Source organism: Nocardioides sp. OK12 (assembly GCF_024341885.1).
In the GTDB taxonomy this organism is placed as follows: domain Bacteria; phylum Actinomycetota; class Actinomycetes; order Propionibacteriales; family Nocardioidaceae; genus Nocardioides; species Nocardioides marinisabuli.
Genome location: NZ_BNET01000005.1, coordinates 225,406 through 281,642, shown reverse-complemented (window position 1 = coordinate 281,642; position 56,237 = coordinate 225,406). Strand labels below are relative to the sequence as shown.

At 72.0% G+C, this 56,237-nt stretch carries 53 protein-coding genes and 2 pseudogenes (2 of these 55 only partly in view); 30 read left to right on the top strand and 25 right to left on the bottom strand.

Annotated elements, in window-relative coordinates:
• On the top strand, positions 1–601 hold the 3' portion of the coding sequence (locus OCU29_RS14595) for a hypothetical protein (protein ID WP_261820490.1). 731 nt of this gene lie to the left of the window's left edge; 601 of the gene's 1,332 nt are visible here — the last part of the coding sequence; its start codon lies off the left edge, out of view; its stop codon occupies positions 599–601.
• Positions 602–638: 37 nt separating this feature from the next.
• Here the strand turns inward: OCU29_RS14595 and OCU29_RS14590 are convergent, their stop codons facing one another.
• Together OCU29_RS14590 and OCU29_RS14585 are read right to left on the bottom strand one after the other, a co-directional pair.
• Entirely contained in the window at positions 639–2,708 is a 2,070-nt protein-coding gene (locus OCU29_RS14590) for a 3-hydroxyacyl-CoA dehydrogenase NAD-binding domain-containing protein (RefSeq protein ID WP_261820489.1), read from the bottom strand.
• Positions 2,708–3,907, bottom strand: a complete 1,200-nt coding sequence (locus OCU29_RS14585; protein WP_179616743.1) for a thiolase family protein — start codon at positions 3,905–3,907, stop codon at positions 2,708–2,710. The genes OCU29_RS14590 and OCU29_RS14585 overlap by 1 nt, the downstream gene beginning before the upstream one ends.
• 176 nt (positions 3,908–4,083) lie before the next feature.
• Here OCU29_RS14585 and OCU29_RS14580 point away from each other — a divergent pair, with 176 nt between their 5' ends.
• From OCU29_RS14580 to OCU29_RS14565, 4 genes are all read left to right on the top strand, one after another.
• Positions 4,084–5,031: a proteasome assembly chaperone family protein gene (locus tag OCU29_RS14580; protein WP_261820488.1), complete on the top strand. Its 948-nt coding sequence runs from the start codon at positions 4,084–4,086 to the stop codon at positions 5,029–5,031.
• Between the two features lies 1 nt (position 5,032).
• Positions 5,033–5,890, top strand: a complete 858-nt coding sequence (locus tag OCU29_RS14575; RefSeq protein WP_261820487.1) for an acyl-CoA thioesterase II — start codon at positions 5,033–5,035, stop codon at positions 5,888–5,890.
• On the top strand, positions 5,890–6,747 hold the full coding sequence (locus OCU29_RS14570; protein ID WP_261820486.1) for an acyl-CoA thioesterase II: 858 nt from the start codon (positions 5,890–5,892) through the stop codon (positions 6,745–6,747). The genes OCU29_RS14575 and OCU29_RS14570 overlap by 1 nt, the downstream gene beginning before the upstream one ends.
• A 125-nt stretch (positions 6,748–6,872) precedes the next feature.
• Positions 6,873–8,078: a peptidoglycan DD-metalloendopeptidase family protein gene (locus OCU29_RS14565; protein WP_261820485.1), complete on the top strand. Its 1,206-nt coding sequence runs from the start codon at positions 6,873–6,875 to the stop codon at positions 8,076–8,078.
• A gap of 3 nt (positions 8,079–8,081) precedes the next feature.
• Here the strand turns inward: OCU29_RS14565 and OCU29_RS14560 are convergent, their stop codons facing one another.
• Together OCU29_RS14560 and OCU29_RS14555 are read right to left on the bottom strand one after the other, a co-directional pair.
• Positions 8,082–8,978, bottom strand: coding sequence for a MaoC/PaaZ C-terminal domain-containing protein (locus tag OCU29_RS14560; protein WP_261820484.1), 897 nt, complete (start codon positions 8,976–8,978; stop codon positions 8,082–8,084).
• Entirely contained in the window at positions 8,978–10,312 is a 1,335-nt protein-coding gene (locus OCU29_RS14555; protein ID WP_261820483.1) for a 3-oxoacyl-ACP reductase, read from the bottom strand. Before OCU29_RS14555 ends, OCU29_RS14560 begins: the two co-directional genes overlap by 1 nt.
• A 133-nt stretch (positions 10,313–10,445) precedes the next feature.
• Here OCU29_RS14555 and OCU29_RS14550 point away from each other — a divergent pair, with 133 nt between their 5' ends.
• Positions 10,446–11,729 carry an acetyl-CoA C-acetyltransferase gene (locus tag OCU29_RS14550; RefSeq protein WP_261820482.1) on the top strand — a complete coding sequence of 428 codons (1,284 nt, stop codon included), beginning with the start codon at positions 10,446–10,448 and terminating at the stop codon, positions 11,727–11,729.
• A gap of 18 nt (positions 11,730–11,747) precedes the next feature.
• Here the strand turns inward: OCU29_RS14550 and OCU29_RS14545 are convergent, their stop codons facing one another.
• Positions 11,748–12,434 carry a TetR/AcrR family transcriptional regulator gene (locus OCU29_RS14545; RefSeq protein WP_261820481.1) on the bottom strand — a complete coding sequence of 229 codons (687 nt, stop codon included), beginning with the start codon at positions 12,432–12,434 and terminating at the stop codon, positions 11,748–11,750.
• Between the two features lie 84 nt (positions 12,435–12,518).
• Here OCU29_RS14545 and OCU29_RS14540 point away from each other — a divergent pair, with 84 nt between their 5' ends.
• On the top strand, positions 12,519–12,950 hold the full coding sequence (locus OCU29_RS14540) for a hypothetical protein (RefSeq protein ID WP_261820480.1): 432 nt from the start codon (positions 12,519–12,521) through the stop codon (positions 12,948–12,950).
• A 15-nt stretch (positions 12,951–12,965) separates the two neighbouring features.
• On the opposite strand, the gene OCU29_RS14535 is transcribed toward OCU29_RS14540, so the two are convergent.
• The gene (locus tag OCU29_RS14535; protein ID WP_261820479.1) at positions 12,966–14,270 is read right to left on the bottom strand and encodes an HNH endonuclease signature motif containing protein; all 1,305 of its coding nucleotides are present in this window, start codon (positions 14,268–14,270) and stop codon (positions 12,966–12,968) included.
• A gap of 211 nt (positions 14,271–14,481) precedes the next feature.
• On the opposite strand from OCU29_RS14535, the pseudogene OCU29_RS19855 reads away from it, so the two are divergent.
• The 3 genes and pseudogenes from OCU29_RS19855 to OCU29_RS14525 all read left to right on the top strand — a co-directional run.
• Positions 14,482–14,820, top strand: a pseudogene (locus OCU29_RS19855) (hypothetical protein); the annotation flags it as partial.
• Between the two features lie 205 nt (positions 14,821–15,025).
• Positions 15,026–15,496 (top strand): GNAT family N-acetyltransferase, encoded by a 471-nt coding sequence (locus OCU29_RS14530; protein ID WP_261820478.1) that lies wholly within the window; start codon positions 15,026–15,028, stop codon positions 15,494–15,496.
• Between the two features lie 464 nt (positions 15,497–15,960).
• Positions 15,961–16,278, top strand: a complete 318-nt coding sequence (locus OCU29_RS14525) for a hypothetical protein (protein WP_261820477.1) — start codon at positions 15,961–15,963, stop codon at positions 16,276–16,278.
• Between the two features lie 66 nt (positions 16,279–16,344).
• On the opposite strand, the gene argS is transcribed toward OCU29_RS14525, so the two are convergent.
• The 5 genes and pseudogenes from argS to OCU29_RS19850 form a co-directional block, all read right to left on the bottom strand.
• The gene (argS, locus tag OCU29_RS14520; protein ID WP_261820476.1) at positions 16,345–18,072 is read right to left on the bottom strand and encodes an arginine--tRNA ligase; all 1,728 of its coding nucleotides are present in this window, start codon (positions 18,070–18,072) and stop codon (positions 16,345–16,347) included.
• A gap of 201 nt (positions 18,073–18,273) precedes the next feature.
• Positions 18,274–18,855, bottom strand: coding sequence for a hypothetical protein (locus tag OCU29_RS14515; protein ID WP_261820475.1), 582 nt, complete (start codon positions 18,853–18,855; stop codon positions 18,274–18,276).
• Positions 18,856–19,127: 272 nt separating this feature from the next.
• Complete coding sequence (locus tag OCU29_RS14510) at positions 19,128–19,556, bottom strand: GNAT family N-acetyltransferase (RefSeq protein ID WP_261820474.1); 429 nt, start codon at positions 19,554–19,556, stop codon at positions 19,128–19,130.
• 86 nt (positions 19,557–19,642) lie between these two features.
• A complete protein-coding gene (locus OCU29_RS14505) occupies positions 19,643–19,852 on the bottom strand; it encodes a hypothetical protein (RefSeq protein WP_261820473.1) in 210 nt (69 codons plus the stop codon).
• A 99-nt stretch (positions 19,853–19,951) separates the two neighbouring features.
• Positions 19,952–20,164: pseudogene (locus tag OCU29_RS19850) on the bottom strand (CPCC family cysteine-rich protein); the annotation flags it as partial.
• Positions 20,165–20,834: 670 nt separating this feature from the next.
• On the opposite strand from OCU29_RS19850, the gene OCU29_RS14500 reads away from it, so the two are divergent.
• From OCU29_RS14500 to OCU29_RS14490, 3 genes are all read left to right on the top strand, one after another.
• Positions 20,835–22,118 (top strand): NRAMP family divalent metal transporter, encoded by a 1,284-nt coding sequence (locus OCU29_RS14500; RefSeq protein WP_261820472.1) that lies wholly within the window; start codon positions 20,835–20,837, stop codon positions 22,116–22,118.
• Between the two features lie 128 nt (positions 22,119–22,246).
• Positions 22,247–23,002 carry a hypothetical protein gene (locus tag OCU29_RS14495; protein ID WP_261820471.1) on the top strand — a complete coding sequence of 252 codons (756 nt, stop codon included), beginning with the start codon at positions 22,247–22,249 and terminating at the stop codon, positions 23,000–23,002.
• 79 nt (positions 23,003–23,081) lie between these two features.
• Positions 23,082–23,660 carry a hypothetical protein gene (locus OCU29_RS14490; RefSeq protein ID WP_261820470.1) on the top strand — a complete coding sequence of 193 codons (579 nt, stop codon included), beginning with the start codon at positions 23,082–23,084 and terminating at the stop codon, positions 23,658–23,660.
• Between the two features lie 132 nt (positions 23,661–23,792).
• Here OCU29_RS14490 and OCU29_RS14485 read toward each other — a convergent pair whose 3' ends face one another.
• Complete coding sequence (locus OCU29_RS14485; protein WP_261820469.1) at positions 23,793–25,316, bottom strand: ATP-dependent DNA ligase; 1,524 nt, start codon at positions 25,314–25,316, stop codon at positions 23,793–23,795.
• A 5-nt stretch (positions 25,317–25,321) separates the two neighbouring features.
• Positions 25,322–26,086 carry an enoyl-CoA hydratase/isomerase family protein gene (locus tag OCU29_RS14480; RefSeq protein WP_261820468.1) on the bottom strand — a complete coding sequence of 255 codons (765 nt, stop codon included), beginning with the start codon at positions 26,084–26,086 and terminating at the stop codon, positions 25,322–25,324.
• 52 nt (positions 26,087–26,138) lie between these two features.
• Here OCU29_RS14480 and OCU29_RS14475 point away from each other — a divergent pair, with 52 nt between their 5' ends.
• Positions 26,139–27,077: a DNA-3-methyladenine glycosylase gene (locus OCU29_RS14475; protein WP_261820467.1), complete on the top strand. Its 939-nt coding sequence runs from the start codon at positions 26,139–26,141 to the stop codon at positions 27,075–27,077.
• A gap of 116 nt (positions 27,078–27,193) precedes the next feature.
• Positions 27,194–28,036, top strand: coding sequence for an SCP2 sterol-binding domain-containing protein (locus tag OCU29_RS14470; protein ID WP_261820466.1), 843 nt, complete (start codon positions 27,194–27,196; stop codon positions 28,034–28,036).
• 58 nt (positions 28,037–28,094) lie between these two features.
• Here the strand turns inward: OCU29_RS14470 and OCU29_RS14465 are convergent, their stop codons facing one another.
• The 8 genes from OCU29_RS14465 to OCU29_RS14430 form a co-directional block, all read right to left on the bottom strand.
• Complete coding sequence (locus tag OCU29_RS14465) at positions 28,095–29,357, bottom strand: phosphatidylserine/phosphatidylglycerophosphate/cardiolipin synthase family protein (RefSeq protein ID WP_261820465.1); 1,263 nt, start codon at positions 29,355–29,357, stop codon at positions 28,095–28,097.
• A gap of 44 nt (positions 29,358–29,401) precedes the next feature.
• On the bottom strand, positions 29,402–30,049 hold the full coding sequence (locus OCU29_RS14460; RefSeq protein ID WP_261820464.1) for a hypothetical protein: 648 nt from the start codon (positions 30,047–30,049) through the stop codon (positions 29,402–29,404).
• A complete protein-coding gene (locus OCU29_RS14455) occupies positions 30,046–31,818 on the bottom strand; it encodes a right-handed parallel beta-helix repeat-containing protein (RefSeq protein ID WP_261820463.1) in 1,773 nt (590 codons plus the stop codon). The genes OCU29_RS14460 and OCU29_RS14455 overlap by 4 nt, the downstream gene beginning before the upstream one ends.
• A gap of 150 nt (positions 31,819–31,968) precedes the next feature.
• The gene (locus tag OCU29_RS14450) at positions 31,969–33,369 is read right to left on the bottom strand and encodes a hypothetical protein (protein WP_261820462.1); all 1,401 of its coding nucleotides are present in this window, start codon (positions 33,367–33,369) and stop codon (positions 31,969–31,971) included.
• Positions 33,357–33,806 carry an ATP-binding protein gene (locus tag OCU29_RS14445; protein ID WP_261820461.1) on the bottom strand — a complete coding sequence of 150 codons (450 nt, stop codon included), beginning with the start codon at positions 33,804–33,806 and terminating at the stop codon, positions 33,357–33,359. The genes OCU29_RS14450 and OCU29_RS14445 overlap by 13 nt, the downstream gene beginning before the upstream one ends.
• Positions 33,799–34,134 (bottom strand): STAS domain-containing protein, encoded by a 336-nt coding sequence (locus OCU29_RS14440; protein WP_261820460.1) that lies wholly within the window; start codon positions 34,132–34,134, stop codon positions 33,799–33,801. Before OCU29_RS14440 ends, OCU29_RS14445 begins: the two co-directional genes overlap by 8 nt.
• Positions 34,131–36,128 (bottom strand): glycosyltransferase family 2 protein, encoded by a 1,998-nt coding sequence (locus tag OCU29_RS14435; RefSeq protein ID WP_261820459.1) that lies wholly within the window; start codon positions 36,126–36,128, stop codon positions 34,131–34,133. The genes OCU29_RS14440 and OCU29_RS14435 overlap by 4 nt, the downstream gene beginning before the upstream one ends.
• The gene (locus tag OCU29_RS14430) at positions 36,125–37,321 is read right to left on the bottom strand and encodes a PP2C family protein-serine/threonine phosphatase (RefSeq protein ID WP_261820458.1); all 1,197 of its coding nucleotides are present in this window, start codon (positions 37,319–37,321) and stop codon (positions 36,125–36,127) included. Before OCU29_RS14430 ends, OCU29_RS14435 begins: the two co-directional genes overlap by 4 nt.
• Positions 37,322–37,542: 221 nt before the next feature.
• On the opposite strand from OCU29_RS14430, the gene uvrB reads away from it, so the two are divergent.
• Positions 37,543–39,681: an excinuclease ABC subunit UvrB gene (gene uvrB, locus OCU29_RS14425; protein WP_179616718.1), complete on the top strand. Its 2,139-nt coding sequence runs from the start codon at positions 37,543–37,545 to the stop codon at positions 39,679–39,681.
• Between the two features lie 3 nt (positions 39,682–39,684).
• Here uvrB and OCU29_RS14420 read toward each other — a convergent pair whose 3' ends face one another.
• Positions 39,685–40,386, bottom strand: coding sequence for a two pore domain potassium channel family protein (locus tag OCU29_RS14420; protein ID WP_179616717.1), 702 nt, complete (start codon positions 40,384–40,386; stop codon positions 39,685–39,687).
• Positions 40,387–40,442: 56 nt separating this feature from the next.
• Between OCU29_RS14420 and OCU29_RS14415 the strand changes: the two genes are divergently transcribed.
• From OCU29_RS14415 to OCU29_RS14375, 9 genes are read left to right on the top strand one after another with little or no spacing between them, the layout of a single operon-like run.
• Positions 40,443–41,726 carry a nitrate/nitrite transporter gene (locus OCU29_RS14415; RefSeq protein ID WP_261820457.1) on the top strand — a complete coding sequence of 428 codons (1,284 nt, stop codon included), beginning with the start codon at positions 40,443–40,445 and terminating at the stop codon, positions 41,724–41,726.
• A 4-nt stretch (positions 41,727–41,730) separates the two neighbouring features.
• A complete protein-coding gene (locus OCU29_RS14410) occupies positions 41,731–42,054 on the top strand; it encodes a hypothetical protein (protein WP_261820456.1) in 324 nt (107 codons plus the stop codon).
• Positions 42,055–42,112: 58 nt separating this feature from the next.
• A complete protein-coding gene (locus OCU29_RS14405) occupies positions 42,113–42,817 on the top strand; it encodes a response regulator transcription factor (protein ID WP_261820455.1) in 705 nt (234 codons plus the stop codon).
• Positions 42,814–43,851: a PIG-L deacetylase family protein gene (locus OCU29_RS14400; RefSeq protein ID WP_261820454.1), complete on the top strand. Its 1,038-nt coding sequence runs from the start codon at positions 42,814–42,816 to the stop codon at positions 43,849–43,851. The genes OCU29_RS14405 and OCU29_RS14400 overlap by 4 nt, the downstream gene beginning before the upstream one ends.
• Positions 43,852–43,892: 41 nt before the next feature.
• Positions 43,893–44,903: an NAD(P)/FAD-dependent oxidoreductase gene (locus OCU29_RS14395; protein ID WP_261820453.1), complete on the top strand. Its 1,011-nt coding sequence runs from the start codon at positions 43,893–43,895 to the stop codon at positions 44,901–44,903.
• 3 nt (positions 44,904–44,906) lie between these two features.
• On the top strand, positions 44,907–45,101 hold the full coding sequence (locus tag OCU29_RS14390; protein WP_179616713.1) for a ferredoxin: 195 nt from the start codon (positions 44,907–44,909) through the stop codon (positions 45,099–45,101).
• Entirely contained in the window at positions 45,102–45,998 is an 897-nt protein-coding gene (locus OCU29_RS14385; protein WP_261820452.1) for a 3-oxoacyl-ACP reductase, read from the top strand.
• The gene (locus OCU29_RS14380) at positions 45,995–46,777 is read left to right on the top strand and encodes an SDR family NAD(P)-dependent oxidoreductase (RefSeq protein WP_258016996.1); all 783 of its coding nucleotides are present in this window, start codon (positions 45,995–45,997) and stop codon (positions 46,775–46,777) included. Before OCU29_RS14385 ends, OCU29_RS14380 begins: the two co-directional genes overlap by 4 nt.
• Positions 46,778–46,784: 7 nt before the next feature.
• The gene (locus OCU29_RS14375) at positions 46,785–47,282 is read left to right on the top strand and encodes a pyridoxamine 5'-phosphate oxidase family protein (RefSeq protein WP_261820451.1); all 498 of its coding nucleotides are present in this window, start codon (positions 46,785–46,787) and stop codon (positions 47,280–47,282) included.
• On the opposite strand, the gene OCU29_RS14370 is transcribed toward OCU29_RS14375, so the two are convergent.
• On the bottom strand, positions 47,283–47,897 hold the full coding sequence (locus tag OCU29_RS14370; protein WP_258016995.1) for a TetR family transcriptional regulator: 615 nt from the start codon (positions 47,895–47,897) through the stop codon (positions 47,283–47,285).
• Positions 47,898–48,098: 201 nt separating this feature from the next.
• Here OCU29_RS14370 and OCU29_RS14365 point away from each other — a divergent pair, with 201 nt between their 5' ends.
• Genes OCU29_RS14365 through OCU29_RS14355 form a run of 3 tightly spaced genes read left to right on the top strand, consistent with a single transcriptional unit; the run spans position 48,099 to position 51,256 of the window.
• Positions 48,099–49,397 carry a glycosyltransferase family 4 protein gene (locus tag OCU29_RS14365; RefSeq protein WP_261820450.1) on the top strand — a complete coding sequence of 433 codons (1,299 nt, stop codon included), beginning with the start codon at positions 48,099–48,101 and terminating at the stop codon, positions 49,395–49,397.
• Positions 49,384–50,115, top strand: a complete 732-nt coding sequence (locus OCU29_RS14360) for a class I SAM-dependent methyltransferase (protein ID WP_261820449.1) — start codon at positions 49,384–49,386, stop codon at positions 50,113–50,115. Before OCU29_RS14365 ends, OCU29_RS14360 begins: the two co-directional genes overlap by 14 nt.
• Complete coding sequence (locus tag OCU29_RS14355; protein WP_258016994.1) at positions 50,105–51,256, top strand: prenyltransferase; 1,152 nt, start codon at positions 50,105–50,107, stop codon at positions 51,254–51,256. The genes OCU29_RS14360 and OCU29_RS14355 overlap by 11 nt, the downstream gene beginning before the upstream one ends.
• On the opposite strand, the gene OCU29_RS14350 is transcribed toward OCU29_RS14355, so the two are convergent.
• Complete coding sequence (locus OCU29_RS14350) at positions 51,227–51,880, bottom strand: class I SAM-dependent methyltransferase (protein WP_258016993.1); 654 nt, start codon at positions 51,878–51,880, stop codon at positions 51,227–51,229. The genes OCU29_RS14355 and OCU29_RS14350 overlap by 30 nt on opposite strands.
• Positions 51,881–51,930: 50 nt before the next feature.
• Between OCU29_RS14350 and OCU29_RS14345 the strand changes: the two genes are divergently transcribed.
• Complete coding sequence (locus tag OCU29_RS14345) at positions 51,931–54,021, top strand: acyl-CoA dehydrogenase (RefSeq protein WP_261820448.1); 2,091 nt, start codon at positions 51,931–51,933, stop codon at positions 54,019–54,021.
• Between the two features lie 51 nt (positions 54,022–54,072).
• Positions 54,073–54,444 (top strand): response regulator transcription factor, encoded by a 372-nt coding sequence (locus tag OCU29_RS14340; RefSeq protein WP_218876374.1) that lies wholly within the window; start codon positions 54,073–54,075, stop codon positions 54,442–54,444.
• A gap of 12 nt (positions 54,445–54,456) precedes the next feature.
• Here OCU29_RS14340 and OCU29_RS14335 read toward each other — a convergent pair whose 3' ends face one another.
• On the bottom strand, positions 54,457–56,237 hold the 3' portion of the coding sequence (locus OCU29_RS14335; protein WP_261820447.1) for a sensor histidine kinase. It continues 274 nt past the right edge of the window; 1,781 of the gene's 2,055 nt are visible here — the last part of the coding sequence; its start codon lies beyond the right edge, outside the window; it ends in the stop codon at positions 54,457–54,459.

The window sequence follows — 56,237 nt, the reverse complement described above, 5'->3', positions numbered from 1 at the left end:
GACCACGGCCGCCCTGGCCTCGGTGGCCGACCTGCCCGGTGGCGACGCCGCCGCGCTCGACGCCGTCGCGGTGCCGGTGGCCGCCGACCCCCGCGACCCCGACTCGGGGCTGGCCTCGACCCGGATCGTGCTGAACCCGCGGGTCCTGGCCTCCGCCGGCGCCGAGCGCACCTCCACGCAGGGGCGCACCCGCGACCGCCTGCTGCGCCACGAGGTGACCCACGTGGCCGTCGGGGCGCGCGACGACGACGCCCCGGTCTGGTTGGCCGAGGGCGTCGCCGAGTGGGTCTCGGTGCGCCCGCTGGCGCCCGAGGACCGGGCGCTGCCCGAGGTCGCGCTGGTCGCGGTCCGCGACGACCTCGCGGCCCGCCGGGTGCGGATGCCCGAGGACGCGACCTTCAACGCCGACGGCTCGACCGCCCACTACGGGCTGTCGTGGTGGGCGGCCGAGCACCTGGCCGCCAGCTTCGGGGAGCAGGTGCTGTGGGTGCTGCTCGACGGCGCCGGCGACGAGGCGGCGCTGCGGCGGCTGGTGGGCCTGGGGGAGGACCAGCTCGCGCAACGGGCCGCCCGGCTCATGGTCGCGACGTACGACGACTGAGCCGGGCGGCCCGGGTGGTGCCGGTGCTGCGGGTGGATCAGTGGAACGAGCCGAGGCCCTCGCGCTCGAGGAGCATCGTCAGCCCGCCGTTCCAGAACGAGAACCCGGCGCCGGTGATCATCGCCAGGTCGAGGTCCTCGGGACCGGCCACGACACCCTCGTCGAGCATCAGGCGCGCCTCCTCGGCGAGTCCGCTGAGCACCTGGGTGCGCACCTGCTCGGGCGAGAGCACGACCGGGTCGGCGGGGGTCTCGAGCAGAGCCTCGACCTCGGGATCGAGGCTGCCGTCGGGGGCGAAGTAGGCACCCTTGCGCGCCGCGACGACCCGCTCGAGCGCCGGCGAGACGTAGAAGCGGTCGGGGAAGGCCGCCGCCAGGGTCTCGGTGTTGTGCAGCGCGATGGCCGGGCCGACCAGGGCGATCAGGGTGAACGGCGGCATCGGGGCGACACCGGCGAACGAGCCGTCCACGGTCTGGATCGGGGTGCCCTCGTCGACGACCCGGCTGACCTCGCTCATGAAGCGGCCCAGCAGGCGGTTGACGATGAAGGAGGGGCTGTCCTGGACCAGGATCGTGGTCTTCTTCAGCGCCTTGCCGGTGGCGAACGCGGTCGCCAGCGTGGCGTCGTCGGTGGCCGAGCCCTGCACGATCTCGAGCAGCGGCATCACCGCGACCGGGTTGAAGAAGTGGAAGCCGACGACCCGCTCGGGGTGCTCGAGGTCGGCGGCCATCTCGGAGATCGACAGCGAGGAGGTGTTGGTGGCCAGCACGCAGGTCGGCGAGACGACCTTCTCGACGTCGGCGAAGACCGACTTCTTGACCGACATCTCCTCGAAGACGGCCTCGATGACGAAGTCGGCGTCGCCGAAGACCTCCGCCTTCTCGACCGCGCCGGTGACCAGGGCCTTGTGGCGGTTCGCCTTGTCCTGGCCGATGCGGCCCTTGGCGAGCAGCTTGTCGATCTCGGCGTGCACGTAGGCGACGCCCTTGTCGACGCGGTCCTGGTCGAGGTCGGTCAGCACGACCGGCACCTCGAGGCGGCGGACGAAGAGCATCGCCATCTGGCTGGCCATCAGGCCGGCACCGACGATGCCGACCTTGGTGACCGGGCGGGCCAGCGAGCGGTCCGGGGCGCCGACGGGACGCTTGGCGCGCTTCTGCACCAGGTCGAAGGCGTAGAGGCTGGCGAGCAGCTCGGGGGTCTGGGAGAGGTCCTCGAGCGCCTGGTCCTCGGCGGCGAAGCCCTCGTCGCGGCTCGCGCTGCGCGCGGCCGAGATCAGCTCGACGGCGCGCTGGGCGGCCGGGCTGGCCCCGCCGGTGCGGGCCCGCACCACGGTGGCGGCGCGCGAGACGGCGGCGTCCCACGCCTCGCCGCGGTCGACCTCGGGGCGCTCGACGAGCACGTCGCCGTTGAGCACGTCGGCCGCCCAGAGCAGCGACTGCTCGAGGAAGTCGGCGCCCGAGAAGACCGCGTCGGCCAGGCCGAGGTCGAAGCCCTGCTGGCCTGTGAGGGTCTTGCCGTTGTTGAGGGGGTTCTCGAGCACCAGCGTCACCGCGGCGTCGGCGCCGACGAGGTTCGGCACCAGGTAGGCGCCGCCCCAGCCGGGGACCAGGCCGAGCATGACCTCGGGCAGGCCCAGGGCCGGCGCCGAGTCCATCACGGTGCGGTAGTCGCAGTGCAGCGCGACCTCCAGGCCGCCGCCCAGCGCGAGGCCGTTGACCAGGCCGAAGGAGGTCTTGCCGCCGTCCTGGAGCTTGCGGAAGACCGCGTGGCCCAGCTCGGCCACGACCCGTACGCCGGCGGCGCCGCTCGAGGCGATGCTGGTCAGGTCGGCGCCGGCGGCCAGGATGAACGGCTTGCCCGTCACGCCGATCGAGGTGACCTCGTCGTCGGCCAGGGCGGCGTCGATCGCGGTGTTGAGCGCGATCAGCCCCCGGGGGCCGAAGGTGTTGGGCTTGGTGTGGTCCTCGCCGTTGTCGAGGGTGATCAGGCCCATCACGCCGGCCCCGCGGGGCAGGGTGACCTTGCGCAGGTGGGCCTGGGTGACGCGCTCGGCGTCGGAGCTGATCTCCTCGGCCCGGGCCAGCAGGGTGGTCAGGTCGCTCATCAGGCTGCCTCTCCGGTGTAGTGCGGGTTCTCCCAGATCACGGTGCCGCCCATGCCGATGCCGATGCACATGGTGGTCAGGCCGTAGCGGACCTCGGGGCGCTCCTCGAACTGGCGGGCCAGCTGGGTCATCAGGCGCACGCCCGACGAGGCCAGCGGGTGGCCCATCGCGATCGCGCCGCCGTAGGGGTTGACCCGGGTGTCGTCGTCGGCGATGCCGAAGTGCTCCAGGAAGGCCAGCACCTGCACGGCGAAGGCCTCGTTGACCTCGAAGGCCTGGATGTCGTCGATGGTGAGGCCGGCCTGCTTGAGCGCCTTCTCGGTCGCCGGGATCGGGCCGGCGCCCATCACCTCGGGCTCGACGCCCATGAAGGAGTAGGCCACCAGGCGCATCCGCACCGGCAGGCCCAGCTCGCGGGCGGTCTCCTCGTCGGCGAGCAGCGCGGCGGTCGCGCCGTCGTTGATGCCCGCGGCGTTGCCGGCGGTCACCTTGCCGTGGGCGCGGAAGGGCGTCTTCAGCGAGCCCAGCGACTCCATGGTGGTGGCGGGACGCATCGGCTCGTCGCTGAGCGCCAGGCCCCAGCCCTCGTCGGCCGAGCGGGTCGCGACCGGCACCAGGTCCTGCTGGATGGTGCCGGCGTCGTACGCCGCCGCGGTCTTCTGCTGCGAGCGCACGGCGTAGGCGTCGACGCGTTCCTTGGTGATCGTGGGGTAGCGGTCGTGCAGGTTCTCGGCGGTCTTGCCCATCACCAGCGCGTCGGGGTCGACCACGCGCTCGGACATGATGCGCGGGTTGGGGTCGACGCCCTCGCCCATCGGGTGGCGGCCCATGTGCTCCACGCCGCCGGCGATCGCGACGTCGTAGGAGCCGAAGGCGATGCCCGAGGCGGTGGTGGTGACCGCGGTCATGGCGCCGGCGCACATGCGGTCGATGGCGAAGCCGGGCACGCTCTGCGGCAGGCCCGAGAGCAGCGCGGCGGTGCGGCCGATGGTCAGGCCCTGGTCGCCGATCTGGGTGGTGGCCGCGACCGCGACCTCGTCGACGCGCTCGGGCGGCAGCGAGGGGTTGCGGCGCATCAGCTCGCGGATGCACTTGATGACGAGGTCGTCGGCCCGCGTCTCGGCGTACTGTCCCTTGGCCTTGCCGAAGGGGGTGCGCACGCCGTCGACGAAGACGACCTCTCGTAGCTGTCGGGGCACCGGTTCTCCTGGGTGGGGCTGGTGTGGTGGGTGTCGGTCGCGCCTAGGTTACCCCTCGGTAACCAACTGTGCCCGGACGGCCCGTCCGCCCGGGGTGGGCAGGGAATATCGTGGCGGCGTGGCCGGTTCGCCCCGGGCCCCACGACCGCACGACCACAGCTGACACGAGGAGACCCGTGAGCGAGACCCGCTTGGTGCACATCGTCGACGAGGTGGCCGAGATCGACGCCTCCGAGGAGTCCACGCTGACCATGGTGGTGGTGCTCGACGGGTTCCTCGACGCCGGCAACGCGGCCGCGCGCGCCGCCCAGCACCTGGCCGACGTCGCCGGCACCGACGACGGCGCGGGTCGGGTGGTGGCGACCTTCGACGTCGACCGGCTCCACGACTACCGCGCGCGACGCCCCGCGGTCTCCTTCGTCGTCGACCACTACGACTCCTACGACGCGCCCCGGCTGGTGGTGCGGCTGCTGCGCGACAGCGGCGGCACGCCGTACCTGCTGCTCAACGGCGCCGAGCCCGACAACCGCTGGGAGGGCTTCTGCCGCGCGGTGCGCGAGGTCGTCGAGCGCTTCGGCGTGACCCGGGTGATCAGCATGGGCTCGGTGCCGATGGCGGTGCCGCACACCCGCCCGATCGCGGTGACCCACCACGCGAACAACTCCGAGCTGCTGCTGGGCGCGAGCCCGTGGCGCGGCGAGCTGCGGGTGCCGGCCAGTGCGCAGGCGCTGCTCGAGGTGCGCCTGGGGGAGTGGGGCCACGACGCCCAGGGCTTCGTCGCCCACATCCCGCACTACCTGGCCCAGCTCGACTACCCGAAGGCCGCCGCGGTGCTGCTCGAGCAGGTCGAGCTCGCCGGCCGGCTCACCGTCGACCTCTCCGGGCTGCGCGCCGAGGCCGAGGACCGCGAGGCCGAGATCTCCAGCTACCTCGAGGCCAACGAGGAGGTCGGTGACGTGGTCGCCGCGCTCGAGCGCCAGTACGACGCCTTCGAGCGGGCCGAGGAGTCCGGGGACAACCTGCTGGCCCGGGACCAGCCGCTGCCCACCGGTGACCAGCTCGGCCACGAGTTCGAGCAGTTCCTCGCCGGCCTCGAGAACCCCGACGCCGAGGACCAGGACTGAGATGCCCCGCACCACCGCCGAGCTGCTCGAGCTGCTCGACCTGGAGACGATCGACGACAACCTCTTCCGCGGCAGCCAGCAGGCCTCGATCCTGCCCCGCGTCTTCGGCGGCCAGGTCGCCGCGCAGTCGTTGGTCGCGGCCGACCGCACCGTCGAGGGCGACTACGCCGTGCACTCGCTGCACTCCTACTTCCTCCAGCCCGGTGACACGGGCGCGCCGATCGTCTACGACGTCGAGCGGCTGCGCGACGGCCGCTCCTTCGCCACCCGGAGGGTGCTGGCCCGCCAGCACGGCCGGCCCATCTACGTGATGACCGTCGACCTCCAGCGCCCCGAGGACGGCTACGAGCACCAGGACCGGATGCCGCAGGTGCCGGCGCCCGAGGATGCGCTGGCGGTCAACGACAAGATCCGCGGCGCCGACGGCTCCTTCACCGAGTGGGACGTGCTCGACTTCCGCTACGTCGGCTCCTCCCACGACCTGCTGCCCACCGACGAGGACCACCCGGGGCGCCAGCAGATGTGGATGCGGGTCAACGACGCGCTGCCCGACGACCCGCTGCTCCACGCGGCCGCCTTCACCTACGCCTCCGACGCCACGATCATGGGCGCCGCGCTCTCGCCCCAGGGCATCTCGATCGGGACCCGCGAGGTGATGGTCGCCTCGCTCGACCACTCGGTGTGGTTCCACCGGCCCTTCCGCGCCGACGACTGGTGGCTCTTCGACCAGCACTCCCCGGTCGCCACCGGCGGGCGCGGCCTGGTCAACGCCCGGATCTTCGACCGCGACGGGGTGCTGGTCGCCTCGGTGGCCCAGGAGGCGCTGATCCGCAGGATGCGCCCGGCGGGGGGTCGATGATGAGCGAGGAGACCTCCCTCGAGGAGCTGGTCGCGCTCTTCGACCTCGAGACCATCGACACCGACCTCTACCGCGGCCGTCAGGCCCGCACCACCCGGCCGCGGGTCTTCGGTGGCCAGGTGGCGGCACAGGCCCTGTGCGCCGGCATCCACACCGTCGACCCGGCGTACGTCGTGCACTCGATGCACTCCTACTTCCTGCTGCCCGGCGACCCGCAGGTGCCGATCGTCTACGACGTCGAACGGATCCGCGACGGCCGCTCGTTCCTGACCCGCCGGGTGGCCGCGCGCCAGCACGGCCGGCCGATCTACTACCTCACTGCCAACTTCCAGGTGCCCGAGGACGGCTTGGAGCACCAGGACCTGATGCCCGACGTCGTCGACCCCGAGGACGCGGTCGACATGGTCGAGATGATGCGCCGCGCCGGGACGCCTGAGGCGGAGGCGCTGGCCAAGGAGTGGGCCGCGCTGGGCGCGCGCTGGGTCGGCAGCTCGGGCCGGGGTCTGCCCGAGGACCCGGAGCACCCGTCGCGGTCGCGGCTGTGGCTGCGGGTCGACGGCGACCTGGGCGACGACCCGACCGCCCACCTGGCGGCCTTCACCTACGCCAGCGACATCAGCCTGCTGGGCGCCACGCTGTCCGCCCACCCGGTCACGCCCGACCAGGTGCAGATGGCCTCGCTGGACCACACGATCTGGTTCCACCAGCCCTTCCGGGCCGACGAGTGGTGGCTCTACGACCAGGTCTCGCCGGCCGCCCGTGGAGGGCGCGGACTGGCCCTCGGCCGGGTCTTCACCCGCGACGGCACGTTGGTGGCGACGGTGGCCCAGGAGGGCCTCATCCGCCCTCGCCACTAGCATTACAGCGATGTAGTTCGTGACAGACACGCCGACACATGGATACTTTTGTGACCAATGTGGCGGTTGAGCGCTCCTGAGGAGCGTGTGACCGGACCGCCCCCCGCCCCCGAGGGACCCCGATCATGCGTCTGCCCCTGCTCACGGTCCTGCCCGCGGCCCTGCTCGCGCCGGCGCTGGTGGTGCTCGCGACCCCCGCGCACGCCGCGCCCGGCGCCGACTACGAGATGCCCTTCCCCTGCGGGCAGGAGTGGACCGGCACCACCCGCAGCAACCACAGCCCGAGCACGAGGTCGATCGACTGGAACCGGGCCGACGACGTCGACGACCCCGTGGTGGCCTCGGCCCCCGGGACGGTGACCACCGCCAACGCGACCAGCACCAAGGGCTACGGCCACTACGTCGTCGTCGACCACGGCGGGGGCGAGTCGACGCTCTACGCCCACCTCAACGCCGTCACGGTCGCGGTCGGCCAGCGCCTCGACCAGGCCGCCCAGCTGGGCACGGTCGGGTCGACCGGCAACTCCACCGGGGCGCACCTGCACTACGAGCAACGGGCCTCTGGCTCGGTGCAGACCGCGTGGTTCGGCGGCGCGGAGTTCGTCTACGGCTCGACGCAGCGCTCGACCAACTGCGTCGACGTCCCGCTGGCGGCCAACATGATCGGCGGGGCGCCGGCCGAGCTGGTGGTCTACCGGCGCGAGGCCCGCTCGCAGTTCCAGGTGCTGCGCCCCGGCAAGGCGCCCAAGGTGCGCCGCTTCGGCACCGCCACCGACGAGCCGGTCCTCGGCGACTGGGACGGCAACGGGGTGGCCAACATCGGCGTCTTCACCCCCGCCACCGCGACCTTCGCCCTCAAGCTGGCGAGCGGTCGCACCCGCATCGCCTTCGGGGCCGCCGGTGACCAGCCGGTGGCCGGCGACTGGGACGGCGACGGCCGCTACGAGGTCGGCGTACGCCGCCCGGGCGAGGCGGCCTTCCACCTGCGCGCCGCCGACGGGTCGACGACGAGCGTGCCGCTCGGCGCGTCCTTCGACCTGGCCGTCACCGGCGACTGGGACGGCGACGGACGCACCGACCTGGGGACCTTCGACCAGTCGACGGCGACCTTCACGCTGCGCCGCGTCGACGCCGAGGGCGTCGTGTGGACCGCGCAGGTGCAGTTCGGCGAGCCCGGCGACCTGCCGGTGACCGGCGACTGGGACGGCAACCGGGTCACCGACGTCGGGGTCTGGGACCCGGCCACCGCGACCTTCTCGGAGCGGCGGGCCGCGCAGCCGACCGCGGCGCGCGCCACCACCGCACGCACCGTCTTCGGCCGGCCGCGCTGACCCTCAGGCGGGTCGGCTGACGCCGGCGAGGTGCGGGGCACCGCTGCGCGGGTCGCTCAGCGAGAACGCGTAGCCGTCGTCGGTGGGCCGCGAGCCGAAGGCGACCTTGCCGGGCAGCAGGATCGGCTTCTTGAAGGCCACCTCGACCGTGACCGCCTCGGGCAGCCGGTTCTCGAGCGCCGCCACGCACCGCGCCAGGCTCCACATGCCGTGCGCTATCTGGCGCGGGAAGCCCAGCGCCTTCGCGGTCAGCGGGTAGAGGTGGATCGGGTTGTGGTCGCCCGAGACGCCCGCGTAGCGGCGGCCCAGGTCGCCGGGCAGCGACCAGGTCGCGCCGGTGGCCGGGGCGTCGGGGAAGACCGTGCCCTCCGGGGCGGCGGCGTCGCCGCGACCGCGGCGCAGGTAGGCCGAGGAGCTCTCCCAGACCAGCTCACCGGTGCCGTCGCGGACCTCGGTGACGAAGTCGAAGACGGTGCCCTTGGTGTGCGGGCGCGAGGGGCCGACGCGGGCGGCGACGGCGACCTGCTCGCCCACCACCACGTGGCGGTGGCGGGTGATGGTGTTGGCGATGTGCACGGTGCCGATGGCCGGGGCCGGGAAGGCGGTGTCGGTCATCATCGCCATGTGCAGCCCGAAGGCGAGCATGTGCGGGTAGGTCAGCGGCGCGACGTCCTTGCGCGGGAAGCCGCACAGGTCGCCGTACGCCTCGACGTGGGGGCGCTCGACGACGACCGGGGGCCGCGTCACGGCGAGGCCCTCGAAGCCGTCGGGGCTCGCCTTGCGCACGCCGGGCAGCGACCCGACGACGGGGATGCTGGGCAGGGCGGCGCGCAGCAGGGTCCCGACGCCGGCGCTGCCGTCGTGGGTGCGGGCCGCGCGCTCGACCTGGGGGCCGGCCATCAGGCGCCCAGCATCATCTGGCCGCAGACCCGCACGACGTTGCCGTTGACGGCCGTCGAGCCGGGGGAGGCGTACCAGGCGATCGTCTCGGCGACGTCGACCGGCAGGCCGCCCTGGGCCATCGCGTTGAGGCGCTGGCCGACCTCGCGGGTCGCGAACGGCACCGCGGCGGTCATCTGGGTGACGATGAAGCCGGGGGCGACGGCGTTGACGGTGATGCCGTCGCGCAGCTCGTCCTTGAGCGAGTCGACCAGCCCGATGACGCCGGCCTTGGAGGTGGCGTAGTTGGTCTGGCCCACGTTGCCGGCGATCCCGGCGATCGAGGCCACGCCGATGATCGAGCCGCCGGCGTTGACGACGCCCTGGTCGAGCAGCTCGCGGCTGATCCGCTCGGGGGCGGTGAGGTTGACCGCGATGACGGAGTCCCAGCGGTCCTCGCCCATGTTGGCGAGCTTCTTGTCGCGGGTGATGCCGGCGTTGTGCACCACCACGTCGACGCCGCCGTGCTTCTCGGCGAGGTGGTGGGCGATGCGCTGCGGGGCGTCCTTGCCGGTGATGTCGAGGGTCAGCCAGTCGCCGTCGAGCTCCTTCATCAGCGACTGCAGCTCGCTGGCGGCCTGCGGCACGTCGACACCCACGACGGTGGCACCGTCGCGGTGCAGCACGCGGGCGATCTGCTCGCCGATGCCGCGGCTGGCGCCGGTCACCAGGGCGACCTTGCCCTCGAGCGGGCGCAGCAGGTCGTCGACGGTGCCGGCCTCGGTGGTGCCGGTGGCGCCGATGCGCACGACCTGGCCCGAGACGTAGGCGGACTTGGGGGAGAGCAGGAAGCCCAGGGTGCTGGTGGTCGCGGCCTCGGCGCCCTCGGCGACGTACACGAGCTGGACGGTGCCGCCGCGCCCGATCTCCTTGCCGAGACTGCGGGTGAAGCCCTCGAGGGCGCGCTGGGCGACGCGCTCGGAGCCGCTGACCTGCTCGGGCGGGGTGCCGAGCACGACCACGCGCGGGCAGGTGGCCAGGCGGCGCATGAGGGGGGTGAAGAAGTCGCGCAGGGCCGAGAGCTGCTCGGCGGAGGTCAGGCCGGTGGCGTCGAAGACCAGGCCCTTGTACGTCGAGGTCTCGTCGGGCACGTCGGTGCTCGCGACGCCCAGGGTGTCGAGCAGACCCGGCAGCGACTCGGCGAGGCGGCCGGTGCCGCCGGTGACGACGGTCCCCTCGACCAGCGGGGCGCCGGCGGTGTAGCGCTCGAGCGCCATCGGGGCGGGCAGGCCGAGGTTCTTGACCAGCAGCTTGCCGATCGGCGACTGGCTAAAGCTCTGGTACTTGTCGCTCATGCGGGTCTGTTCCTCCAGTGAGTACGGGTGCGGCTGATGATCATGTAACTAGACGTGTAACTCGGAGTCCACTTTTCGTGACGTGCCCCTCACACCCTTCTCCCCGCGGGGCTGCGCGCGCAAGGATGGGGCCATGGCTACCTCTACGCGTCGCGTTGCCGTCATCGGCGGCAACCGCACCCCCTTCGCCCGGTCGAACTCCGCCTACGCGGACGTCTCCAACCAGGACCTGCTCACCGCCGCGATCGACGGCCTCGTGGCCCGCTACGGCCTCGAGGGCGAGCGCCTGGGCGAGGTCGTGGCCGGTGCGGTGCTCAAGCACTCCCGCGACTTCAACCTGGCCCGCGAGGCGGTGCTGGGCTCGGCGCTCGCGCCCGAGACCCCGGCCACCGACATCCAGGAGGCCTGCGGCACCGGCCTGCAGGCCGCGATCCAGGTCGCCAACAAGATCGCCCTGGGCCAGATCGAGGCCGGCATCGCCGGCGGCACCGACACCACCTCCGACGCGCCGGTCGCGATCAGCGACAAGCTGCGCAAGAAGCTCATGAAGGTCAACGCCGCGCGCGACACCAAGTCGCGCCTGGCCGCGCTCGGCTCGATCCGCCCCGGCGACATCGGCCTCGACCTGCCCAAGAACGGCGAGCCCCGCACCGGGTTGTCGATGGGCGACCACGCCGCGCTGACCGCGCTGGAGTGGCAGATCACCCGCGAGGCGCAGGACGAGCTCGCGGCCGCGTCGCACCAGCACCTGGCGGCGGCGTACGACAGCGGCTTCCAGGACGACCTGGTCACGCCGTTCCGTGGGCTGGAGCGCGACAACAACCTGCGCGCCGACTCCTCGAGCGAGAAGCTCGCCAAGCTCAAGCCGGTCTTCGGCAAGGGCGAGGCCGCCACGATGACCGCCGGCAACTCGACCCCGCTGACCGACGGCGCCTCGGTGGTGCTGCTGGCCACGGAGGAGTGGGCCAAGGAGCACGGGCTCGAGGTGCGCGCGTTCTTCGTCGACTCCGAGACCGCCGCGGTCGACTACGTGCACGGTGGCGAGGGCCTGCTGATGGCGCCGGCGTACGCCGTGCCGCGGATGCTGGAGCGCAACGACCTGTCGCTGCAGGACTTCGACTTCTACGAGATCCACGAGGCGTTCGCCTCGCAGGTGCTCTCGACGCTCAAGGCGTGGGAGGACCCGGTCTTCTGCAAGGAGCGCCTGGGCCTCGACGCCCCGCTGGGCTCGATCGACCGCGACAAGCTCAACGTCAACGGCTCGTCGCTGGCCGCCGGTCACCCCTTCGCGGCCACCGGTGGGCGGATCATCGCCAACCTGGCCAAGCTGCTGCACCAGAAGGGCTCGGGCCGCGGCCTGATCAGCATCTGCGCGGCCGGCGGCCAGGGCGTCACCGCGATCCTCGAGGCTCCCTGAGCCACGTCGCGGCCACCCTCACCTGAGGGTGGCCAGCGCGAGGGCCGAGGCGACGAGGTACTCGCGCACCTGCGCCGCGGAGATCTCACCGACCGTGGGCACGCCCGGGGCGGCCTCCTTGACCAGGATGCCGACCCGGGCGAGCTGCAGCGCCCCGAGGCCGCTGGCGTAGAGCGTGTTGGCCAGGAGGGTGGGGTCGGTGACGGTGAAGTCGCCGCTCTCGACGCCGTCCTCGAGCGCGCCGGAGAGGATGCCCAGCGCGCCCGAGATGGCGCGGCCGAGGCGGAAGAGCGCGCTCTCGGAGATCTCGTCGAGCAGCTCGGGCCCCGAGCGGCGCATCAGCGCCTGGGCGGTGTCGACGAACGCCGGGTGCTCGAGCGAGTAGTCCACGAAGGCGCCGACGATGTCGCCCAGCCGCTGGGCCGGGGCCTTGCCGCCGGCGGCGGCCTGCTCGAGGTCGACCCGCAGCTCGTCGAGGTAGCCGACGAGGGTGAGCGCGAAGAGCTCCTCCTTGCCGGTGAAGTGCCGGTAGACGATCGCGCGGTTGATGCCCACCGCCCGGGCGATGTCCTCGATCTGTGCGTCGCGCACCCCGCGCTCGTCGAAGAGCGCCCTCGTGGCGGCCAGGATCTCGGCCTCGCGGGCGCGGCGGCGAGCCGCTGCGGCCGACCTGCGACCGTCGGTCTCGGGGGTGCGGGTGCTCATGGGGCCGAGTGTACGACTCGTGCAACTGGGAGTTGCACGAGTGTGACGCGTGTGGCTTGACCGGGGTTGGGCATGATCGGGCACGTGCACACGCCTCTCCTGCTCCCTGCCGCCGTCCTGGTCGTCGCCGTGCTGGCGGGGTGCGGTTCCGACGAGCCGGCCCCGACCCAGGCGGCCGACCCGGAGAGCGACGGGGCGACCTCGGCCGAGGCCGCCACGAGCGACGACGCCGCCGCGCTGACGGCGCTCCTGGAGGACGAGTACGCCGACTCGCAGCGCTACCCGCGCAACCATGCGGCGCTCATGCGCTTGGTCGAGGGCTCCGACTTCTCCTTCTCCGGCGACAACGTCGTGCAGAACTACGGGACCTACCCCGACGTACGGGGCGTCCCGGCGCTCTCGTTCTGCGTCGCGGACCCGGCGACGCGCGCGTGGACCTACTACGACAGCATCGAGGACGTGTACACGACCAGCGTCGACGGCTTGGCCTGTCAGCCGAAGGCCGCGTCGCAGTAGCGGCGCATGCTTCGGCTAGGCCGGTGAGTAGGTGCCGACGCCTGGCACGACGACCAGCCGTTGGTCCTGGGGTCCGGTCCAGGTGTAGTGGCCGTGGGCCGTCCGTCGGTAGCGCCACTGCCGGGTGGGGTCGGTGGTGGTCTTCGCGCGGTGATGTCGCCTGCACAAGGGGGCGAGGTTCTCGGGCCGTGTCTGGCCGGGCGGACCGAGCGGGTCGTAGGGGTCGATGTGGTCGAGGTCGCAGCGTCGGGCTGGGCGGCGACAGTCGGGGAAGACGCAGTGCTGGTCACGGAGGATGACCTGCTCGCGCATCCACTCCGGTGGGTCGTGGGCGTCGACGGGGTCGCCGCGGTCGGGATCGAGGACCGGCGTCACGGTGACCCGGGAGCCAGAGAGCCAGTCGCGGATCAGGGCACTGGTGGCGGGCCCGAGGTCCTCCACCCGTCCCAGGGGTGCGATGTCGCCCTCGGAGGTCGCGGTGAGGTGCACGTAGGCCTTGTAGGGCCGTCCGGGGGCGGGAGCGTCACCGTGGGCGCGGGCCCGGTCGACGACGACCTGCAGCGCCAGCACCCTGCGCCGGGGCAGGGACAGGTCGGGGTGGGTGGCGAGCAGGTCGTGGGCGACACGACCGACCAGGTCCTGCAGGTCGGCCAGGGTGGCGCTGTCGCCGGTGATCTGCATCCACGAGGTCCCCAACCACCGCTGGTCGCGGCCGTCGCCGTGGGTCAGGGTCACGTCCCAGGACTCCCGCGCGGCCTCCTCGGCCTCCTCGTGGGCGTCGGTGTCGTAGCGGGCCCGAGCGGTCTCGACGAGCCGGGCCAGCACCACGGGCCCGACCCGGTGCGCGCGGGCGGCGATCTCCGCGTCGACGTAGGCGGCTGCGTCGGGTGAGAGGCCGCTGGTGGCCTGGGCGATGCTGCGCGCGCGCCACACCGGCACCTCCAGGGCCTCCACCCTGGCCATCACCCGCGGCAACCGGTGTGCCAGCTCGAGCGCGTCGGCCATCAGCGTCAGGGCGGAGGTGGTGGAGATCGCCATCGCCACGGCCAGCGGTTCGGCGGAGAATGCCGCGACCAACGGACGTCCGTCTCCACCGATCCTCTCCGGGCAGTCCAGGTCCGCACCGACCTCCCCGAACCCCGCCGCCCACCTCGGGTCCTCGACGGCGTTGGTCTCGCACCATCGGATCGCCGCGTGCAGCACCGCCAGGGCCGCCGCGGCCTCGCGTGCCTTGGCCTGCTCGGCGAGCCACAGCACCGAGCTCCGGTCCAGGTCATCGACCCGGACCGGCCCGCCCGCGAGGTCCGTCTCGGTCAGCATGCTGATACTCAAGCACCAGGCACCGACAACCAGGTCGCACCCGGGCCGACCTGCGGCGATGCGATCCGAGCGGCGCACGCCCGCAAGCGACGCAGTGGTAGGTGCATCGCCCGGCTCTGCCGCGACCAGTCACTCAACCGTGTTCTAGCCAGCGAGCCGCCCTGGCCCTGGTCGCCCCCGCTGTACTCGGCGTGTCCCTGCCGCACGGCTTATGTGCGACGCGCCAGGCAAGCGGGGTCCAGGTACGGCGGTGACCTGCGAACCGGCCAGGCCTGGGACCCAGGACGGAAGGGCGGAAGGGACGTCTTCCATGGTCGTCATCGACACCCACCTCGCACTCGAGGCATCGAACGGCGGGTTCACCTTCCACGACCGCGGCGGCCCCTACGGACGCATCGAGGGCGCCAAGCGTGTCGTGGCCGTCGACGTCACCGGCCTCCCGGTGGCCGCGGTGGTGGTGCCCGCATCCACCCACGAGAACCGGGCCAGCGACCAGATGATCGAACACCTTGCCCAGCAGGGCGTCGCGGACCGGCTCGAGCTCGTCCTGGCGGACCGCGGAGTCACCGCGGCTAGCGCGAGACCTCGGCCGGGAGCACGGCGTCGAGGTCCGCCGCGGCGGATGGGACGACAAGCAACCTGTCTTCCGCCCCATCCCCGGTCGCGGTCGCACCTTGAACCCCTGCGGTCGCAAACCGCGTGGAATGCAGCGCGCCAGTGCGTTCCACTGGGAATCTGCCGATGTGGATCTTCACTTGCGCGAGGCGACCCCAGCGGATGCCGAAGGGGTCGCCCGGGTGTACGTCGAGTCGTGGAACGCCGGCTTCACAGACCTGATGCCGCCTCGCGTGCTCAACGCTGCGCAGATTGCTCGCTGGTCGCGAGACCTGGACGCCGAGCTCGTGCGTTGGTGGCTAGCCGAAAGCGGCGAGTCCGTCGTCGGCTTCGTGGGCACCGGACCGAGTCGCGATCCGGTCGACCCTGACCTCGGAGAGGTCGACACCATCGCCGTCGCGCCCTCCGCCTGGCGTCGTGGGGTGGGGCGTCGGCTCATGGATGCCGCCCTCGCTGACCTGCGTGGCGGAGGCTACGGCCAAGCCATCCTCTGGACGCTCGCCGACTACGAACGAGCGCGTACCTTCTACGAGGCCACGGGTTGGCACCCCTCTGGTGAGGTTCGAGACTCCGGGCGGGAGATTGCCTTCCGTCGTGTTCTCGTCGGCTGACCTCTCACCGGCACGGCTGTAGACGCTGCAGAGCGAGCGGCAGCCAAGAGGACACACCCAGTGAGAGTCGGGACTCGTGCCAGGAGCGGACGTTTCGTTGCGCCGCGCTTGACGTTCGTCTCACACGCCCGCGGCGGAGACGCAGGCAGCCGTTCTCAGGTGGAGGGTCCCTGCGCGCGGCCCCAGCCGCATCAGACGGAGGAGCCGTGTCTCAACCCGCTACACCCGTCGCGAAGAGTCGCCCAGGGCAAGGGGCGCTCGGCGGGAAGTCTCGTCGGTGGATCGTCCTTGGTGTCGGGTACTAGTTGTCGCGGGAGGTCTCGCCTGGCTCCGCGATTCAGACCGCACATTTGAAGCTGGGTACGGCATTGGGATGGATCGTCCCGTGGGTGCGGGTATCTGGACCGTCCTAGAGCACGGGTCAACCTCACGCGCGGGTGTGGTCACCATCGACAGGATCGAACATGACCCGCGATGAGGCAGCGGTCGAGGTCGAGTACGCGATCTGCTACCTCGACGCAGACGCGCTCGCGCAGGAAGGAGTCGGCGGCAGCGGCTACGGGCTTCGCGACGTCAGCGTCGAACGGTATTGCTCTCGTCTCGTGCCCGCGGAGGGGGCATATATCGAGCTCGGCACGAACCCTGGTCAGGAGTTGTTGGTCTCAGTGCGACCGATCCGATCGGGTCGTAGCGTCGTGAAAAGCCATCACGTCGAGTTCAGTGAGGGCTGGCAGCTAGGGTCCGCCGACACCGCAGCAACGGTAGACACCACGGCTCGCTGACGCGCACGCCAGGCGGCAGGAGCGGATGTTCGACCGGGGCGCGACTTGGCTTGCGCCCTGGATGCGCTACATCGTTTCGGGCGTGTCGATCCCCAGCAGTTCAAGCCCGAGCGCAAGCGCGTCGCGCGTCAGCCCTGTCAACACCAGTCGCGATGCCCTCACCTGGGGTTCAGCCCTGAGGATCGGGCACTCCTCGTAGAAGACCGAGTAGGTCTGCGCGAGGTCGAACAAGTAGGTGCACAAGCGGTGCGGTTCGAGCACCTGCCCGACCTCGCTGACCACATCACCGAAGTCCAGCAGCGCGAGAGCCAGTGCTCGTTCCTCGGGCTGGGTGATCGTGGTGGCTTTCTCGCCCACGACGACCTCGCCAGCGTTGCGGAAGATCGACCGGGTCCGAGCGACGGCGTATTGGAGGTAGCGACTCGTGTTGCCGTTCAGCGCGACCATGCGGTCGAGGTCAAAGACGTACTCGCTATCGTGGGCTACGGAGAGGTCGGCGTACTTCACCGCACCGATGCCGACCTGCGGTGCCAAGGCTTCGCGGTCTTCTTCGGAGAGCCCGGGGCGGTCGGCGTCGATAGCGGCCCGAGCGGTAGCGACGGCCTCGTCCAGCAGGGCCATCAGCCGCAGGGGGGCTCCGGAGCGGGTCTTGAGGATCCTGCGGTCTTTGCCGAGGACGTTCCCGATCTTGACGTGAACGGGCTCGACGCTGTCGGGTAGCCATCCCGCTTTGCGCGCGGTCGCCCAGACCATCTCCAGGTGCAACGACTGGGGTGCGCCAATGACGTAGAAGATGCGGTCCGCGTACAGGTCGCGGACACGGTGACGCACTGTGGCGAGGTCGGTCGTGGCGTACCCATACCCACCGTCTGACTTCCGGACAATGAGCGGCAAGGGCTTGCCTTCGCGACCCCTGAAGCCGTCGAGGAAGACACAGAGCGCGCCGTCGCTGACCGTGGCGATGCCCGCATCGGTCAGTTCGTCACAGACACGAGCAAGGTCGCCGTTGTACGAGGACTCACCCGCGAGGTCGGCGTCGGTGAGGCTGACCCCTAGCCGCGTATAGATGGCGTTGAAGTAGTGCTTGGACAGGTCGAGCAGCTCGCCCCAGAGCCTGAGCGTGTCCTGATCACCGCCCTGGAGCGCGACCACACGCGACCGGGCTCGTGCCGCGAACGCTTCATCGGAGTCGAATTTCCGCCGTGCCGCTTGGTAGAAGGAGTTCGGATCGGTCTCAACCACGAGCGCCTCGTCAGAGCCCTCCCCAACGTCCAGGAGGTGTTCGATCAACATGCCGAAGGGCGTCCCCCAGTCGCCGATGTGGTTCTGGCGAGTGACTGTGTGACCGAGGTGTTCGAGGATTCGCGCCAAGGCATCGCCGACGACCGTGGTGCGGAGGTGTCCGACGTGCATCTCCTTGGCCACGTTGGGGGCGGAGTAGTCGATGACGATGCGCTCCGGCGCCTCCTGCGGCACCCCCCGCCGGGGGTCCGCCACGAGAGCGTCGACCGCAGACCCGAGCCACGCATCGCTCAAAGTGAGGTTGATGAAGCCTGGTCCACTGATCTCCACTTCGTCGCACACGTCGCGGACGTCAAGTGCTTCAACGATGCGCTGGGCCACCTCCCGCGGTGGCATCCCGAGCCGCTTGGCCAAGGGCAGCGCGGCGTTGCTCTGAAGGTCCGCGAACTGGCTAGGCCGCAACACCGGATCAGCGTCTCGGTACTCGGGACCGAAGGCATTGTCGATCGCCGCGGACACCAGCGGCGCGAGTGTGGCATGGGCGGACGGCATGCGCGCAGGCTACTTGGCGAGCACCCCGCCCGTCGGGTATGGACGGCGGACATAGGTGGGACCCCGCCACACTCATCTCGCCAGAACCGCGCACCATCAGCGGCAGAACCGGATGGCCGCGGGCGCACGCTACGCGGCTATATGGGCGCGCGCCGACGCGCACGCTAGGCGGCGAAATCGGATGCGGCGAGCACCGAGGTTTCAGAGCTGCATGCTCACCAGCCATGCGTCGAATGCCCGGATGAATTGCTCGTGGCTCCTAACCATGGCGGCGGCGTCGTTAGCAACTCGCAAGACGTGGTCGCCTGGGACGACCAGACTGGTGCCAGGGAGAACGTCGAGCACCTCGCGGCTAAAGTACGGGTCGCTCGACCCGATAACGACAAGCTGGCAGGCGGGGTACGTCAGCAGGGGCTTGGCGGCTTCGGGTTCGGCGAGCAGGGGTGTGAGCCACGCGGCGTCAAGGCGATGAGCGGCGGCTCGTGTCGCGGCCAGCGTTCCGAGAGACTTTCCGACGACCAACTGGCGACCGGTGTAGCCCTCAAGGGCCTCCTCCAGTTGATCACCGACCCAGTCCATCTCGTCAACGATCGGGAGGCTGCCGCGCTCCGGAGCCTCCCACCAGACCTGGCGCACGTCCCATCCGCGCATCAGTGCGGCTTGCGTCGCGAAGAAGAGCAACGGGCCGTCGGGCGTGTACTGCCTGCCGGGAAGAACGACGCATCGCCCTACCGGAGTGCCCTCTACGGCGTGGTCGACGTACCGACTCACGGGCGCATTCATGGTGATCAGAGTAGGTGTCCTCGCAGCCAGCCGGACGTCCTGTCATCGCCACAACCGCGCTCATCGCGGCAGACATGTGTACTTAGGTCTCTCAATGTAAACAACGGTAAACACGGCAAACACTGCCTCCGGCCCGGACCCGCGATAGCCAGCAAGGGGTAACGGATGGGCCCAAGAGTGCAGGGCATAGCACCTTCCCCGCCTCGTGCGCGGGCGCCCTCAACGCAGCATGAGCGGAAGCATGCCTCAGTCCGATAGTGCGCTCCGCACGGTCAGGGTCGGACGAAGACGCCCATGCGTCCGGCGGGGCGGAAGCCGTTCCTTTCGTAGAAGGCTGACGCGTCGCTGTCACGCGCCGTCAGGAGATACCAGTGCCGAACGTCCTCAAGGTGCTTGGCGAGAGCACCCAGCAGCCGGGTGCCGTGGCCTTCGCGTTGCCTGCTCGGGCGAACGCACATCTCCTTGAGCAGGAAGTGGTCGTCGACTCCCGAACGTTCCAGGTGACCGACCGCGAAGCCGAGCAGTTCCCCGTCGGAGTCTCGCGAACAGACCCCGTGGGCGCGGGGAGTAGCGAGGGAGTCGCCGAGCCGTTGAGCGGCATCCTCCGCTTTCCACGACTCGTTCCAGGGCGGGGCATTGAAGGTGTCGACGTAGAGGGCAACACAAGCGCCAAGCGCGTCGGTCGACAGAGTGGTGATCACGCTGAACCATGTCACGACGCCCAGACGGGACGCATCCGCTCTTCGGCGGGACGGTGCTCTGTCAGCGGCAGAAGCGGGCGCGTCATTCAGCCTGCGAAGAAGCCGCGTGGCGGATCGAGGAGCAGGTCGCGCTCTAGGGTCACGTCCGGTTCCACCCCCACATCGAGACGAGCGATGCCGAAGGCATCGGCCTGGGTGACCAGGAGGGCGTAGGCCTCGCGCAGTCCGAGAAACCGCCCGATGTCCCCCTCTTTGCGAGTGCCACGCGCCTTCTTGAGGGCTTCCTGGGTGGCCACTTCTAGCAGCCGACCGGTGTCGCGAAGGAACTCCGACCTCGGGTCCGAGTCCGGTCGTCGCAGCGGAGCCCACGTTGGGTCTCGCGGCTCGTGGGACGCAGGCGGTCGCACTTTGTGCACTCCGTGTAGGGAACTCGCCCCGTATCGCTGGTAGAGGCGCTGGCCTTCCATGAGGGTCGTGCCGTTGGGGCCGTCCAGCGATTCCGCGTCAGTCCGCGCGGCATCGTCCTCCCACCAGCAGACCGGACAGAGGTCGTATGCCCCACGTTCGGGCAGGGTTCTGTAACCGCAACAGGGGCATGTCTCAGCCATGTGCGCAGTTTGCCCGCCGCCGCCCAGAACTTCGCGGCCTTTGCCGTCCGGAGCGCCCGCGCTTCGGTGGTCCCGTGCGCCACCAGCGCAGTTCCGGATGGAACTCATGGGCCACGCGGCGCGTCCCAATGTCGTGATTCTCAGCCGTGTCGTTGGGTCTGCTTGCTATAGCTCTTCTGACTTCTTGTGCCCCCGACCAAACCGGTTCGCCGCCGCCGAAGGCTGTCGTAGAGACAGCAACGACCACGTCTGCAGTGCCGGCTGAACAGACAGGTCCGCAGTTTCGCTGGGCCTGTCCACGCGGCGCTCGATTGCGCGCCTTCACCGACCCCAGCATCTACCCAACTCGGCTCACACTGCGTGAGGTGCTGCCGACGGTCTACCCTGCCGAACCCGATGCGCTGGTCCGAGGCAACGACGGTTGGCTGGTCTTCGTCCTGGTTCTAGACGAGCAACGGCGAATCGAGCGACGTGTGCGATTCGAGCGGTCCGCAACTGTGGGCTGGCACGTAGAGGTCGTGCCTTCTTGCCGCCATCGCACCAAGGCATAGCCCGTCCGCTCTTCGGCAGATAAGGGCGCTTCGGACTCCATAGGGACACCCGTCAGAGCGGTGGGTGTGTGTCGGCGGGCGTCGGCTCTGCCTCGGCCGCCCGGTGCTAACTTCGGCCAATGGCAAAGACGGCAGAGCGCCCCGCGACCTCGGGTGAGCAGCGCGAGACCGGTGTCTGGGCCGCCAGGCTGGCTGCGCTCGGGCCCGGCATCCTGATGGCCTCGGCGGCGATCGGTGGCTCCCACCTGATCTCCTCGACCCAGGCCGGCGCCCGCTTCGGCTGGCAGCTGGCCTTCGTCATCGTCCTGGCCAACCTGCTGAAGTACCCCTTCTTCCGCTTCGGCCCGCAGTACACCGTCGAGAGCGGCCGGTCGCTCGTCGAGGGGTACGCCCGCAAGGGTCGCGGGTACCTGTGGGTGTTCTTCGTGCTGGCCACGGTCAGCTCGGTGATCTCCACCGCCGGGGTCGGCCTGCTGGGGGCGGTGATCCTCGGCTTCATGCTCCCCGACGCCTGGGCTCCCGGCATCCCGGCGCTGGCCACGGCGATGATGGCCTCGGCGTGGCTGCTGCTGGTCGCGGGCCACTACCGAGCCCTCGACGCGGTCACGAAGGTCATCATCGTCACGCTGACCCTGGCCACCATCACGGCCACCTTCATGGCGGCCTCGGCCGGCTCGGAGCGGGTCGCCGGTTTCGTGGAGCCGACCCCGTGGACCTGGGCGACGCTGCCCTTCCTGGTGGCGCTGATGGGCTGGATGCCGGCGCCGATCGAGATCAGCGCGCTGAACTCGCTGTGGATCCAGGCCAAGCAGAAGCTGCACCCCAGCCGTGCCAAGGACGTGCTCTTCGACTTCAACGTCGGTTACGCCACCTCGGCCGTGCTCGCCCTGTTCTTCCTCTCCCTCGGTGCGCTCGTGCAGTACGGCTCCGGTGTCGAGGTCGCCAGCCAGGGCGGGGCGTACGTCGACCAGCTGCTGCAGATGTACGGCACGGCCATCGGGCAGTGGGCGGTGCCGCTCATGGCGGCGATCGCCTTCGCCTGCATGTACGGCACGGTCATCACCGTCATCGACGGCTACGCCCGGGCGTGCGCGGAGTCGCTGCGCCTCCTGCGCGGCGAGACCGAGTTCAGCCGTGGCTCGCTCAACCTCTGGGTCAGCGGCATCACCGGCGTCGGGCTGGTCATCGTCGTCGCGATGAGCGCCTCGCTGGCCACCATGCTCACCTTCGCGATGATCAGCGCCTTCCTCACCGCCCCCGTCTTCGCCTGGCTCAACTTCAGCCTGGTCCGCGGGGAGGGCGCGCTCAGCCCCGGCCTGCGCTACCTGTCGTACGCCGGGCTGGTCTACCTGGCCGGCTTCGCCGGGCTCTTCCTGGTCGACTTCGCCGGCCTCCTCGGCTGACCGCGGCCGCGCGCCGGGGTCAGACGATGAGCCTGTCGAGGAGGTCGAAGGACTCGTAGGGCTGCTCGACGTCGCTGGGGTGCAATGACTAGTTCGGGGCATGGCTGCGCCAGTGATCGTCCTCCACCATGGCGATCTGGGAGGGCCGAATGACGAGTGCAGTGCTAGCCGGGACACCACGAACGCCGTGGCGGGACGACCTGCTCGGCGCCGCCAGGACCCTGTCCGTGCTCACGGTGGTGGGCGGAGCCTGCGGTGCCTTCGTCGTCGGGGTGGTCGGACGACTTGCGATGTTCCTGCTCGCCGCCCTCAACCCGGACGCCACCGGAGTGACCAGCGACGACGGCTTCGTGATGGGTCAGGTGACCCTGTCGGGCTCCGCTCAGCTGATGCTGGCCGGGTTGCAGCTCGGAGTGATGGGTGCCGGGTTCTACGTCGTCGTCCGCGGCCTGATCGTCGGGCCCTCCTGGTTCCGCCTCCTGACGGTCTCGCTCGGTCCCGCCGTCGTGGTCGGGGCCATCGTGGTCCACACGGACGGAGTGGACTTCCGGCTCCTGGAGCCGTTGTGGCTCGCCGCGGGTCTCTTCATCGCTCTCCCAGCCGTCTACGTCGCACTGCTGCACGTCCTCGGAGAACGCGCCCTCGAACGCTGGCGTCCGCCCAGCTGGCTCATGGCGATCGGGCTCGCCCCATGGGTCCTCCTGCTCCCGGTGACCCTTGCGCTGGCGGCAGGTTTCACCGCGCTCCGCTCGCTGCGCGGCTACGACACCGGTCGCGCCCTCCTCCTCAGCCCCTGGCCCGCCTGGTTCCTGCGGGCCGGCCTCGCGGTCCTCTGCGTGGCAGCTCTCATCGACCTGCGCAACGATCTTGTCGCCCTCAGCTGAGGGCCGCTCGGCCTCGCAGCGCCAGCAGGGACAGTCCCTCCCGGCGGGACGACGCCGCCCCTGGGCGACGGCCTCGGCGGTGACAGGAGCAGCCTGGGCGCTGTTCCTGCTTCCCCCGCAGCTCGTCGCCTGGGACGGACAGGATGCACCGAAGTGGGCGCTCTCGGCTGACAGTCTCCCCGTCTACGGCTTGGTGCGGGAGCTCGACGGCGCCGGCGGGCTCGAGCTGTACGCCTGGGCAGGAGTGCTGCTGGTTCCTGCATGGATCCTGATCGGTTGGCCGCTGCTCGGCTACGGGAGGCTGCCCGGCGTCGTGGGGGTCTTGTTCCTCCTGGGCGCCCCCGTGTCCGTGACCAGCTACCTGGCAGAGGGCGCTCCCGATCCGTGGCACAGCCTGTGGGGTGCCGAGATCTTCGTGTTGCTCGCGATCCCGCTCGCCGCCATCCCAGCGGCGATCTCCGCCAGGTCCAGGCACTTCCCGCCCTGGTGGTGGACGCTGTTGGCCTGCACGCTCCTGGTCGCCGTGACGTCCACAGCCGCGTTCGGATACTTCCCGCACGGCACCCTCATCGGACTCGGAGTCGAAGTGGCTGCGCTGGCGCTGCTGCCGACCGCCCCCCGCCCTCGGGGCTGGAGACTGGCTACATCCTGTGCTTGATCCTGGCGGCACCGATCGCGTTGCTGTTCGCGCCTCTTGCGTGGGGTGTCGTGTTCTCGGCTGGGATCGCCGTGACAGCGCTGTGCATCAGCGCCGTGCGGGTGCCGCGAGCGCGAGCGGACGCTCGCGCGGTCAGGCTCCTGACAACCGGGCTTGCACGCTCTCCACGGGGTCGGCCTCGGCGGCGGTCTTGTCGTCGCGGTAGCGGACCACCCTGGCGAACCTGAGCGCGACGCCGCCGGGGTAGCGCGTCGATCGCTGCACCCCGTCGATCGCGATCTCGACCACCTGCTCGGGCCGCACGTGCACGACATGGCCCTCGCGGTGCGTCTCCAGGGCGAGGAACCGCTCGGTCTGCCAGTCGAGCATCTCGTCGGTCATGCCCTTGAAGGTCTTGCCCAGCATCACGAACCCGCCCTCGGGGTCGCGCGCACCCAGGTGCAGGTTGGAGAGCTTGCCGCGCCGCCGGCCCGAACCCCACTCCACGGCCAGGACGACCAGGTCGAGGGTGTGCACGGGCTTGACCTTGACCCAGCCCGACCCGCGGCGCCCGGCGGCGTACGGCGCCTCCAGGCCCTTGACCACCACGCCCTCGTGGCCGGCCGCCAGCGCCTCGGCGAGGAACGCCTCGGCCGCGGCGGTGTCGGCGGTGCGCAGGCCGGCCACCCGGTGCTGCTCGGGCACCAGCGCGTGCAGCGCATCGAGGCGCTCGCGGCCGGGGGCGTCGAGCAGGTCGGTGCCGTCGACGTGGAGCACGTCGAAGAAGAACGGGGTGACCTGCACGCCCGCCGACTGGGCGGTGCGCGACGAGGTCTCCTGGAAGGGGCGCGGCCGACCGGCGTCGTCGAGCGCGAGCGCCTCCCCGTCGAGGACGAAGCGGCTGGCCGGCAGCGCGCGCGCCACCTCGACGACCTCGGGGAGACGGGCGGTGATGTCCTCGAGGCTGCGCGTGGCCACACGCACCTCGTCACCGTCGCGGTGCACCTGGACCCGGATGCCGTCGAGCTTGGTGTCGACGACGACCTCGCCGCCCGCCTCGGCCCCGCCCCGTGCCTTGGCCATCGCTGCCGCCACGTCGGTGGCCGAGCCCGCCAGCATCGGCAGCACCGGACGCATCACCTCCAGCCCGATCGCGCGCAGCGCCTCCTCGCCCTCGGCCAGCGCCGCCACGACCACCGCGACCGTCGAGCCCGACAGCATGGCGGCGCGGCGTACGAGGGGCAGCGGCACGTCGGCGGCCCGGGCGACCGCCTCCTGCACCAGCGCGTCGAGGGCGCCCTGGCGCAGCTCGCCGGTGACCACGCCGCGCAGCCACCGCTGCTCCTCGGCCGTGGCCCGCCCGAAGAGGCTCTGCACCGCCGCGGCCCGGGCGCCGGCCGACCCGGGGCCGGCCAGCGCCGCGACCGCCTCGAAGTGCTCGTGGACCTCCAGCACCTCGAGGGAGGGGGAGCCGGCGGGCTCGGGCAGGTCGCCCAGCGACTTCCAGCCCAGCCCCGTACGCCGCTGCCGCAGCGTGCCGCCGAGGTACGCCGCGACCGTCTCGGCCTCGGCGGGACCGGTGCGGCCCAGCAGGTCGGCCAGCGCGGCGACCTTGTCCTTGCGCGAGCGGGTGGCGGCGACGGCCTGGGAGGTGGTGACGACGTCGGCGAGCAGCATGCCGGCTATTGAACAGGCTGGCGCCGACCAGCGAAGGCGGCCAGGGCCTCCAGGTTGGCCGGGCCGCCCATCAGCTCGGCGAAGGCGGCGTTCTCGCGCTCGCGCGCAGCGTCGATCCCGGCGCGCAGCGGAGCCGTCATCGCCTGCTTGACCGCCACCAGCGACACCACCGGGCGCCGCGCCAGGGCCATGGCGTGGGCCCGCGCCTGCGGCAGCAGGTCGTCGGGCTCGCAGACGCGCCAGACGAGACCCGCGGCCAGCGCCTCGTCGGCGCTGATCCACTCCGACGACAGCAGCATCCAGGCCGCGGCCTGGTGGCCCATCAGCCGGGGGAGCAGGTACGAGGAGGCCGCCTCGGGCGCCACGCCGAGCGCGGTGAAGGGGCACTGGAGCCGTGCCGTGCTCGACATGAAGGCCAGGTCGGCGAAGCCCAGGACCGTCGCCCCGATGCCCAGCCCGATGCCGTTGACCGCGACGACCAGCGGCTTGGGGAAGGCGACGAGCGCGTCGAGCAGCCCCGGGAACCCGTGCCGCCCGCGCTCGAAGGCGGGGTCGGTGGCGATCAGCTGCATCTCGCGCAGGTCGGTGCCCGCGCTGAAGGCGCGCCCGGCCCCGGTCAGCAGCACCACCGCGACCTCGGGGTCCTCGGCGGCGGCCAGCAGCGCGTCGGCGGTGGCGTCGTAGAGCGCCTCGTCGAAGGCGTTGAGCGCCTCGGGCCGGTCGAGGGTCAGGGTGCGCACGCGGTGCTCGTCGTGGATCTGCAGGACCATGCCGGGAGACTACCCAGAACTAGAACGTGTTACATCCCGTACCGTCGGGCCGGTGACCCCGGAACCCCGCAGCCGCACCTGGCGACCCGACTGGCCCTGCCAGGTCGCCTCGGTCGCCGGGCAGCAGCGCCGCGGCCGCGGCGACCCGACGTACCGGGTCGACGAGGCGGGGCGGATCTGGCGCGGCGTGCGTACGCCGGAGGGGCCGGCGACGCTCTCGCTCGAGGCGCGGCCCGGCGCCGGTGAGGTGCACGCCCGGGCCTGGGGGAGCGGCGCGGAGTGGATGCTCGACGCCGTGCCCGCGCTGCTCGGCGCCGACGACGACTGGAGCGCCTTCGAGCCCCGTCACCCGGTGCTCGTGGAGGCCCGGCGCCGCCACCCGCACGCCCGCCTCGGGCGCACCGGGCTGGTCATGGAGTCGCTGGTGCCCTCGATCATCGAGCAGAAGGTGACCGGCCAGGAGGCCTTCGCCGGGTTCCGGATGCTCGTGCACCGCCGCGGCGAGCGGGCGCCCGGCCCGGGGGCCGACCTGCGGCTGTGGGTGCAACCGACGCCGGCCCAGCTGCGCACGGTGCCGTCGTGGGAGTGGCTCAAGATGCACATCGACCCAGCCCGCTCGCGCACCATCGTCACCGCGGCCCGGGTGGCCGAGTCGCTCGAGCGCACCGCTGCGCTGCCGCCCGAGGAGGCCGAGCGCCGCCTCAGCAGCCTGCCCGGCATCGGTGTGTGGACCTGTGCCGAGGTGCGCCAGCGTGCCTTCGGCGACCCCGACGCGGTCTCCTTCGGCGACTACCACGTGGCCAAGGACGTCGGGTGGGCGCTGACCGGCACCCCCTTCACCGACGAGGAGATGGCCGACTACCTCGAGCCCTGGCGCCCGCAGCGCGGCCGGGTGCCGACGCTGCTGGCGCTCTCGGGGCTGCACCGACCCCGCCACGGGGCCCGGATGTCGCCCCGCACCCACCTCCCCGCCCGCGTCACCCGCCCCTGACCAGGCCCACACCTCGCGCTGACCCGTCGCAGATCTCGCGCCGACCCGTCGCAAATCTCGCGCCGACCCGGCCTGAACCGGCGACGCGCGGCTGTCGGCGTGGTTACTGTGACACTGTGACGCAGACAACAGGATCGGTGCCGTTGGACCGGGCCGCGGCGGTCGCACTGGTGGAGCGCCTGCCCGAGCACGCCCTGCCCGACCGGCTCGCGGCGCTGCGGGGCAGCGTGCGCTTCGACCTCACCCACGACGGCGACGTCGTCACCCGGGTCGCGGCCACGCTCGCCGGTGGCGTGGTCGAGGTGCTGCCCGAGCCCGACGCACCGGTCGACGTCGTCCTCCGGCTGCCGGCGAGCCACCTGGCCGACCTCCTCGGCGGCATCGCCAACGCCGGCCTCGACCTGCTGAGCGGTCGGCTGGTGATCGAGGGCGACGCCGAGATGGCACTGGCGCTCGGTGGGGTGTTCGTCGTCCCCGGCACCGAGACCGACCCCGTCGCCGTCGACCCGCGCGCCCTCGACCCGGTCGCCGTCGCGTGCGCGCTCGTCGGCGTCCCCACCTCGCACCTGCGCGCCGTGATGGCCGGTGGCTTCCGTGCCGTCGTGCTCGAGGAGGTCTTCACCCGGCTGCCGTCCTTCCTCGACGCCCGCAAGGCCGCCCGCTGCGACCTGACGGTCGGCTTCCGGCTCACCGGCCGCGACGACGGCGAGACCGAGCGGTACGTCGTCCGCGTCGCCGGCGGGACCTGCCGCACCGCGGGCCCCGGCTTGGCCGACACCGAGGTGCCCGAGCGCCGCGACGCGACCATCACCTGCGAGGCGCACGACTTCCTGCGCCTGGCGACCGGCCACCTCAAGCCGGTCACCGGGGTGCTCAAGGGTCAGCTCAGGGTCAAGGGGGACAAGGCCAAGGCGCTGCAGCTCCTCGCCGTGCTCGACATCCCCTGCGCGGTCGAGTGACAGTTCGCGCCGGGTCAGCGGGGGATTTGGGACTGCTCAGCGCGAGATTTGGGCCTGGTCAGAGGAGGGGGCGCAGCGGGGCCAGCACGAACTCGGTGAACTTGCGGTGCAGGTCGCGCGCCTCCCACTCGCCGATCGTCAGCTCCAGGCAGTTCGACTCGTCGACGGTGAAGATCTCCTCCATCGTCCGGGCGAAGCCGGTGTCGATGGCCTCGACGTTGATCTCGTAGTTGCCGCTGAGGCTGAGCCGGTCGATGTTGGCGGTGCCCACGGTGGTCCAGGTGCCGTCGACGGTGGCGGTCTTGGCGTGCACCATCGCGTCGCGGTAGCGGAAGATCCGCACCCCGGCCTCGAGCAGGTGGGAGAAGTACCCGCGCGAGATCCAGTCGGCCACGATGTGGTTCGACTTCAGCGGCACCAGCAGGCGTACGTCGACGCCGCGGCGCGCGGCGTCCTTGAGGGCGTCGACGAAGTCGGGGTCGGGCAGGAAGTAGGCCGTGGTCAGCCAGATGTTGCGGCTGGCCCGGTTGATGGCCTCGAGGTACATCGAGCGGATCGGGAACATCCACAGCCGCGGCACGTTGCGCTGGAAGCGGATGCGCGACTCCCACGACGAGGCGGTCTCCAGCAGCAGCGGGCGCGCGCTGTGGCCGAGGCGGCGGCGGCGGTTGAGGTTCCAGAAGTCGGCGAAGGCGCGCTGGAGGTCCCACACCCCGGGCCCGGTGATCCGCACGTGGGTGTCGCGCCACTCCTTCTCGTAGGGGTCGCCGATGTTGAACCCGCCCACGAAGCCCACCTCCCCGTCGACGACCAGGATCTTGCGGTGGTCGCGTCCGTAGCGGCGCAGGTCGAAGAAGCGCAGGCCGGCGGCGTACACCGGGTAGCGCAGCACCTTCATCGAGCGCGGGAAGTGCTTGAAGACGGGGGAGACCACGAGGTTGGCGAAGCCGTCGTAGATGCAGTAGACGTCGACGCCGCGGGCCGCCGCGTCGGCGAGCGCCTTCTTGAACCGCTCGCCGGTCGCGTCGCCCTTCCAGATGTAGGTCTCGAAGAAGACCTGGCGCTGGGCGCCCTCGATGGCCGCGAGCATGTCGGGGTAGAGGTCGCTGCCGTAGGTGTAGGTCGTCAGCGTTCCCCCGCCGATCTCCACGGTGCGCGGCGGCGTGGTGGGGAACGGCTTGGGCTTCTTGCCGCGCCGGCGGTAGGAGTCGACCACCGACATGCCCACCGCGAGCGCCAGCTGCACGCCCACGATGGTCAGCAGCGTGCGCCGCACGACCCGCAGCACCCGTGCGGCCAGGGGTTCGTGGCTGTGGATCACGCCCACACGGTAGTACCCGGCCGCACGAGGTCCCTGCAGGCCTGTCAGCTCCGTACGTCGTCGCCCCGGACGAGGGTCCGCTCGGGGCAGTTGAGGATGACCTGGCTGTGCACCACCAGCGGCACCGCGAGGTCCACCAGCACGGAGGTCTCCCGGCCCAGCACCGTGCCGGAGACCCGCACCTGCTCGTAGGAGTTGTTGGCGCGCTCGTGGTAGTAGCGGCAGTTGGCGTACTCGAAGGCCAGGCTGACCTCGCCGTCGCCGTACGGCGCGAGCGTCACCGGCTCGACGGTGCCCCCCACGGGCTTCAGGAGCGGGTAGGTCGGCTCGACCAGCTCGACGTCGGTGACCCGCCACGGCACCGCCGAGGCGTTGCTGAGCGGCACCGTGAGCTCGACCTCCTGGCCGTAGCGGTAGTGCAGGGCGTAGGTGCCGGTGTCGCCGTAGCCGTCGACGAAGAGGCCGGCGGTGGGGTCGAGCGCCACCTCGGGGGGGTCCAGGGTGACGAGGTGGGGTGCCAGCGCCCAGCCGACCGCGAGCGTCGCGGCCGTGCCGAGCGCCGCGGCGAGCAGCCGACGTCGACCCCGACGGGCCCCCGGCCCGGCCCCGGTCGTGGTGCCGGGGCCGGGACCGCGACCGAGGTCGAGCGCGACCGGGTCGCGCTCGACCCGGGGTGCGGTCTGCAGGCTCACTGGTCGGCCTTGGCCCGCTGACGGCGAGCGCTGGCCAGGCGGATGCCCAGGGTGCCCACGAGGGTGACCGCCAGGAGCGCCGCCGGCGCGCCGGGCCCGTCGCCCGGCTGCTCGCTGGCCCGGGAGCCCGCGGAACCGGAGTCGGAGGAGGGCTTCTCGGGGGTGTCGAGCCAGTCGCAGCCGGCCGGGTCGGGCTCGGAGCGGCGGTCGTACGTCGCGCACGGGATCAGCTGGGTGGTCTTGATCAGGTTGCCGATGGGCCACTGCGAGGGGTTGCCGCAGTCGGGGAGGTCGATGGCGTAGTTGTGCGTGACCTCCTTGCCCGGGGCGGTCAGGTTGTCCTGCCAGCAGTTCCCGTCGCCGGCCTCGTCCCAGTAGAAGTCGATGCCGTTGGGCAGGACCTTGCCCTTCGGCGAGTAGCCGAGCTCGTTCTTGGTGAAGGCGTTGTGGTTGGAGTTGTCCTGCTGGTGCAGCGGGTTGTAGTCGCCGCGCAGGAGGGCCGGCGGGACCCAGAAGAGCATGAAGCCCTGGCGCCAGTTGTCCCAGACCTGGTTGGAGTTGATGAAGTTGTGGTTGCCCACGATGATGCCGCCGGTGCCGACGGGGAAGCCGAAGGCGGGGCACACGACGCCCTTGTGGTGGCCCACCTCGCGTGCGACGCGGGACTGGCACGGGGCGTCCTCGCCCTGGACGTACTTCTCGTAGTAGTTCTCGTTGTTGCTGTAGATCTTGTTGTCCTCGAACCAGCCGTGGTCCTGGGGCATGCCCGGGTGGCCGCCGAGGATCGACTCCACGATGAAGCCGAGCCCGTTGTGGTGGATCCGGTTGTTGTGGACGTAGAGCGAGTTGCCGGCGGTGCCCGACATGCCGAGCGCGTTGTGGTGCAGGTTGCAGTTGACGACCTCGGTGGCCCAGCGGTTCAGCGGACCGGTGTTCCTGCTGGTGGAGTTCACGTCGGCCGCGGAGCCCGGGTAGACGCCCGAGTCGCCGTTGTGGTGGGCGTTGCAGTTGGAGATGACCCCGTGGTCGGAGGTGAAGGTCAGCACGCCGTAGAGGTCGTTGTGCGAGCCCTCGAAGCGGTCGAGCACGTAGCCGTCGGTCTCGTGGACGTAGAAGGCGTTCTCGCGGAAGAGCATGGCCCGCATGTTGGAGAGGTAGAAGCCGTCGGCGCGGTCGGCCTTGATGCCGTTGTGCTTGATCCAGTCGCCGTCCTTGGTGTAGCCGCCCCTGAGGGTGACGTCGCGGGGGCTCGCGCCGGTGCCGATCATCTGCAGGTCGCACAGCTGGTTGTCGCACTTGATGTCCGGGTCGGCGGGGTCGTCGCCGGCGATCGTGACCAGGTTGACGACCTCGCCGCAGGAGACGACGAAGTCGTACTCGACGATGCCCCCCTCGTAGGCGTCCATGCAGGGCTTGTCCCAGCTCGGCTGCTCGCGGTAGAGGCCGGGCAGCACGTAGATGTTGGTGCGCTGCTTCTTCACCGCGTCCACGGCCGCCTGCATGTGCCGGTGCTCGCACTGCTTGAGCAGCTTGAGGTTGAAGGCGCGCAGCTTCTTGCCGGGCAGCTTCTTGATGCGCTTGCGGGAGTCCGCCTTGCAGACCACGATCACGTCCGCCGCCTGCGCGAGCGACCGCTTGGTCGGGACCGTGCCGTCGCCGGCGGGGAACTGGGACTCACGCTCCTCGTGGGCGGCCACCGGCGACGAGGCCGCGAAGGTGAGCGTGAAGGCGATGAGGGACAGGCAGAGCAGCCGAACGGCGAAGCGCACGTGGAACTCCTCGGGGGAGGGGGGGGAGGGAGCGTGCGCCGAATATATGACTGATGTTCACGTTGTGGAAGAGAAAGTTAAAGATCGCTCTCGTTCCAGGGGTGCGGACCCGGGGTGGACTGGACCACCCCGGGCCTCACGCTCCGGGCCTCACAGCCAGGGCGGACGCATCCGGCGTCGGCGCGCGCGCAGCGCCAGACCCACCCCGAGGAGCAGCGCCACGGCGCCCAGCAACGACGCCGCGCCCTCGACGGGGACGCCGGTGGTCTCCTCGGCCCGCTCCAGCAGGGAGCGTCCTGCCTCGTCGTCCGCCGCGTCCTCCGACGCGTCGTCGGCCCCGGACCCGTCCCGCGCGGCCGGTCGGTCGTCGTCCTCCGGCGGCGTGACCGCTGGTCCCAGGTCGAAGGGCCCGCGCTCGAGGATGCGGCCGTTGGCGGCGGCCAGCTCGCGGGTGGGGGTCAGACCCCAGCGGACCTGGCCGCCGACCTCGGGCTCGTAGCGGGCGTCCTCGAGCCAGACCACCGCCCGGAGCCGGGGGCGGAAGCGCACGGCGTTGGCCACCCGCTGCAGCCAGGCCCGCTTCACGTCGCGCTCGCTGGCCCCCGTGCCGGCGGGGTTGAAGAGCGCCCCGGTGCTCAGCATCATCGGCTGGTCACGGCCGTCGGCGAAGCGTGCGTAGAAGCTGCGCCGGCCGGTGGGCGAGGCGTAGCCGAACTCCTCGTCGAGCCTCGACTGCAGCTCGTCGGCGGTGGGCTCGAGGTTGGCGCCGAAGCGCTGGTCGACCCCGTAGCGCAGCATGCTCAGGCCGACCCAGTCGACCGCGGCGTCGCCGGGGTAGTAGGGACCGTAGGGGTCGTCGCCGGTGCCCAGCTCGCCGTCACCGTTGCTGTCGAGGCGCTCGGCGTCGCGTGCGGTCGCTGCGCTGGTGACGGTGCTGCCGCGGCGCACCCCGTTGATGGCGCCGCCGAAGGGGTAGCCGGCGCCGTACGCCGGCGCCCAGACGGTCCACGCCGCGTCGGCCTCGTCGTGGACCACGTCGGCGAGCTGGCGGAAGGCGGCGACGTACGCCGTCGGCTGCTGGCCCCAGGGGGTCCAGGTGCCGTTCATCTCCGGAGCGAAGCGCAGCAGGAACCGGCTGCCGTGCTCGGCGCCGAGCTCGTCGAGCTCCTCGACAAGCTCCTCGGCGTCCTCGGTGTCGAGGTCGTCGAGGGCCGCCGCGGGCTGCAGGTCGACCACGCTCATCGCGCCCTGCTCGGCGGAGGTGCGCGCCAGGTCGCCCAGCGCCGCGCGCGAGCCCTCGGTGAGGGGGTAGGCCACGGGCCGGGCGAGCAGCGAGACGTCGGTGCCGAGGCGGTCGGTGTAGCGGCTGGGGGAGTCGCCGTCCCAGTCGAGCTCGGCGCCGAACCAGGCCGTGCCCGCCTCGGGCAGGTCCGTGGGCCCGTCCGCCGCGTGCGCCGTCGAGGGGACGAGCGCCAGCGAGGCGGCGAGCAGGCCCGCCGCCAGCCCGGACGCCCCCAGGGGTCGGTGGCCGGTGCGGGTCACATCGTGCACGTAAGCCTCCAGAAGTTGCGGCCCTCGTGGTGCTCGTAGCGCAGCTCGTCGAGGACCTGGATCGCCATGGCCAGGCCGCGCCCGGACTCCGCGTCGTCGTCGGGCATGGTCACGTCGCTCAGGTCGATGGCGGCGGGCAGGCCGTTGTCGCGGCAGGCCACCACGACGGTGGCGTCCTCGCGGCCCACGGCGATGGTCAGCCGTCGGTGCTGGCCGTCGGCCCCGCTGGTCTGGTCGGCGGCGAAGGCGTGCTCGACGATGTTGGCGACCACCTCGACGACCGCGGTCTCCACGCGCATCCGGCACAGGTCGGGCACCTCGGGCTGCTGCTCCCAGAAGGCTGCCAGCAGGTCGTGCACCGCGTCGACGCCCTCGAGGGTGGTGGGGACCTCGGACTGCAGCACGGCCTCCAGGCCGGGCAGCAGCCGGTCAGTCATCGAACGCCGTGTCGACCGCGTCGCGCGGACGCAGGACCCGGGCCAGGTTGGTCAGCTCCAGGACGCCCATGACGCTCTCGGTGGGGCGCGCGATGCGCAGGTCGCCGCCCTGCTGGCGGGTCTGCTTGACCCCGCCGATGAGGGCGCCGAGGCCCGAGGAGTCGATGAAGTCGGTCTCGGCCAGGTCGACCACGATCCGGTGGGTCCCGCCGGCGACGAGCTCGCCCAGGATGGTCTTGAACTGGCGTGCCGCGACCATGTTGAGGCGTCCGCGGGGGGTGACGACCCCGACCCCGGTGTCCATCGTGCGGACGTCGAACTCGATCATGAGGCTTCCTCTCGGTTGCGCAGCGCGGCCTGGGCCGTCGCGGGCAGGGACGTGGCACTACCGGGTTCGAAGCCCCGGTAGCGCGCGGCTTGGACGATCACGGAGATCAGGGCCAGGTCGAGACCCACCCAGACGAAGTTGAACAGGGTCGGCAGCACCTCGGCGTCGCCCGTGATCATCCGCACCGTGCCGATGACCACGGCCAGGAGCAGGGCCCCGATCGCGAACAGCTGTGGCTTGATCAGGTGGTACGCCGGCCCCGTGGGGTCCTGCTTCTCCTTCGGCGTGACCGCGAAGTCGAGGCTGCGCCCCATGAAGACGTTGCCGAAGGCGGAGGTGAAGGCGCGGATCCAGGTCGGGAAGAGCGCCAGGGAGTACTGCATGCCCCGCCAGGTCGGTCTGCCGTCGGAGACCACGATGAAGAGCAGCTGGTTGATGACCAGGAAGGGGATCAGGCGCAGGAAGAAGTCGCTGCTCAGGGCCTGCACGGGCAGCACGCCGAAGACCAGGAAGAGCACGGGCGCGGCGAGGTAGACGATGGCCGCGAAGCCCGAGAGGTAGCTCCACATCGTGGAGAAGTACATGAGCCGCTGCGGCCACGACAGCCGCTTCTGGGTCAGCGGGTTCTCCCGGAACATCACCTGCATCGTGCCCTGGGCCCAGCGCAGCCGCTGGGTGAGCATCGTCTTGAGGTCCTCGGGTGCGAGGCCGAAGGCCAGCGGGGTGTCGTGGTAGGCCGACTTCCAGCCCAGGCCGTGCATGCGCATGCAGGTGGCCATGTCCTCGGTGACCGAGATGGTCGCCATCGGCATCACCGCCTGGGCCTCGCCGCCGCGGTCGACGTCGACCGCGTCGACCAGCGCGGTGACCGACTCGATGGCCCCCATCGGCGACCAGTCGCGCTCGGCGAGGCGGGCCAGGGCCTCCTGGTTGTCGTCGAGGGAGAAGTCCTGGTCGCCCTCGGCGGCGCCCAGGGCCGCGATCTCGGCCAGGTCGGCCTGCAGCCCGCTGAGGTCCGCGTCGACCATCCGGCGACGCACCTCGTCGACGCTGCGCTGGAAGCGGTAGGTGACGTCGAAGAGCGCCTCGCCGTCGGCGAGCTCCTTGCGCGCCCCCCGGACCAGCGCCTCGACCTCGAGCAGCGCCTCGCGGGTCGCGGTCTCCTCGGCGGGGACCTGCTTGCGCGCCTTCTTCAGCACGCCGGTGGCGTAGTACAGCGTCTGGTAGACCCGCAGGGCGATCTCGCCGGCGTACCTCGCGACGCCGATCTGGACCAGCGCCTCGCGCCGGATCACGGCGTTGGAGCCGCAGAAGAACGCGGAGTTCCAGCCGTCCTTGCTCTGCTGGATCGGGCCGTAGAACAGCGGCGCCTGGCTGCCGAGCGGGTCGCTCTCGGGCACGTTGACGAAGAACTGCGGGGTCTGGACCAGCCCCATCTCGGGGTCGTCGAAGTAGCCCAGCGTCGCGTCGAGCATCTCCGGGGTCGGCACCTGGTCGGCGTCGAGGATGAGGAGGAACTCGCCGTCGGTCTGCACCAGCGCGTTGTTGAGGTTGCCGGCCTTGGCGTGCCGGGGCATCCCGGCCCACTCCTCGGAGCGCGAGATCCAGCCGATGCCGTGCTCCTCGGCCGCGGCGCGCATCTCGGGGCGGTTGCCGTCGTCGAGGATCCAGGTCTGGTGCGGGTAGCGGATCGCCTTGGCGGCCAGCGCCGTGGTCATGACCAGGTCGACGGGCTCGTTGTAGGTGGTGATGAGGACGTCGACGGTGAGCCCGTCGGGCGGCGGGGGAGGCGCGGGGCGCTCCTTGAGCCGCCAGATGCCGAAGCCGAAGAGCAGCGAGTCGATGAGCGAGTAGGTCTCGGCGAGGATCAGCGGGAAGGCGATGTACCAGGCGTCGAAGTTGATCGAGAACAGCCAGCGCCAGGTGATGTAGTTGAGGCCGGTCAGCGCCGTGATGACGACGATGACCCGGATCAGCAGCAGCCGCCGGCTCATGCCGCACCCGCTGCCGCGGGCCGGGTGGCGACCACGACGGTGACGTCGTCGACGGCCGAGGTGGTGTCGGACTCGCGCACGACCTCGGGGAGCCGGTGCACGGCGTCGTGGTCGAGGACGAGCTCGGCGATGCGCTCGACCACCCCGGGGCCCTCGCCCACCAGGTCGAGGACTCCGTCGCTGACGACCACGAGGCGCTCACCCGGGGCGAGGGTGGTGCGGTGCTCGGTCCAGTGGTCGTCGGGCCAGACGCCGATGGGACCGTCGCTGCTGCGCAGGGACTCGACGCGGCCGTCGTTGCGCGCCACCAGGGCCAGCCCGCAGCCGGCGTCGACGTAGCGCACCTCGCCGTCGTCGAGGTCGATGACGGCCTCGAAGAGGGTCACGAACGACTCGGTGCGCTCCAGGTCGTCGTCGAGGGTGCGGGCCGTGCGGGTCACGGTGACGCCCAGGTCGACGCCCGCCGCGGCCGCGGCCTCGGTGCCCCGCAGGGCGGCGCGCACCCCGGCGGCGATCAGCGCCGCGGGGGTCCCCTTGCCCATCACGTCGGCCAGCCGCAGCACCGCGCTGCGCCCGGTGGCGCGGTAGTCGTAGAAGTCGCCGCCCACCGCCGCCGCCGGCACGCAGGCGCCCTCGACCCGCCAGCCGTCGACCTCGAGCACGCCCTGGGGCAGCAGCGAGGCCTGGGCCTCCTGGGCCAGGCGCATCTCGGTCGAGGAGACCATCTCGGTCTCGGTGAGGCCGGCGAGCTCGGAGAGCAGCTCCTTCTCGTCGGCGCCCAGGCGTCGCGGGGTGCTGTCGAGCAGGCACAGGGTCGCCACGACGGTGCCGAGGTGGTCGCGCAGGGGGTGCCCGGCGTAGAAGCGGATGCCGGCGTCGGTGACGATCGGCCAGTCGGCGAAGCGCGGGTCGGCCGAGGCGTCCTCGACGTACATCGGCTCGCCGAGGCGCTGGGTCAGGTCGCAGAAGACCTCGCTGCGCGGCATGGTCGTGCCGGGCTCCAGGCCCTGGCTGATGGGGAAGGTGGCGCGGTCGCCGTCCAGGACCGTCACGGTCGTCAGCTCCACGCCGAAGACCCGGGCCGCGAGCGCGGTGATGCGGTCCACGCGGGCGTTGCGCTCGGCCTCCAGCAGGCCCAGGCTCGCCGCGGTGCGGGCGCGACGGGTGCGCGACTCGTCCACCAGGTGTGTCATTGCTGTGTCAGTCCCCATGTCTCGAAGGAGTCGCCTGGCCATGCCGTGGCGCGTCGGCCGTCCCCCGGCCCGAATCCTAGGCGCGCACCAGCGTGACGCGTGAGCACGGATGGGGGATCTGGGGCAAAAGTGACCGATCGGTCAGACCCGGCGTAGTCCGGGCGGCGGTGGGCCGCGGCCTGGACCGTGCGGGTGTCGGTGGGCGTGTCTAGGCTCGGGGCATGCGTCCTGTCACCGATCTCGAGCGCCGCGTCGCCCCCTTCAAGGTCGTCTCCGACTACCAGCCCGCGGGCGACCAGCCGGCCGCCATCGCCGAGATCGCCAAGCGGATCAACGGGGGCGAGCAGGACGTCGTGCTCCTGGGCGCGACCGGCACCGGCAAGACGGCGACCGTGGCCTGGGTCGCCGAGCAGGTGCAGCGACCGCTGCTGGTGCTCCAGCCCAACAAGACGCTGGCCGCGCAGTTCGCCAACGAGCTGCGCCAGCTCTTCCCCGACAACGCGGTCGAGTACTTCGTCTCCTACTACGACTACTACCAGCCCGAGGCCTACGTCCCCCAGACCGACACCTACATCGAGAAGGACTCCTCCATCAACGAGGAGGTCGAGCGGCTGCGCCACTCGGCGACCAACTCGCTGCTCACGCGCCGTGACGTGATCGTGGTCAGCACCGTCTCGTGCATCTACGGCCTCGGCACCCCGCAGGAGTACGTCGACCGGATGCTGCGCCTGCGCGTGGGGGAGGAGCGCGACCGCGACTCGATCCTGCGCCAGCTGGTGGAGATCCAGTACACGCGCAACGACATGTCCTTCACCCGTGGCACCTTCCGGGTGCGCGGCGACACCCTCGAGATCTTCCCGGTCTACGAGGAGCACGCGGTGCGCATCGAGTTCTTCGGCGACGAGATCGAGCGGCTGATGACGCTGCACGCCGTCACCGGCGAGGTGATCACCGAGGACACCGAGCTCTACGTCTTCCCCGCCACCCACTACGTCGCCGGCCCGGAGCGGATGGAGCGGGCGATCCGCGGCATCGAGCTCGAGCTGGAGGAGCAGCTGGCGAGCTTCGAGAAACAGGGCAAGCTGCTCGAGGCCCAGCGCCTGCGGATGCGCACGACGTACGACATCGAGATGATGCGCCAGGTCGGCTCCTGCTCGGGCATCGAGAACTACTCGATGCACATGGACGGGCGGGCCCGTGGCTCGGCGCCCAACTGCCTGCTCGACTACTTCCCCGAGGACTACATGCTCGTGGTCGACGAGTCGCACGTGGCGGTCCCGCAGATCGGCGGCATGTACGAGGGCGACATGTCCCGCAAGCGCAACCTGGTCGACCACGGCTTCCGCCTCCCCAGCGCCATGGACAACCGGCCGCTGAAGTGGGAGGAGTTCCTCGAGCGCATCGGGCAGACCATCTACCTCTCCGCGACCCCCGGCGACTACGAGCTCGACAAGGTGGGCGGCTCGACGCCGCCGCACGTGGTCGAGCAGATCATCCGGCCCACCGGCCTGATCGACCCCGAGGTGGTCGTGAAGCCGACCAAGGGCCAGATCGACGACCTGATCCACGAGATCAAGGAGCGCACCCAGAAGAACGAGCGGGTGCTGGTCACCACGCTGACCAAGAAGATGTCCGAGGACCTCACCGACTACCTCCTCGACGCCGGCATCCGCACCCGATACCTGCACAGCGAGGTCGACACCCTCAAGCGCATCGAGCTGCTGCGCGACCTGCGGCTGGGCCAGTACGACGTGCTCGTCGGCATCAACCTGCTGCGCGAGGGCCTCGACCTGCCCGAGGTCTCGCTGGTCGCGATCCTCGACGCCGACAAGGAGGGCTTCCTGCGCTCCGACAAGTCGCTGATCCAGACCATCGGCCGCGCGGCCCGCAACGTGTCGGGGCAGGTGCACATGTACGCCGACAAGATCACCCCCTCCATGGAGTCGGCGATCGAGGAGACCAACCGGCGCCGCGACAAGCAGATCGCCTACAACACCGCCCACGGCGTCGACCCGATGCCGCTGCGCAAGAAGATCGCCGACATCACCGAGATGCTGGCGCGCGAGGACGAGAACACCCAGGCGCTCCTCGAGACCTGGGCCGGCACCGCGGCCAAGGGTCGTGCCGGCGGGGTCAAGGCCAAGCAACCGGTCCCGGCGCTGACCGGCAAGGACGCCGGCCAGCACGCCAAGGACCTGGCCGGGATGCCCAGTGCCGACCTGGCCCAGCTCATCCAGGACCTCACCGACCAGATGCGCGAGGCCGCCGCGGAGCTGCAGTTCGAGCTCGCGGCCCGGCTGCGCGACGAGGTCGACGAGCTGAAGAAGGAGCTGCGCCAGATGATGGAGGCGACCAAGTGACCGCTAGTCGCGGTCGGCGGCCTTCATCGCCTGCCGGCTCACCGTCAGCCCGACCAGGCGCGAGATGACCAGGGCGACGTAGAGCACGCCCACGACCATCTCGACCGCCACGAACGATCGCGCGTGCGAGCCCATCGGCACCACGTCGGAGAGCCCGACGCTGGTGAGCACCGAGAACGACAGGTAGAGCAGCTCGAACCAGGTCTGCCCGTCGGAGGCGGAGCCGCCCGAGAACGAGTCGGGCGACAGGACGGCCACGGCGGCGTAGACGTAGGCGAAGCCCCAGGCGACCACCGTGAAGGCGGCGCCGGTGGCGTAGAGCTCGTCCCGGGTCACCTTGTCGTCGTGGAAGAGGTAGCGCACCATCGAGTAGGACACGTAGAAGTAGAACGGCGCGTGCAGCAGCGCCGAGACAAGCACGACCCAGTCGATGCCGGTGGTCAGGGCCTCGACCACCGTGAAGCCGGCGGCGGGCAGCCCGACGAGCAGGGCGACCCAGGTCAGTGCGGGGGTGCGCCGCACCGCTGCGAGGGCCGCGCCCACCACCGCGATCTGGGCGACGCCGAGCACGGCGCGCCCGGCGGTGCTGGTGTCCAGGAACGGGTAGGCGATCACGGCGAGCACCTGGGTGACCAGCAGCACCGCGGAGGGCTGCGGCCCCAGGAACCCGTCGGGCCTGGGGTCGCGTGAGAACCGGCTCCTCATGCCCGACACCCTAGGGGTGGACGCCGCGCCGGCGGGGTGGGGCGGACAATGACCGGGTGCGGAGTCCCGGTGAGCGAGTGGCGTCCCGGGCCGTCCTGGTCTGGGCCGTGGCCCTGTCGCTCTACCTGCTCGCCGTGTTCCACCGCTCCTCGCTGGCCGTGGCCGGCCTGGTGGCCACCGAGCGCTTCGACATCTCCGCCTCCCAGCTGGCGACGTTCACGATGCTCCAGCTGCTGGTGTACGCCGGCATGCAGGTGCCCGTGGGCCTGCTCGTCGACCGCTACGGGCCGCGGAGCGTGCTGCTGAGCGGGGCGGTGCTGCTGTCGGCGGCCCAGACCGCGTTCGCCTTCGCCGACTCCTACCCCGTCGCGCTGGTGGCCCGCTTCTTCGTCGGCATGGGCGACGCGATGACGTTCATCTGCGTGCTGCGCCTGCTGGCCACCTGGTTCCCGGTGCGCCGCGTGCCGTTCTTCACCCAGCTGACCGGCACGATCGGCCAGACCGGCGCGATCGCGGCCGCGGTGCCGATGACCTGGGCGCTGGGCTCCTGGGGCTGGACGACCGCCTACCTGGTCACCGCGGCCACCGGGGCGGTCCTGACCCTGGTGGCCCTCGTGGTGGTCGCCGACGCGCCGGGTCGCCGCCACACCCGGGGCGAGCTGATGTCGCCGGCCCGGGTGGTCGCCAGCCTGCGCGCCTCGTGGTCGCACCCCGGCACCCGCCTGGGCTTCTGGATGCACTTCTCCACCCAGTTCAGCGCGACGACGCTGACGTTGCTGTGGGGCTACCCGTTCTTCGTGCGCGGCGAGGGGCGCACGCCGGGCGAGGCCGGGCTGCTGCTGACCCTGGTGGTGGTGGCGGTGATCGTCAGCGGCCCGGTGCTGGGGTGGCTCATCGGCCTGCACCCCTGGCACCGCTCCTCGATGGTGATCGCGGTGGTCGTGGCCATCGTGGCGACCTGGACGCTCGTGCTCGTCTGGCCCGGGCCGGCCCCGCTGGGGCTGCTGGTGGTGCTCGCGCTGGTGGTCGGGGTCGGCGGGCCGGCCTCGATGATCGGCTTCGACGTCGGGCGCACCGCGAACCCGCCGGAGCGGATGGCCAGCTCGACGGGCATCATCAACGTGGGCGGCTTCTCGGCGAGCCTGGTGCTGGTGGTGGCCATCGGCCTGGTGCTCGACTGGCGCACCCCCGGCGGCGGCTCCGACTACACGCCCGGGGCGTTCCGCTGGGCGATGAGCACCCAGTACGTGCTGTGGACCCTGGGTCTGGTGCAGGTCTACCGCTACCGGCTGCGCGCCCGACGGGTGATGGACCGCGCCGCGCTGCAGGCGCGAGGCTGAGCCCATGAGCGGCACGGGCAGCGGCAGGGACGTCGAGCACACCCCCGACGGCCGGTACGTCGTCATCGACGGCCGGCGGTGGCGCGCGACCGACCCCGACCTGCCCCAGGAGCGGCGCGAGGAGCTGCAGAAGGCCCTGATGGCCTGGCGGCGCGACGTGCGCCGCACCCGCGGCACCGACGAGGAGGCGCGCTCGCGCGCCGGCGTGCAGGCCGCGAAGGTGGCGCTGGGGGAGCGTGGGACGCCCTGGTGGGAGCAGAGCGACGACGAGCGCAGGGCGCGCTGGGAGGCCCGGGTGCCGCTGCCGGGTGAGGAACCGGACGGCTAGGGTTGGCACCGGCGCCGTGACGGCGCCTCCCCCCGCCCCCCCCGACGAGAGGAACCGCGTGAGCGAGCACCGCGCGCTCGTGGTCGACGACGACCCCGACGTCCGCGACCTCGTCGTGATGGTGCTCGAGGGCCTGGGCCTCGAGACCCGGGCGGTCGGCACCGGCCGCGACGCGGTCAGCACCGCTCGTGAGTGGGCGCCCGACCTGGTCACCCTCGACCTCACGCTGCCCGACGCCGACGGCACCGAGGTGTGCCGCGAGCTGCGCACCTTCACCGACGCCTACGTGGTGATGATCACCGGTCGCGACACCGAGGTGGAGCGGCTGGTGGGCCTCGAGGTGGGCGCCGACGAGTACCTGGTCAAGCCCTTCTCCCCGCGCGAGCTCAAGGCGCGGGCCGCCGCCCTGCTGCGGCGGCCACGGGTCGGCTCGCTGGCCGCGTCGCCGTCGCCCTCGGCGCCGCTGCGGCTCGAGGGCGGGCTGGTGGTCTCGCGCGAGCAGCAGTTCGCCACCCTCGACGGGGTGCCGCTGCCCCTGACCCCGCCCGAGCTCGACCTGCTCGCGACGCTGGCCACCCGCCCGGGGCAGCCCTGGGCGCGCGAGGCGCTCGCGGCCGAGGTGTGGTCGGGCGAGCTCATCGAGTCCGACTTCGTCGTCGACGTGCAGGTCGCCGGGCTGCGCCGCAAGCTGCGCAACGCCGCGGGCCGCGACCTGATCAGCACGGTGGGCGGCAGCTCCTACCAGCTCGACCCCGCTCGGTGAACGGGCCGATCTCCGACCTCCCCCCGGGCCTGGTGCGGGAGGCCGTCGCGCCCGAGCGGCTGGTCGTGGTGTGGACCGCCGGCCCGGTCGCCGGGCTCCTCGAGGCGCTGGGCGACGCCGGTCACCTGCCGGTCCTGCTCGAGCCCGCCGAGACGCTCGACCTCGTCGACGTCTCCGGCGCGCCCTCGATGCTGATGGTCGACCCCGCGCTCCTCGACGACCCGACGCTGCGGCTCGTGGAGGAGGTGCGCCGGGTCTGCCCGCAGACCCGCGTGGTCGTGCTGGCCGGGTCCGGCGCCGACGGCGCGGGCCTGCTGCGCGCCATGCGGGCGGGGCTGACCGAGGTCGTCGACCCGGCCGACCCGGGCACCGCGCTCGAGCTGCTCGGGCCCCGACCCCGGGGTGCGGAGGAGCGGGTGCTGGCCGTGGGCGCCCACCCCGACGACATCGAGATCGGCTGTGGCGCGACCCTGCTGCGCCACCGGCGGCTCGGGCACGCGATCACGGTGCTCACCCTGAGCCGCGGAGCCGTGGGCGGCCGGACCGAGCAGCGACGGCGCGAGGCCGCCGGCGCCGCGATGGCGCTGTCGGCCGAGCTGCTGATGGGCGACCTGCCCGACACCCGCATCGGCGACTCCCACGACACCATCAGCCTGGTCGAGGCGGCGATCGCGCACGCGCGGCCCACCACGCTCTACGTGCACTCCAAGCACGACAACCACCAGGACCACCGCGCCGTGCACGAGGCGACGGTCATCGCCGCGCGCCGCGTGCCGCAGCTGTACTGCTACCAGTCGCCGTCCTCGCGCAACGAGTTCGCCCCGACCAAGTTCGTGCCGGTGGGGGAGACCATCGAGGAGAAGGTCGAGCTGCTGGCGTACTACCGCTCCCAGGCCGAGCGCCACTACCTGGCACCCGACCTGGTGGTGGCCACCGCGCGCTACTGGGCGCGCCAGCTGCCGCACGCGCGCTACGCCGAGCCGTTCGAGGTGCTGCGGGCCAGCGAGCACGAGCCCTTCCCGACCAGCACCTGACACCGGGTGACGGCGAAACTAGAACACGTTATGGTTTAGCCGTGACCTCCCGGACCGGTGCCGACCCCGAGCACGTCGAGTGCGACGTGCTGGTCGTGGGAGCCGGGCCGACCGGGCTCTTCGCGGCCTACTACGCCGGCTTCCGCGGCCACCGCGTGGCCGTCGTCGACTCGCTGCCCGAGCTGGGCGGCCAGGTCACCGCGATGTACCCGGAGAAGCTCATCCTCGACGTGGCGGGGTTCCCCGCGGTCAAGGGGCGCGACCTGGTCGCGGGGCTGGTCGAGCAGGCCGCCAGCGCCGACCCGACGTACCTGCTGGGCCGCACCGCGCTGAGCCTCGAGCACCGCGACGACGGCGTGCGGGTCGGCCTCGACGACGGCACGACCGTCTCCGCCGGCGCTGTCCTGGTCACCGCCGGCATCGGCAGGTTCACCCCGCGCCCGCTGCCGGCCGGGGAGGGGTGGCTGGGCCGTGGCCTGGAGTTCTTCGTGCCCCGCTTCGAGCCGTACGCCGACAAGGACGTGGTCATCGTCGGCGGCGGCGACTCCGCCTTCGACTGGGCGGTCCACCTCGAGCCGGTCGCCCGCTCCGTGACGCTGGTGCACCGCCGGGCGCAGTTCCGTGCCCACGAGCGCACCGTGGCCCAGGTGCGGGCCTCCTCGGTGCGCCTGGTCACCGAGGCCGAGGTGCTCGCGCTGCGCGCCGCCCCGGGCGACCCCGACGGCCCGCTCGGCGAGGTCGAGCTGCGCCAGGGCGACGAGACCACGGTGCTGCCGTGCCAGGCGGTGGTGGCCGCGCTGGGCTTCGTGGCCGACCTCGGGCCGATCCAGCAGTGGGGGATCGAGGTCGACAAGCGCCACGTGGTCGTGGACCCCTCCATGCGCACCAACCTGCCGCGGGTCTTCGCCGCGGGCGACATCACCGAGCACCCCGGCAAGGTGCGTCTCATCGCCGTCGGCTTCGGCGAGGCGGCCACGGCCGTCAACAACGCCACCGTCGCCATCGACCCCGGGGCCAAGGTGTTCCCGGGCCACTCCAGTGAAGGGAGCTGATCCATGAGCACGATCAAGGTCGACTTCGACCTGTGCGAGTCGAACGCGCTGTGCGAGGCGATGGCCCCGCAGGTCTTCGAGCTCGACGACGACGACTACCTGCAGCTCAAGACCGAGCAGACGACCGACGAGAACCGCGCCGACGTCGAGCGCGCCGTGGCGGCCTGCCCGCGCGCCGCGATCCGGCTGGAGGACTGAGTGAGCACCTCCCTGGAGGGCCGCGTCGCGGTCGTGACCGGCGCAGGGGCCGGCCTGGGCCGGGCCGAGGCGCTGGCCCTCGCGGCCGCGGGCGCCGACCTCGTGGTCAACGACCTGCCCGGCGCGGCCGACCGCGTCGCCGACGAGGTCAAGGCGCTGGGCCGGCGGGTGCTGGTCGTCGAGGGCGACGTGGCCGAGCGGTCCACCGCCGACGCCATGCTGGCGGCCGCGGTCGAGGGCCACGGCCGCCTCGACGTCGTGGTCAACAACGCGGGCATGACCCGCGACCGGATGCTCTTCAACATGAGCGACGAGGAGTTCGACGCGGTGGTGCGGGTGCACCTGCGCGGGCACTTCCTGCTCTCGCGCAACGCCGCGGCGCACTGGCGCGCGCAGGCCAAGCAGCAGGGCGGCCCGGTCTACGGCAGCGTGGTCAACACCGCCTCCGAGGCCTTCCTCTCCGGCCCGCCCGGACAGGCCAACTACGGCGCCGCCAAGGCCGGCATCGCCAACCTGACGGTGGCCACCGCGCGCGCATTGGGCTCCTCGGGGGTGCGCGCCAACGCGATCTGCCCGCGGGCCCGCACCGCCATGACCGCCGAGGTCTTCGGCGAGGACACCTCGGGCGACGCCGTCGACCCCTACTCGCCCGACCACGTCGCCCCCGTGGTGGCCTACCTGGCCTCGCCGGCGGCCGAGCGGATCACCGGCCAGGTGCTGGTCGTGTACGGCGGGATGGTCGCCGTGGTGGCCGCCCCCGTCGTCGAGCAGCGCTTCGACACCACCGGGCCGACCTGGACCGCCGAGGAGCTCGACCAGCAGCTGGGCGGGTTCTTCGCCGACCGCGACCCCGCCACCGGCTTCGCCGCCGACTCGATCATGAGGATGACCCTGTGAGCAGCAGCACCGAGGGACGGCTGGCCGGCAAGGTCGCCATCGTGACCGGCGGCGCGATGGGCCAGGGGGCCGGCATCTGCCGCGCCTTCGTGGCCGAGGGCGCACGCACGGTCATCGCCGACGTCGCCGCCGACGAGGGGGCCGCGCTGGCGGCCGAACTCGAGGCCTCGCACCCGGGCATGGCGCGCTTCGCCCACCACGACGTCAGCGACGAGGACTCCTGGACGTCCCTGGTCGCCGAGACCTCCGAGCAGTGGGGGCCGGTCTCGGTGCTGGCCAACAACGCCGGGGTGCTGCGCTTCGGGCAGGTCGAGCGCCAGGACGTCGCCGACCTCGAGCTGATGTTCCGGGTCAACCAGCTCGGCTGCTTCCTGGGCATGAAGGCCGTCGCGCGCACCATGCGCAAGAACGGCGGCGGCTCGATCATCAACGCCAGCTCGACCGAGGGCCTCGGCGGCATGGCGGGCGTGGTGGCCTACGGCGCGACCAAGTTCGCGATCCGGGGCATGACCAAGGGCGCCTCCCACGAGCTCGGACCGCACGGCATCCGGGTCAACTCGGTGCACCCGGGCATGATCGACACCCCGATGACGCGCCAGCACGGCGGCGACGCCGCGATGGAGTACGGCGCCGCGAAGGTGCCGATGCGCCGCGTGGGACACCCCGCCGACGTCGCGCCGCTCTACGTGTACCTTGCCAGCGACGAGTCGACGTACGTCAACGGCGCGGAGATCGCCGTCGACGGGGGCGTCAGCGCCACCCACGCCTTCGGAGGATGAGCAGCAGATGGCCAACCAGCGCGGTCAGGTCCAGATGGACGAGGCCGAGGTCGACGCGTTCCTGACCGAGCAGCGCAGCTCGACGGTCGCCACGATCGGCAAGGACGGGGCCGTGCACCTGGTCGCGATGTGGTACGCCTGGCTCGACGGCCACGTCTACCTCGAGACCAAGGCCAAGTCGCAGAAGGTCGTCAACCTGCGCCGCGACCCGCGGATGAGCTTCCTCGTCGAGAACGGCCACACCTACGACCAGCTGCGCGGGGTCGCGCTGGAGGGCACGGGCGTGGTGCTCGAGGACGAGCAGCTGGTCTGGGACGTCTGCGTCAACGTCTTCGAGCGCTACAACGCGCCGTACACCGAGGAGATGCGACCGTTCGTCGAGGTGATGGCCAAGAACCGGGTGGTCGTGCGCCTCGACGCCGACCGGGTGCGCAGCTGGGACCACCGCAAGCTGGGGCTGCCGGCGATGGACCTGGGCGGGTCCACGGCCGCCGCCGTGCGCTAGTCAGTCGCGCAGCAGCAGCCCGACCGCGACCTCGATCTTCTGGCTGGTCTCGGCCACGGTGGCGCGACCGGTGACCCACCCGACCAGGGCGGAGAGCCACACGTCGCCGATCACCTGGGCGATCGCGATGTCGGCCTCGCTGATCTCGTCGGTGGCGGGGTCGCGGTCCGGGTCCATCGCGCGGATCAGCATGCGCGTCATCAGCATGCCCACGTGGTCGATCTCGGTGCGCACCGAGGCGTCGGCGAACATGAAGGCACGGGTGAGCGCCTCGGTGAGGTGCGCGTCGCCGCGCACCCCGCGGCTGGTGGTCTTGAGCACGTTGACGACCCGCTCCGCGGGCGTGTCGCCCGGGATCTCGCGCTGGGCGAACTGCGCCTCGGCACGCTCGAACTCGCGACCCAGCGCCGAGACCAGCAGGTGGATCTTGGAGGGGAAGTAGCGGTACAGCGTGCCCAGGGCCACTTCGGCCTGGTCGGCGACCGAGCGCATCTGCACCGCGTCGAAGCCGCCCCCGGAGGCCAGCGCGATGGTCGCGTCGAGGATGCGCTTGCGGCGCTCGCGCTGGGCGGCCGAGCCGAGCTCGTCGCTGGAGAGGGAGTTGCTGACGGTCACGCGTGACCCCTTGCTGGTTCGAGGGCTGGAAATCGACGGGTGCCACGGTACGGGTCCGGGGCGGGCGACTAGGCTACCGACGAGTCGTGACATGATAGAACACGTTCCACTTGGCTCCACCGGCCCGCAGGGGTGAGGCGGGCACGGGTGGCCGAGACCCCCGACCGGCCCCGACGGCCGTACCGACCAGAGGAGCCAGGCATGCGGATCGCGATGCTGTCCTACCGATCCAAGCCGCACTGCGGCGGCCAGGGCATCTACATCCGCCACCTCAGCCGCGAGCTGGTCGCGCTGGGCCACGAGGTCGAGGTCTTCTCCGGGCAGCCCTACCCCGAGCTCGACGAGGGTGTGCGGCTGACCAAGGTGCCCAGCCTCGACCTCTACCGCGAGCCCGACCCGTTCCGGGTGCCCAGGCTGCGCGAGTTCCGCGACCGGGTCGACGTGGAGGAGTTCGCGACCATGTGCGCGGCCGGCTTCCCCGAGCCCAAGACCTTCAGCACGCGGGTCGCGCGGCTGCTGCGCGAGCGGGCCGACGAGTTCGACGTCGCCCACGACAACCAGGTGCTGGGCTACGGCATGCTCGACGTCGAGCAGACGATGCCGCTGATCACCACGCTGCACCACCCGATCACCTTCGACCGGCGCATCGACCTGGCCCAGACCCGCAACCCCTACCGCAAGCTCACCCTGCGCCGCTGGTACGGCTTCCTGCGGATGCAGGGCCGGGTGGCGCGCTCGGCCCGGGCGCTGATGACCCCCTCCGAGACCTCCAAGCGCGACATCGCCCGCGACTTCGGCGTCGACCCCGCCCGCATGCAGGTGATCCTGCTCGGTGTGGACGACGGGTTCGTGCCGCCGACCGCGCCGCGGGTGCCCGGGCGGATCCTGGCCATGGCCAGCGCCGACGCGCCGATGAAGGGCATCGCCACCCTGCTCGAGGCCTTCGCCAAGCTGCGCACCGAGCGCGACGTCGAGCTCGTGCTGGTCACCAAGCCGCAGCCCGGCGGGCGCACCGAGAAGCTCATCGACCGGCTCTCGATCGGCGACTCCGTGCGCTTCGTGCACGGCGTGAGCGACGCCGAGCTCGTGGAGCTGATGGGCTCGGCCGAGATCGCGTGCGTGCCGTCGCTCTACGAGGGGTTCTCGCTGCCGACCGCCGAGCTGATGGCCTGCGCGACGCCCCTGATCGTCTCGCGGGCGGGGGCCATCCCCGAGGTCGTGGGCCCCGACGGGCTCTGCGCCGACCTGGTGACCCCCGGCGACGTCGGCGAGCTGACCGCGGCCCTCGCCGCGCTGCTCGACGACCCCGAGCGCCGCGCGGAGATGGGGCGCGCCGGTCGCCGGCGCGTCGAGGAGATGTTCAGCTGGCGGGCGGTGGCCGCCACCGTCGCCGCGGCGTACGAGGACGTGATCGCCTCGTGGCACGCCACAGGACCGATGACCGGCACCGGCCGCAAGGGCCGGGGGACCAGAAAGAGGGGCACCAGTGCTCACCGTTGACTTCGACCGCCTCGGGCTGCGACCCGGCGACCGCGTCCTCGACATGGGCGCCGGTGGCGGCCGCCACGCCTTCGAAGCCTACCGCCGCGGCGGTGACGTCATCGCCTTCGACATGGACGCCGACGAGCTGGCCGGGGTGCGCGAGCTCTTCGTGGCCATGCGCGAGGCGGGCGAGGTGCCCGACGGCGCCGAGGCCGACGTCAAGGAGGGCGACGCGCTCTCGCTGCCCTTCGCCGACGGCGAGTTCGACCGGGTCGTCGCGGCCGAGGTGCTCGAGCACATCCCCGCCGACATCCAGGCCATCGAGGAGCTCGCGCGCGTGCTGCGCCCGGGCGGCACCATGGCGGTCTCGGTGCCGCGCTGGTTCCCCGAGATCGTGAACTGGAAGCTCAGCGACGACTACCACAACGTGCCCTACGGCCACATCCGCATCTACTCCGACAAGGAGCTGATCGGCAAGCTGCAGAACGCCGGGCTCACCTTCGACGGCAAGGACTACGCGCACGGCCTGCACGCGCCGTACTGGTGGATCAAGTGCGCGGTCGGCGTCACCAACGACGACCACCCGGCCGTCAAGGCCTACCACCGCCTGCTGGTGTGGGAGATCATGAAGCAGCCGCGCGCCCTGCGCCTGGCCGGCCGGGTCCTCGACCCGCTGATCGGCAAGAGCATGGTGCTCTACTTCACCAAGCCCGTGAGCGACCCGCGTGCGGCCTGAGGACCGCGTCGCCGACGCCGAGCTCGCCCGCCTGCCGTACGTCGACGGGGTGCTGAGCGCCCAGCAGGTCGCGCAGACCGCGCGCTCGATCGCCGACATGCAGGAGCCGTGCGGGTCGATCCCGTGGACGACGGCCGAGCACACCGACATCTGGAACCACGTCGAGGCCGCGATGGCGCTGCTGGTCGGGGGCGAGGTCGAGGCGGCCGAGGCCGCCTACGACTGGGTGCCCACCATGCAGCGCGCCGACGGCTCGTGGCCGATGAAGATCGTGGCCGGCGAGGTCGAGGACCCGCGCGGCGAGGTCAACATGTCGGCCTACCTGGCCGTCGGGATCTGGCACCACTGGCTGGTGCGACGCGACCTCGGCTTCGTGCAGCGGTTCTGGCCCTCGGTGCGCGCCGGCCTCGACTGGGTGGTGGGCCAGCAGCTGGCCTTCGGCGGCATCAACTGGACCCCCGAGGAGCAGGGCGCCCTCCTGGCCGGCTCCTCGAGCATCTACCAGTCGCTGCGCGCGGGCGTGGCCCTGGCCGACCTGCTCGACGACCCGCAGCCGGAGTGGGAGCTGGCCGGCGGCCGGCTCGGCCACGCCGTGCGCCGCCACCGCGACCTGTTCCTGGACAAGTCCACCTACTCGATGGACTGGTACTACCCGGTGCTGGGCGGGGCCGTGCGCGGCGACGAGGGGCTGGCGCTCATCGACAGCCGCTGGGACGACTTCGTGCGCCCCGGCCTGGGCATCCTCTGCGTCGACACCAACCCCTGGGTCACCGGCGCCGAGACCTGCGAGCTGGTGATGGCGCTCGACTCCCTCGGCGAGAGCCGCCGGGCCCTGGCGCTGCTCGGCGACATGCAGCACCTGCGCACCGAGGACGGGAAGTACTGGACCGGCTGGGTCTACGGCGACGAGGCGACCGCGACCGAGCCGGTCAACGTCAACTGGCCGCCGGAGTGGACGACCTACACCGCCGCCGCGGTGCTGCTGGCGGTCGACGCGCTGGGGGAGACCCACGGCCACGCGACGCCCGGCTCGGGCATCATGCGCGGCACGTCGCTGGCCCCGCACTTCGCCGAGATCGGCCTGGAGTGCGGGTGCTCCGACGAGCCGGCCTCAGCCGACGGGTTCTCCCGCCGCGCCTGAGACCCGCCGCAGCACCCGCATCGACCCCAGCGCCTCGACCTCCTCGAAGGCGCCGGAGGCCAGCGCCCGCTGGTGCACGTGGTACGGCGCCTGGCCGCCGTCCGCGGGGTCGGCGAAGACGTCGTGGATCACCAGCAGGCCCCCGCTCACGAGGTGGTGCGCCCAACCGGTGTAGTCGGCCTGGGCGTGCTCCTCGGCGTGCCCGCCGTCGATGAAGAGCAGCGAGAGCGGCGTGGCCCAGTGCCGGCTGACGGTCGTGGAGCGACCCACGACCAGCACCACGTGGTCGCTGAGCCCGGCGTCGTGCAGGGTGCGGCGAGCGAAGGGCAGGGTCTCCATCAGGCCCACCTCGCCGTCGACGACCTCGGGGTCGTGGTGCTCCCACCCGGCCTGGTTCTCCTCCGAGCCGCGGTGGTGGTCGACGCTGAAGACGACCGCCTGGTCGCCGCCGACCGCCCGGGCGGCGGCACCGAGGTAGACCGCCGACTTGCCGCAGTAGGTGCCGACCTCGAGCACCGGGCCGTGGGCCAGCCGCTCCAGGGCGCGGCGGTGCAGCAGCGCGCCCTCGTCCTCGGGCATGAAGCCCTTCGCGGCCAGGGCATGGGACAACCAGTCGTCGCTCACGCCGCTCAGCCTATAGAGTTGGAACACGTTCTAGTTCTGGAGGGCACTGCATGTCGATCGGGATCTCCGAGGAGCACGCCGAGCTGGCGGCCAGCCTGCGCTCGTGGGCAGCGGGCCTGGACGGTCCGGGTCTCGCCCGGGCCGCCGAGCAGGACGGCTCGGCCGGCTTCGAGCCGGCCTGGAAGGCGCTGGTCGACATGGGGGTCCCGACGATCGGGGTCGCCGAGGAGCTCGGCGGTGGCGGCGGCGGCGCGCTCGACGTGGCGGTCGCCCTCGAGGCCTGCGCCCACGCGCTGGTGCCCGGTCCGCTGCTGGGACCCGTGGTCGCCGCGCACCTCGCGCCCGGCCCGGTCGGCGACGAGGTCGTCTCCGTCGTGCTCGACGGCGTGCTGTGGGACGCACCCACCGCGGCCCGGGTGCTCCTCGCCGACGACGACGGCCTGGTGATCGTCGACCGCGCCGCCGTGGACGCCCGGCCGGCGACCGGGCTCGACCTGAGCAGGCGCTTCGCCAGGGTCCGGGCCGTCGACACCGCCGACACGGCTGGCGCCACCCGGCTCGAGGGCACCGGCGCGGCTGCCCTGCGCCGGTGCGCGGTGACCTACGCGGCGGCCGAGGCGGCCGGACTGGCCCGCTGGTGCCTGGAGACGGCCGTGGCCCACGCGAAGGTCCGCGAGCAGTTCGGGCGGCCGATCGGCAGCTTCCAGGCCGTCAAGCACCTCTGCGCCGAGATGCTCGAGACGGCCGAGGCCGTCACCGCCGCCGCCTGGGACGTGGCCGCGGCCGCGGCGGACGGCGACGACGGCCAGTGGGCCTTCGCCGCCGACGTCGCCGAGGCCACCTGCTTCGACGGTGCCGTCGAGGTCGCGAAGTCCTGCATCCAGGTGCTCGGTGGCATCGGCTTCACCTTCGAGCACGACGCGCACCTCTACCTGCGCCGGGCGCTGGCCCTGCGTGGACTCCTGGGTCGCGGCGACGACGCCGCCCAGCGGCTGGTCGACGCGGCCGTGCGGGGCGTGCGCCGGAGGGTGCGGCTGGACCTCCAGGGACGCGACGCGGAGCTGCGGCCGGGGGTGCGCGCCGACGTGGCCGGCGTGGCCGCCCTCCCGCCCGAGCAGCGCCGCGGCGCGCTGGTCGACACCGGGCTGCTGACCCCGCACTGGCCGGCGCCGTACGGGCGGGGGGCCGGTGCCGTGGAGCAGGTCGTCATCGACGAGGAGCTCGCCGAGGCCGGTGTTGAGCGCCCCGACATCGTCATCGCCGGCTGGGCGCTGCCCACGATCGTGCAGCACGGCAGCCAGGCGCAGCGCGAACGGTTCGTGCTGCCCTCGCTGCGCGGGGAGATCGTGTGGTGCCAGCTCTTCTCCGAGCCCGGCGCCGGCTCCGACCTGGCCTCGCTGCGCACCCGCGCGGTGAAGGTCGACGGCGGGTGGCGGCTGACCGGGCAGAAGGTCTGGACGTCGCTGGCCGACCGTGCCGACTGGGCGATCTGCCTGGCCCGCACCGATCCCGACGTGCCGCAGCACCGCGGCATCACCTACTTCCTGGTCGACATGCGCGGCTCGGAGGGCATCGAGGTGCGCCCGCTGCGCGAGATCACCGGCGAGGCGCTCTTCAACGAGGTCTTCCTGGACGACGTCCTGGTGCCCGACGACTGCGTGGTCGCCGAGCCCGGCGAGGGGTGGCGGCTGGCGCGCACGACCCTGGCCAACGAGCGGGTGGCGATGGCCGGCAGCCGGTTGGCGACCTCCACGGAGAGGGCGGTCGAGCTGGCCGCCGCCGGCGACCTGGGATCGGCGCAGCGGGCCGCGGTCGGCCGCTCGGTGGCCCTGTCCACGGTCTGCACGCTGCTCGGGGTGCGCTCGACGCTGCGCTCGCTGGCGGGCCAGGGGCCGGGGGCCGAGTCGAGCGTCGCCAAGCTGCTCGGGGTGCGCAACCGCCAGGACGCCGCCGAGCTCGTGGTGGACCTGCAGGAGGCCGCGGTGGCGGCGTACCTGCCCGGCGACGACGACCCGGCGCTGCGGCAGGTGGGCGAGGACGTCCGCGAGATGCTCAGCACCCGCTGCCTCTCGATCGCGGGTGGGACGACGCAGGTGCTGCGCAACGTCGCCGCGGAACGGATCCTGGGACTGCCCCGCTGAGGGTGGCCACCCGGGTAAAGTCCAGGACGTACCGGCAACGGAGGGGGACTCGTGGCTCGCATCCTGGTGGTGGAGGACGACGTCGACGTCCACGCCCTGCTCCAGATGCTCCTCGAGGACGCGGGCCACACCGTGTGGGCCTGCACCGACGGTGCCGGCGCCCTGGCGCTGGCCACGGGCACGGGGACCGCGCCCGACCTGGTGCTGCTGGACGGCGCGCTGCCCGGGGAGCTCGACGGCCTCGACGTCGCGGCCGCGCTGCGGGGGCACCCGCTCACCGCCCAGGTGCCGATCGTGATGCTCACCGCGCGCTCGCGCGCCGCGGACGAGCAGGCGGGCCTGGCGGCGGGAGCCACGGAGTACGTGCTCAAGCCCTTCGACACCGAGGAGCTGCTGGGCCGGGTCTCGGCCCTGCTGGGCTGAGGCCTCCACCGCTCAGGCGGTCGGCAGCCGGACCTCGAAGGTGGTGCCCCGGCCCTCCTCGGAGGTGACGTCGACGGTGCCGCCGTGGCCCTCGACGATCGTGCGCACGATCGTCAGGCCGAGCCCGGTGCCCTGGACGCCCGTGCTGATCGCCGTGCTCGCCCGGAAGAAGGACTCGAAGAGCCGCTCCTGCTCCGCGGCGGGGATGCCGACGCCGGTGTCGCTGACCCGCAGCACGGCGGTGCCGGCGGAGCCGGTCAGGGTGACGTCGACGCTCCCGCCGTCGCCGGTGAACTTCACGGCGTTGGAGACCAGGTTCATCAGCACGCGCTCCAGCTGGTCGCGCTCGCCGTCCACCACGACGGGCTCGTCCGGCACGTCGGTGCGCAGGGTGAGGTCGCGCGACGCCAGGAGCGCCTCGGTCTCGGAGAGCGCGGCCGCGACCACCTCGCGCAGGTCGCAGGGCTCGACGGTGACCTCCTCGCGGGCCGACTCGACCCGCGAGAGCGACAGGATGTTCTCGATGAGGCCCAGCAGCCGGTGCCCGCTGCGGTCGATGCGCGCGATCATGTCGCGCTGCCGGTCGGTCAGGGGACCGCCCGCGCCGGTGCCGAGGAGCTGGGTGAAGCCCAGGACGCTGGTCATCGGGGTGCGCAGCTCGTGGCTGACCGAGGAGACGAACTCCGACTTCTCGCGGTCGAGCTCCTCGAGCCGCTCCACCGCCAGCTGCTCGCGGTCGAGGGCGGCGCGCAGGGTGCGCTCGGCGGCACGGCGCTCGGAGACGTCGTGGGCGACCGCGAGGTAGCCCGCGGGCGCCGCGTCGTCGCTCTGCAGGACCGTGGTGGCCACGCTGACGGTGACCTGGCTGCCGTCGCCGCGCACCCAGCACCAGTCCTGGCGACCGGGGCTGCCGTCGACGACCGAGCGCATCACGGTGCCGAGGTCGCTGACGCCCGGCTCACGGCGCGCGCGCAGGGCCTCCGGGTCGTAGATCGAGGTCAGCGGCGAGCCCACCAGCGCGGCCGCGGGCCGGCCCAGCAGGTCCTCGGCCCCCGGGTTGACGTAGGTGACGACCCCCTCGGGGTCGGTGCCGATGATGGCGGTGCCGGTCGCGGAGTCGAGCACCGCCGAGGTCAGCTCGCGCTCGCGGCGCAGCGCCGACGCGGCGGCGCGCGCCTCCTCCAGGGCGGTGCGGCGCTGCTGCACCGCGATCGCCAGGGGGAGCGCGACGACGGCCATCGTGACGATGAAGAGCTGGACCATGGCCCCGCGCGCCTGGGCGTCGATGCTCTCGGGCGCGCCGAAGGGCCCGCCCGCCTCGGCCGTCATCAGGGTCACCCCGGTGCTGATGACCAGGATCTGCCAGGTCAGCCAGCGCACCGGCAGGACCGCGGCACCCCACACGACGAGCGGGACCACCAGGAACGTCAGCGGCAGCTCCTGGCCCGGGGCGAAGACGACCGCCGAGAGGGCCGCGGTGAGCGCCAGCTGCGCCACCACCGCCGCGCGTCGACGCTCGAGGAGGCCGGGAGCGGGGGTGGAGCGCAGGAAGACCGGCACGACCGCCAGCAGCGCGGCCGAGTGGGAGGCGGCCACGCTGCGCGCGGTGCTCCACGGGTCGCCGTCGGTCATCACGGCCACGACCACACCCGCGACCGCGCCGATGCCGAGCCCGGTCGCGAGGCCCACGACCAGCAGCCGGCGGAAGTCCTCACCGGTCACCAGGGAGGGGCGGGCCCGCAGCCCACCCAGCGCCACGCAGAAGACCAGCACCTCGGCGGCGTTGACGACGC

Coding starts and splice junctions, on each gene's coding strand:
- OCU29_RS14545 (WP_261820481.1), bottom strand. CDS start 12,434: ATGAGCACCCGCACCCCCGAGACCGACGGTCGCAGGTCGGCCGCAGCG.
- OCU29_RS14565 (WP_261820485.1), top strand. CDS start 6,873: ATGCGTCTGCCCCTGCTCACGGTCCTGCCCGCGGCCCTGCTCGCGCCG.
- OCU29_RS14500 (WP_261820472.1), top strand. CDS start 20,835: ATGGCAAAGACGGCAGAGCGCCCCGCGACCTCGGGTGAGCAGCGCGAG.
- OCU29_RS14590 (WP_261820489.1), bottom strand. CDS start 2,708: ATGAGCGACCTGACCACCCTGCTGGCCCGGGCCGAGGAGATCAGCTCC.
- OCU29_RS14410 (WP_261820456.1), top strand. CDS start 41,731: ATGAGCGGCACGGGCAGCGGCAGGGACGTCGAGCACACCCCCGACGGC.
- OCU29_RS14480 (WP_261820468.1), bottom strand. CDS start 26,086: ATGGTCCTGCAGATCCACGACGAGCACCGCGTGCGCACCCTGACCCTC.
- OCU29_RS14420 (WP_179616717.1), bottom strand. CDS start 40,386: ATGAGGAGCCGGTTCTCACGCGACCCCAGGCCCGACGGGTTCCTGGGG.
- OCU29_RS14445 (WP_261820461.1), bottom strand. CDS start 33,806: ATGACTGACCGGCTGCTGCCCGGCCTGGAGGCCGTGCTGCAGTCCGAG.
- OCU29_RS14575 (WP_261820487.1), top strand. CDS start 5,033: ATGCCCCGCACCACCGCCGAGCTGCTCGAGCTGCTCGACCTGGAGACG.
- OCU29_RS14525 (WP_261820477.1), top strand. CDS start 15,961: ATGACCCGCGATGAGGCAGCGGTCGAGGTCGAGTACGCGATCTGCTAC.
- OCU29_RS14570 (WP_261820486.1), top strand. CDS start 5,890: ATGAGCGAGGAGACCTCCCTCGAGGAGCTGGTCGCGCTCTTCGACCTC.
- OCU29_RS14365 (WP_261820450.1), top strand. CDS start 48,099: ATGCGGATCGCGATGCTGTCCTACCGATCCAAGCCGCACTGCGGCGGC.
- OCU29_RS14390 (WP_179616713.1), top strand. CDS start 44,907: ATGAGCACGATCAAGGTCGACTTCGACCTGTGCGAGTCGAACGCGCTG.
- OCU29_RS14375 (WP_261820451.1), top strand. CDS start 46,785: ATGGCCAACCAGCGCGGTCAGGTCCAGATGGACGAGGCCGAGGTCGAC.
- OCU29_RS14435 (WP_261820459.1), bottom strand. CDS start 36,128: ATGAGCCGGCGGCTGCTGCTGATCCGGGTCATCGTCGTCATCACGGCG.
- OCU29_RS14535 (WP_261820479.1), bottom strand. CDS start 14,270: ATGCTGACCGAGACGGACCTCGCGGGCGGGCCGGTCCGGGTCGATGAC.
- uvrB (WP_179616718.1), top strand. CDS start 37,543: ATGCGTCCTGTCACCGATCTCGAGCGCCGCGTCGCCCCCTTCAAGGTC.
- OCU29_RS14485 (WP_261820469.1), bottom strand. CDS start 25,316: ATGCTGCTCGCCGACGTCGTCACCACCTCCCAGGCCGTCGCCGCCACC.
- OCU29_RS14440 (WP_261820460.1), bottom strand. CDS start 34,134: ATGATCGAGTTCGACGTCCGCACGATGGACACCGGGGTCGGGGTCGTC.
- OCU29_RS14560 (WP_261820484.1), bottom strand. CDS start 8,978: ATGGCCGGCCCCCAGGTCGAGCGCGCGGCCCGCACCCACGACGGCAGC.
- OCU29_RS14515 (WP_261820475.1), bottom strand. CDS start 18,855: ATGAATGCGCCCGTGAGTCGGTACGTCGACCACGCCGTAGAGGGCACT.
- OCU29_RS14495 (WP_261820471.1), top strand. CDS start 22,247: ATGGCGATCTGGGAGGGCCGAATGACGAGTGCAGTGCTAGCCGGGACA.
- OCU29_RS14345 (WP_261820448.1), top strand. CDS start 51,931: ATGTCGATCGGGATCTCCGAGGAGCACGCCGAGCTGGCGGCCAGCCTG.
- OCU29_RS14550 (WP_261820482.1), top strand. CDS start 10,446: ATGGCTACCTCTACGCGTCGCGTTGCCGTCATCGGCGGCAACCGCACC.
- argS (WP_261820476.1), bottom strand. CDS start 18,072: ATGCCGTCCGCCCATGCCACACTCGCGCCGCTGGTGTCCGCGGCGATC.
- OCU29_RS14555 (WP_261820483.1), bottom strand. CDS start 10,312: ATGAGCGACAAGTACCAGAGCTTTAGCCAGTCGCCGATCGGCAAGCTG.
- OCU29_RS14430 (WP_261820458.1), bottom strand. CDS start 37,321: ATGACACACCTGGTGGACGAGTCGCGCACCCGTCGCGCCCGCACCGCG.